At 70.1% G+C, this 57,671-nt stretch carries 42 protein-coding genes, 3 rRNA genes and 1 riboswitch (2 of these 46 cut by a window edge); of the genes, 13 read left to right on the top strand and 32 right to left on the bottom strand.

Annotated elements, in window-relative coordinates; translation table 11 throughout:
* Positions 1-1,326: the 5' end (the start) of an aminomethyl-transferring glycine dehydrogenase gene (gcvP, locus tag P8A20_RS31915; protein WP_147962470.1), read on the bottom strand. The gene continues 1,560 nt to the left of window position 1, outside the view; 1,326 of the gene's 2,886 nt are visible here — the first part of the coding sequence; its start codon is at positions 1,324-1,326; its stop codon lies off the left edge, out of view.
* A 193-nt stretch (positions 1,327-1,519) separates the two neighbouring features.
* A riboswitch (glycine riboswitch) is annotated at positions 1,520-1,615 on the bottom strand.
* A gap of 133 nt (positions 1,616-1,748) precedes the next feature.
* Between gcvP and P8A20_RS31910 the strand changes: the two genes are divergently transcribed.
* A complete protein-coding gene (locus P8A20_RS31910; protein WP_147962469.1) occupies positions 1,749-2,120 on the top strand; it encodes a PRC-barrel domain-containing protein in 372 nt (123 codons plus the stop codon).
* On the opposite strand, the gene P8A20_RS31905 is transcribed toward P8A20_RS31910, so the two are convergent.
* The 13 genes from P8A20_RS31905 to P8A20_RS31845 all read right to left on the bottom strand — a co-directional run bounded on the left by P8A20_RS31905 (position 2,042) and on the right by P8A20_RS31845 (position 17,348).
* Complete coding sequence (locus tag P8A20_RS31905) at positions 2,042-3,505, bottom strand: DNA polymerase IV (RefSeq protein ID WP_306104734.1); 1,464 nt, start codon at positions 3,503-3,505, stop codon at positions 2,042-2,044. The two genes, P8A20_RS31910 and P8A20_RS31905, sit on opposite strands and share 79 nt — an antisense overlap.
* 75 nt (positions 3,506-3,580) lie before the next feature.
* Complete coding sequence (locus P8A20_RS31900) at positions 3,581-4,198, bottom strand: MerR family transcriptional regulator (RefSeq protein WP_147962468.1); 618 nt, start codon at positions 4,196-4,198, stop codon at positions 3,581-3,583.
* Between the two features lie 169 nt (positions 4,199-4,367).
* The gene (locus P8A20_RS31895) at positions 4,368-4,841 is read right to left on the bottom strand and encodes a bifunctional nuclease family protein (RefSeq protein WP_006123076.1); all 474 of its coding nucleotides are present in this window, start codon (positions 4,839-4,841) and stop codon (positions 4,368-4,370) included.
* 53 nt (positions 4,842-4,894) lie between these two features.
* Positions 4,895-5,638 (bottom strand): transcriptional regulator FtsR, encoded by a 744-nt coding sequence (gene ftsR, locus P8A20_RS31890; protein ID WP_306104733.1) that lies wholly within the window; start codon positions 5,636-5,638, stop codon positions 4,895-4,897.
* A 41-nt stretch (positions 5,639-5,679) separates the two neighbouring features.
* Entirely contained in the window at positions 5,680-6,468 is a 789-nt protein-coding gene (locus P8A20_RS31885) for an FHA domain-containing protein (RefSeq protein ID WP_147962466.1), read from the bottom strand.
* Positions 6,469-6,658: 190 nt separating this feature from the next.
* The gene (locus P8A20_RS31880) at positions 6,659-7,483 is read right to left on the bottom strand and encodes a DUF881 domain-containing protein (RefSeq protein WP_306104732.1); all 825 of its coding nucleotides are present in this window, start codon (positions 7,481-7,483) and stop codon (positions 6,659-6,661) included.
* A gap of 5 nt (positions 7,484-7,488) precedes the next feature.
* Complete coding sequence (locus P8A20_RS31875; RefSeq protein ID WP_003970459.1) at positions 7,489-7,821, bottom strand: small basic family protein; 333 nt, start codon at positions 7,819-7,821, stop codon at positions 7,489-7,491.
* Entirely contained in the window at positions 7,818-8,678 is an 861-nt protein-coding gene (locus P8A20_RS31870; protein ID WP_147962464.1) for a DUF881 domain-containing protein, read from the bottom strand. Before P8A20_RS31870 ends, P8A20_RS31875 begins: the two co-directional genes overlap by 4 nt.
* 156 nt (positions 8,679-8,834) lie before the next feature.
* A complete protein-coding gene (locus P8A20_RS31865) occupies positions 8,835-11,330 on the bottom strand; it encodes a mannose-1-phosphate guanyltransferase (RefSeq protein WP_306104731.1) in 2,496 nt (831 codons plus the stop codon).
* A 111-nt stretch (positions 11,331-11,441) separates the two neighbouring features.
* On the bottom strand, positions 11,442-12,050 hold the full coding sequence (gene clsA, locus P8A20_RS31860) for a cardiolipin synthase ClsA (RefSeq protein ID WP_147962462.1): 609 nt from the start codon (positions 12,048-12,050) through the stop codon (positions 11,442-11,444).
* Between the two features lie 148 nt (positions 12,051-12,198).
* Positions 12,199-12,315: ribosomal RNA gene (gene rrf / locus P8A20_RS31855) — 5S ribosomal RNA — on the bottom strand.
* 79 nt (positions 12,316-12,394) lie between these two features.
* Positions 12,395-15,519, bottom strand: a 23S ribosomal RNA gene (locus P8A20_RS31850).
* A gap of 303 nt (positions 15,520-15,822) precedes the next feature.
* A 16S ribosomal RNA gene (locus tag P8A20_RS31845) occupies positions 15,823-17,348 on the bottom strand.
* The 16S, 23S and 5S rRNA genes sit together here, the layout of an rRNA operon.
* 699 nt (positions 17,349-18,047) lie before the next feature.
* On the opposite strand from P8A20_RS31845, the gene P8A20_RS31840 reads away from it, so the two are divergent.
* Together P8A20_RS31840 and ptsP are read left to right on the top strand one after the other, a co-directional pair.
* A complete protein-coding gene (locus P8A20_RS31840; RefSeq protein WP_147962461.1) occupies positions 18,048-18,497 on the top strand; it encodes a PTS sugar transporter subunit IIA in 450 nt (149 codons plus the stop codon).
* Between the two features lie 76 nt (positions 18,498-18,573).
* The gene (gene ptsP / locus P8A20_RS31835; protein ID WP_147962460.1) at positions 18,574-20,244 is read left to right on the top strand and encodes a phosphoenolpyruvate--protein phosphotransferase; all 1,671 of its coding nucleotides are present in this window, start codon (positions 18,574-18,576) and stop codon (positions 20,242-20,244) included.
* A 76-nt stretch (positions 20,245-20,320) separates the two neighbouring features.
* Here the strand turns inward: ptsP and P8A20_RS31830 are convergent, their stop codons facing one another.
* Both P8A20_RS31830 and P8A20_RS31825 read right to left on the bottom strand, forming a co-directional pair.
* Positions 20,321-21,235 (bottom strand): DUF8829 domain-containing protein, encoded by a 915-nt coding sequence (locus P8A20_RS31830; protein WP_306104730.1) that lies wholly within the window; start codon positions 21,233-21,235, stop codon positions 20,321-20,323.
* Between the two features lie 78 nt (positions 21,236-21,313).
* Positions 21,314-23,299: an acetoacetate--CoA ligase gene (locus P8A20_RS31825; RefSeq protein WP_306104729.1), complete on the bottom strand. Its 1,986-nt coding sequence runs from the start codon at positions 23,297-23,299 to the stop codon at positions 21,314-21,316.
* Between the two features lie 232 nt (positions 23,300-23,531).
* Between P8A20_RS31825 and P8A20_RS31820 the strand changes: the two genes are divergently transcribed.
* Positions 23,532-25,901 (top strand): glycoside hydrolase family 31 protein, encoded by a 2,370-nt coding sequence (locus tag P8A20_RS31820; protein ID WP_306104728.1) that lies wholly within the window; start codon positions 23,532-23,534, stop codon positions 25,899-25,901.
* Here P8A20_RS31820 and P8A20_RS31815 read toward each other — a convergent pair.
* Complete coding sequence (locus P8A20_RS31815) at positions 25,892-26,410, bottom strand: NUDIX domain-containing protein (RefSeq protein WP_315986007.1); 519 nt, start codon at positions 26,408-26,410, stop codon at positions 25,892-25,894. The two genes, P8A20_RS31820 and P8A20_RS31815, sit on opposite strands and share 10 nt — an antisense overlap.
* Positions 26,411-26,449: 39 nt before the next feature.
* Here P8A20_RS31815 and P8A20_RS31810 point away from each other — a divergent pair, with 39 nt between their 5' ends.
* Positions 26,450-27,256 carry a M15 family metallopeptidase gene (locus tag P8A20_RS31810; RefSeq protein ID WP_147962455.1) on the top strand — a complete coding sequence of 269 codons (807 nt, stop codon included), beginning with the start codon at positions 26,450-26,452 and terminating at the stop codon, positions 27,254-27,256.
* A 116-nt stretch (positions 27,257-27,372) separates the two neighbouring features.
* Complete coding sequence (locus P8A20_RS31805) at positions 27,373-27,720, top strand: Mpo1-like protein (RefSeq protein WP_147962454.1); 348 nt, start codon at positions 27,373-27,375, stop codon at positions 27,718-27,720.
* A gap of 128 nt (positions 27,721-27,848) precedes the next feature.
* Here P8A20_RS31805 and P8A20_RS31800 read toward each other — a convergent pair whose 3' ends face one another.
* The 4 genes from P8A20_RS31800 to P8A20_RS31785 are packed head-to-tail and all read right to left on the bottom strand — an operon-like array spanning position 27,849 to position 32,114.
* Complete coding sequence (locus tag P8A20_RS31800) at positions 27,849-28,454, bottom strand: GTP-binding protein (RefSeq protein ID WP_147962453.1); 606 nt, start codon at positions 28,452-28,454, stop codon at positions 27,849-27,851.
* Positions 28,435-28,872 carry a DUF742 domain-containing protein gene (locus P8A20_RS31795; protein ID WP_147962452.1) on the bottom strand — a complete coding sequence of 146 codons (438 nt, stop codon included), beginning with the start codon at positions 28,870-28,872 and terminating at the stop codon, positions 28,435-28,437. Before P8A20_RS31795 ends, P8A20_RS31800 begins: the two co-directional genes overlap by 20 nt.
* A gap of 9 nt (positions 28,873-28,881) precedes the next feature.
* The gene (locus P8A20_RS31790; RefSeq protein ID WP_147962451.1) at positions 28,882-29,325 is read right to left on the bottom strand and encodes a roadblock/LC7 domain-containing protein; all 444 of its coding nucleotides are present in this window, start codon (positions 29,323-29,325) and stop codon (positions 28,882-28,884) included.
* Positions 29,322-32,114 (bottom strand): sensor histidine kinase, encoded by a 2,793-nt coding sequence (locus tag P8A20_RS31785; RefSeq protein WP_306104727.1) that lies wholly within the window; start codon positions 32,112-32,114, stop codon positions 29,322-29,324. The genes P8A20_RS31790 and P8A20_RS31785 overlap by 4 nt, the downstream gene beginning before the upstream one ends.
* A gap of 509 nt (positions 32,115-32,623) precedes the next feature.
* Here P8A20_RS31785 and P8A20_RS31780 point away from each other — a divergent pair.
* Positions 32,624-33,091, top strand: coding sequence for a hypothetical protein (locus P8A20_RS31780; protein ID WP_371606597.1), 468 nt, complete (start codon positions 32,624-32,626; stop codon positions 33,089-33,091).
* 19 nt (positions 33,092-33,110) lie between these two features.
* Here P8A20_RS31780 and P8A20_RS31775 read toward each other — a convergent pair whose 3' ends face one another.
* The 6 genes from P8A20_RS31775 to P8A20_RS31750 form a co-directional block, all read right to left on the bottom strand.
* Positions 33,111-37,868 carry a coiled-coil domain-containing protein gene (locus P8A20_RS31775; RefSeq protein WP_306104726.1) on the bottom strand — a complete coding sequence of 1,586 codons (4,758 nt, stop codon included), beginning with the start codon at positions 37,866-37,868 and terminating at the stop codon, positions 33,111-33,113.
* Positions 37,869-37,924: 56 nt separating this feature from the next.
* On the bottom strand, positions 37,925-38,836 hold the full coding sequence (locus tag P8A20_RS31770) for a hypothetical protein (RefSeq protein ID WP_147962449.1): 912 nt from the start codon (positions 38,834-38,836) through the stop codon (positions 37,925-37,927).
* A 67-nt stretch (positions 38,837-38,903) separates the two neighbouring features.
* Positions 38,904-40,430, bottom strand: a complete 1,527-nt coding sequence (locus tag P8A20_RS31765; RefSeq protein WP_306104725.1) for a hypothetical protein — start codon at positions 40,428-40,430, stop codon at positions 38,904-38,906.
* Between the two features lie 57 nt (positions 40,431-40,487).
* A complete protein-coding gene (locus P8A20_RS31760) occupies positions 40,488-44,099 on the bottom strand; it encodes a hydantoinase B/oxoprolinase family protein (protein ID WP_147962447.1) in 3,612 nt (1,203 codons plus the stop codon).
* 325 nt (positions 44,100-44,424) lie between these two features.
* The gene (locus P8A20_RS31755; protein ID WP_306104724.1) at positions 44,425-45,843 is read right to left on the bottom strand and encodes a HEAT repeat domain-containing protein; all 1,419 of its coding nucleotides are present in this window, start codon (positions 45,841-45,843) and stop codon (positions 44,425-44,427) included.
* Between the two features lie 242 nt (positions 45,844-46,085).
* Entirely contained in the window at positions 46,086-46,478 is a 393-nt protein-coding gene (locus P8A20_RS31750; protein ID WP_147962444.1) for an ankyrin repeat domain-containing protein, read from the bottom strand.
* A gap of 324 nt (positions 46,479-46,802) precedes the next feature.
* Here P8A20_RS31750 and P8A20_RS31745 point away from each other — a divergent pair, with 324 nt between their 5' ends.
* Together P8A20_RS31745 and P8A20_RS31740 are read left to right on the top strand one after the other, a co-directional pair.
* On the top strand, positions 46,803-46,997 hold the full coding sequence (locus tag P8A20_RS31745; RefSeq protein WP_147962443.1) for a hypothetical protein: 195 nt from the start codon (positions 46,803-46,805) through the stop codon (positions 46,995-46,997).
* 37 nt (positions 46,998-47,034) lie between these two features.
* On the top strand, positions 47,035-48,645 hold the full coding sequence (locus P8A20_RS31740; RefSeq protein ID WP_306104723.1) for an ATP-binding protein: 1,611 nt from the start codon (positions 47,035-47,037) through the stop codon (positions 48,643-48,645).
* Positions 48,646-48,657: 12 nt separating this feature from the next.
* Here the strand turns inward: P8A20_RS31740 and P8A20_RS31735 are convergent, their stop codons facing one another.
* Complete coding sequence (locus P8A20_RS31735; RefSeq protein ID WP_147962441.1) at positions 48,658-50,157, bottom strand: SCO1417 family PLP biosynthesis transcription factor; 1,500 nt, start codon at positions 50,155-50,157, stop codon at positions 48,658-48,660.
* 102 nt (positions 50,158-50,259) lie between these two features.
* Between P8A20_RS31735 and yczE the strand changes: the two genes are divergently transcribed.
* The 4 genes from yczE to P8A20_RS31715 all read left to right on the top strand — a co-directional run bounded on the left by yczE (position 50,260) and on the right by P8A20_RS31715 (position 53,736).
* A complete protein-coding gene (yczE, locus tag P8A20_RS31730) occupies positions 50,260-50,928 on the top strand; it encodes a membrane protein YczE (protein WP_147962440.1) in 669 nt (222 codons plus the stop codon).
* Entirely contained in the window at positions 50,925-51,698 is a 774-nt protein-coding gene (locus P8A20_RS31725) for a glycerophosphodiester phosphodiesterase family protein (RefSeq protein WP_147962439.1), read from the top strand. The genes yczE and P8A20_RS31725 overlap by 4 nt, the downstream gene beginning before the upstream one ends.
* 46 nt (positions 51,699-51,744) lie before the next feature.
* Positions 51,745-53,097: an MFS transporter gene (locus P8A20_RS31720; protein WP_147962438.1), complete on the top strand. Its 1,353-nt coding sequence runs from the start codon at positions 51,745-51,747 to the stop codon at positions 53,095-53,097.
* A gap of 264 nt (positions 53,098-53,361) precedes the next feature.
* Positions 53,362-53,736, top strand: coding sequence for an RNA polymerase-binding protein RbpA (locus tag P8A20_RS31715; RefSeq protein ID WP_014044757.1), 375 nt, complete (start codon positions 53,362-53,364; stop codon positions 53,734-53,736).
* Between the two features lie 156 nt (positions 53,737-53,892).
* On the opposite strand, the gene fxsA is transcribed toward P8A20_RS31715, so the two are convergent.
* The 4 genes from fxsA to P8A20_RS31695 form a co-directional block, all read right to left on the bottom strand.
* Positions 53,893-54,492 carry an FxsA family membrane protein gene (gene fxsA / locus P8A20_RS31710; protein WP_306104722.1) on the bottom strand — a complete coding sequence of 200 codons (600 nt, stop codon included), beginning with the start codon at positions 54,490-54,492 and terminating at the stop codon, positions 53,893-53,895.
* Between the two features lie 85 nt (positions 54,493-54,577).
* Complete coding sequence (locus tag P8A20_RS31705) at positions 54,578-55,345, bottom strand: polyprenol monophosphomannose synthase (RefSeq protein ID WP_306104721.1); 768 nt, start codon at positions 55,343-55,345, stop codon at positions 54,578-54,580.
* Positions 55,346-55,882: 537 nt separating this feature from the next.
* A complete protein-coding gene (locus P8A20_RS31700; RefSeq protein ID WP_147962435.1) occupies positions 55,883-57,523 on the bottom strand; it encodes an amidohydrolase in 1,641 nt (546 codons plus the stop codon).
* Between the two features lie 68 nt (positions 57,524-57,591).
* Positions 57,592-57,671, bottom strand: the end of a protein-coding gene (locus P8A20_RS31695) for an Lrp/AsnC family transcriptional regulator (protein ID WP_147962434.1). The gene runs 361 nt beyond the window's last position; only the last 80 of its 441 coding nucleotides appear in the window; its start codon lies off the right edge, out of view; it ends in the stop codon at positions 57,592-57,594.

The raw sequence follows: 57,671 nt of genomic DNA, 5'->3' as shown, positions 1-57,671 counted from the left end.
GGCGGCGATCCGGGTGCGGGTGGTGGTCTCGTCGCACGCGACGGAGACGTGGTCGGCGTCGACCAGGCGCAGGTTCACCCCGCGCTCACGCGCGGCGGCGACCACACCCGCGGCCGCACCGGGCGCGCGGACGGTCAGGGTGTCGAAGTACGCGTCGTGCACGACCTCGGTCCCGGCGGCCCGCAGTCCCTCGGCCAGGATGGCGGCGAACCGGTGGGTACGCCGGGCGATCGTCCGGAGCCCGTCGGGGCCGTGGTAGACGGCGTACATGCCCGCCATGACGGCGAGCAGCACCTGCGCGGTGCAGATGTTGCTGGTCGCCTTCTCACGGCGGATGTGCTGCTCACGGGTCTGCAGCGCCAGCCGGTAGGCCTTGTCGCCGTCCGCGTCGACGGACACCCCGACGAGGCGCCCGGGCAGGCTGCGGGCGAACTTCTCGCGTACGGCCATGAAGCCGGCGTGCGGTCCGCCGAAGCCCATGGGAACACCGAATCGCTGCGTGGTGCCCACGGCGATGTCCGCGCCCAGTTCGCCCGGGGAGGTGAGCAGGGTCAGGGCCAGCAGGTCGGCGGCGACGGACACGATCGCGCCCAGCTCGTGCGCCTGCTCGATGACGGGCTCGATGTCGCGTACGGCACCGGAGGCCCCCGGGTACTGGAGCAGCACTCCGAAGACGCCGCGCTCGGCGATCTCCGTGGGGATGCCCTCGGAGAGGTCGGCGACGACGACCTCGACACCGGTCGGCTCGGCCCGGGTCTCGATCACCGCGACGGTCTGCGGCAGGGTGTCGGCGTCGACCAGGAAGACGCCGCCCTTCACCTTGCCGACCCGTCGCGCCAGGGCCATGGCCTCGGCCGCGGCCGTGCCCTCGTCGAGGAGCGAGGCACCCGAGGTCGGCAGCCCGGTGAGATCGGCAACCATGGTCTGGAAGTTCAGCAGTGCCTCGAGCCGGCCCTGGGAGATCTCCGGCTGGTACGGCGTGTACGCCGTGTACCAGGCGGGGTTCTCCATGACGTTGCGCAGGATCACCGGCGGGGTGAACGTCCCGTAGTAGCCGAGACCGATCATCGGTGCGAGCACCTGGTTGCGGTCGGCGAGGCTGCGCAGCTCGGCCAGGACCTCGGCCTCGGTACGCGCCTCGGGGAGGTTCAGGGCCTCGGCGCTCCTGATCACGTCGGGCACCGCGGCGGCGGTGAGCTCGTCGAGGGAGCCGTAGCCGACCTGGGCGAGCATCTTCGCCTGGGCCCCGGCATCGGGCCCGATGTGGCGCTGCTCGAACGGAATGCCCTGCTCCAGCTGGGAGAGCGGAGTGCGACGGGGGGTCATGATGGAGGCCTCCTGGTCTGCCACGACCTGCGAGGGGCGCCACGGCGTGGCTGCCCGAACGGCCTCCCCCTCTGTCATCTCGACCTGAGAGCTTCACCGGCGCGCTTTGGGGCGTACCGGCTTTCACCGTCGGTGAGGGCGGGGCCCGTCGCGGCATGTGCCGTACGGATTCCGCCCTGCTTTCCAGAGTGACCTCGTCCGTGCGGTACGGGGGCCTGAGAGATTCCGGGGAGGAGTTGCTCCTTCGGCGCCCCCGGATCTCTCCGGAGGACTCTCCCGCACAGGGTCAGCAGCCGTGTTCCAGCCTACCAGCGGGGTCGACGCGGGCCGTCTCGAGTGGCCGACGACCCGGATGTGGCCTTTCGTAGAGCCTGTGGAGCAGCCGCGACCACCTGATGCCGTCGTGACCAGTGGGAGGCACCGTGCAGACCGACATCGATCCGCGCAGCCTGATCGGCCGCAAGGCCTTCGACCGTCAAGGTGCCAAGATCGGGACGGTGGACGAGGTCTACCTCGACGACGCCACCGGGGTGCCCGAGTGGGCCGCCGTGCGCACCGGCCTCTTCACCAGGGACGCGTTCGTCCCTCTCGAGCCGAGCGAGTTCGTCGACGGCGCCCTCCTGATCCCCTTCGACCGGACCCTGATCAAGGACGCCCCCGACTTCGGCGTGGGCCGCCATCTGTCCCCCGAGCAGGAACTGCAGCTCTACCGCCACTACGGGCTGGACTCCTCCCCCTCCGCCGAACCGGGGCCCGACAGGGACTTCGGCAGGCTGGCGGGCCAGGAGGAGTAGTCCTCCTGGTCACGCACCAGGGGCAGCGGGTCGGCAGGCTGCAGTTCGGGGTCGTCGACGCGGAACGTGCGTACCCGGCCGGGCGGTGACCACGGTTCCTCGAAGCGCACGGTGACCCGGCCGACCCCGCTCCCCTGCACCCAGCCGTGCCCGTGGACCTCGTGCCGTACGTCGTGTCCGGCCGGCCAGCGCCGGGAGGCGGGTTGCTCCTCGCCCTCCCGGCCATCCGCCCCCGCCGTCTCCCCCGCGGCAGGGTCCCGGTCGTCCGCGGAGCTGTCGGCGGCCGCGGATTCCCCGGCGGCGTGCTCCGCCTCGGCGGCCTGCGCGAAGAGGTCCTCCTGCGTGAAGTCCGCCAGCCCCGTGACACCGACGCCGAGCAGCCGTACGCCGCCGGTCGTGTCGACGGCCTCCAGAAGCCGCGCAGCGGCCTCCCTGACCACCGTGGGGTCGTCGGTGGGCCCACGCAGCGTCTCGGACCTGGTGAGCGTCGAGAAGTCGTAGCGGCGCACCTTGAGGACGACGGTGCGTCCGGAGCGCCCCGCACCACGCAGCCGCCGCACGCAACGGGCCGCGAGCCGCTCCACCTCCGTCCTGACGCGCACCCGGTCGTGGAGGTCCACGTCGAAGGTGTCCTCGACCGAGACGGACTTGGCGTCCCGCTCGGCGACCACGGGACGGTCGTCGTGGCCGAGCGCCATGCGGTGGAGTGCGATGCCATGGGCCCTGCCCAGCAGCCGCACGAGCTCCGCCTCACCCGCGTCCGCCAGGTGACTCACGACGGTCATACCGGCTCGTCGCAGGTGGTCGCCGGTGGCGGGGCCCACGCCCGGGAGGGTGCGCACGGACATGGGGGCCAGGAGCTCGCGCTCGGTGCCCGGCTCGATCAGCAGCAGTCCGTCCGGTTTCGCCTCCTCGGAGGCGATCTTGGCGAGCATCTTGGAGCCGGCGAGGCCGACCGAACCACTGAGCCCGGTGACGGCCCGGATCACGGTGCGGAGCTGCTCGCCGACCGCACGGGCGGACACCGAGTCGTCCGCGACCCCGCCTGCCTCCAGGTCGACGAACGCCTCGTCCAGGCTGAGCGGCTCGACGAGCGGTGACAGCCGCCCGAGCAGCTCCATGACCTGTTCGCTCACCGACCGGTAGAGCGCGAACCGCGGGACGAGGTAGGCCGCGTTGGGCGCGAGCCGCCTCGCCTGGGCCATCGGCATCGCCGAATGCACGCCGAGGCGCCGTGCCTCGTACGACGCGGTGGCGACCACACCGCGCATGCCGAGGCCGCCCACCACCACGGGCTTGCCACGCAGGCTGGGCTTCGCCGCCTGCTCCGCAGAGGCGTAGAAGGCATCCATGTCGAGATGCAGGATGGTGGGCGCGGCTCTCACACGGACCGATGCTGCCCTACGCCACTGACAACCGCCCCACCCGGCACACCCGCCGCGCCGTCCCGCCCAGGTGACTCAGCCCGCGCGATTACGCCGCCGCGCCAGCTCGTCGGCCGGGTTGTTGCCGATCAGGGTCTCCCCGGTGTCGACACGCTCCCCGTGGAGCTGGGACAGCGCCGCGTCGACATCCCTCCAGACGACGCCGACGGCGATGCCGAACACCCCCTGGCCGCCCTGGAGCAGGGAGACGACCTCGTCGGGCGAGGAGCACTCGTAGACCGTCGCCCCGTCACTCATCAGGGTCATCCGCTCGAGATCCGTGAACCCGCGTGCCCTGAGGTGCTGGACTGTCGTGCGGATGTTCTGCAGAGCGACACCCGTGTCCAGGAACCGCTTGACGATCTTGAGGAGGACCACGTCCCGGAAGCTGTAGAGACGCTGTGTGCCCGAGCCGTACGCAGGACGCACGCTCGGTTCCACGAGGCCCGTGCGCGCCCAGTAGTCGAGCTGCCGGTAGGTGATCCCCGCAGCCGCGCACGCCGTCGGCCCCCGGTAGCCGATGTCCCCTGTTCCTGCCACACCGTCCGCTGCCACCACAGCCGGCTGAACCGGCTGTCTGATGGAGTGGTCGGCCGCACCACCGTGCTGCCGGTACGGCCCACCCGCAGCCGTACCGTCGCCGCTACTTCTCACGCCGACCTCCGTCCTAGACCTGCCACCTCGAAGGTAGGCAGTCACCAGGGGTGCGTCAACGATCGCCACACTCGGCACGCCGAGTGATAATCACCCTGAGGGTGGTTTCCCGTGACTGGATTGCGGGAAAGGCTTGTCGAATGCGCTGACGCCGACCCCCGCCGGACGGTCACTGACTGTTGGTACCGAAGTCCTCCGGCGAGATCTGGTCGAGGAACTCGCGGAACTTCTCCACCTCGTCCTCCTGCTCGTCAGGGATCGCGATGCCCGCGTCGTCGAGCACTCCGTCACTGCCGTAGATCGGCGTGCCGGTGCGCAGGGCGAGCGCTATGGCGTCGGACGGACGCGCGCTCACCTCGACCCCGCTGGCGAAGACCAGCTCCGCGTAGAAGACCCCTTCCCGGAGATCCGTGATGCGGACCTCGGTGAGCTCCTGGCCGACGGCCTCGAGCACGTCCTTGAAGAGATCATGGGTCAGCGGCCTGGCCGGAGCCATGCCCTGCTGGGCGAAGGCGATCGCGGTCGCTTCCCCAGGGCCGATCCAAATAGGGAGGTACCGGTCGCCTCCCACTTCACGCAGGAGCACGATCGGTTGGTTGGAGGGCATTTCCACCCGGACACCCACAACGTCGAGCTCGTTCACACAGCAACCCTAGGACGTGCCCGCCATGTTTGGATAGTCGGGATCCTCCGCCCTCAGTGGAAGCCGGCCTTCAGAGCCGTCTGCACGAGGGCGGCGTGGAGCCGGACGGAGAGGTCCGCGAGCTCCCTCGCGGTGGCCTCCGCATGTGCCCTGGTCTGCGGATTCCTGTGCCGACGCAGGGGCGCGACCACTTGTTCGACCAGTCCCGCCTCGCGTTCCGCAGCCGCCTTGACGGCCCGCAGATGCCGAGGTTCCAGACCGAATCTGCCCAGATCCGCCACCAGACGGGCCACGGTCACGGCCTCGGCGTCATAGCTTCCGCCGGAGGCCGGCACGATCAGCCCGTACGACTCCCACTCGTCGAGCTGTTCCTCGCTGGCCTCCGTGGCCGCCAGGAGCTCCGCACGTCCGATCCGGGCTGCGGTGGCCCGTCCCGGCTCCTGGTCCTGCAGAAGGTCGGCGTGCTCGCCCTGACCGCCCCCGGACGGCAGTGCGGCCTTCTCGCCGCGGGCAAGGGCCTCCAGATGCTCACGGATGACCTTGAGCGGCAGGTAGTGGTCCCGCTGCATCCGCAGGACCTGGGCCAGCCGCTCGACGTCGGAAGGACGGAACTTCCGGTAACCCGAGGGCGTGCGCTGCGGCTCGATGAGCCCCTCCGCCTCCAGGAAGCGGATCTTGGAGATGGTGACTTCTGGGAATTCGTCGCGCAGCTGCAGGAGCACCGTGCCGATGCTCATCGCGCGCTGACCCGCGGAGGCGGTGCCGTGACCGGCACCGCCTGTCGATGTTCGCAGCATGGACCTTCCTGGGGTCCCCCCGGACGGTGTCCGGGGGAGGGTCACACGCCCCGCTGGCTCGCGTAGAAGACCAGCCGGTACTTTCCGATCTGGACTTCGTCGCCGTTGGTCAGCGCGACGGAATCGATGCGCTCACGGTTGACGTAGGTGCCGTTGAGGCTGCCGACATCACCCACGGTGAAACTACCGTCCGGGCTCCTGTGAAACTCCACATGACGCCGCGACACGGTCACGTCGTCGAGGAAGATGTCGCTCTGCGGGTGACGGCCGGCCGTCGTCAGGTCGCCGTCCAGCAGGAAGCGGCTTCCCGAGTTCGGGCCACGCCGGACCACCAGGAGCGCCGACCCCGCCGGCAGCGCGTCCACCGCGGCCTGGGCCTCCGGCGAGAGCGAGGGGAGGCCGGTCTGGCCCGTCGCCTCGGCCTCGTACGCCTCGATGCCTGAGATCGAGATGGTCGAGGTCGTCTCCGAGGCGCGCTCGGGCACTCCGCCCCTCAGCGGCGCGCCGCAGTTGGAGCAGAACCGACTGGCCTCGGCATTTCGATGCCCGCACCTCGTACAGACCGGCATGGACGAGCCCTCCGGAGCGGAGGCGAACCCTCCACCCGTACTCGAGGTCGATGATTCCCCGAAACCTATGCGCCCTGCACCGCCGGGGTCAACAGACGACGCGCCGGACCCACCGGCGCCGCCAGGGACCTCGTCGCGGAAGAGCGGACGCTCGGAGCCCTGCTCCTCGGCGCCCTGACCCTGGCGTGGAGCGCGATGACGGGCAGCGCTGTCGCTGTCCTGGCGGGCGCTCTTTCCGAACAACTTCGCAAACAACTTCACGGGCGTTTCCCCTTGACCGAAATAGACCCGCCCGTGGGGCAGGACGAACCCTGAATGAACACACCTGCCGACCCGGACATCCTCACAACGTCCGTATCCACCCGACAGTTTCCACCACGCGTCACCGATCCGTTGCGCCGACCCCCCGCAACGTGGTGCCCGAGTCCTTCGAGCACCCCGCGCCGACGCCTCACCGTGACGACGACCGAGCGTAATCAGGCTGCTTCGCCGGTCGCAAGGCGTCCACGACGATGTCGTCGGCGCGCGTGACCTCAGCCGTTGCCTGTTCCTTCTCCAGCGTCTGCACCACACCACCCGGGATGTTGAGAGCCGGTTCCAGGTCCTGCGGCTTGCCGATGACCTTGAACTCGTACGGGGCCTCGATCTTCCGGCCGTCCACTCTCAACTCTCCCCCGTCGCCGGAGAAGTACGTGTTCGCCACCACCCGCACACCGTTGATCTCGATCGCCTCGGCACCGGCGGCACGCAGCTCCTGGATCGTGTCGAGCAGCATGTCGGCCTCCACCGCCCCGGTCGGATCACTGATGGTCAGCGTGATGCCGGGACCGTGCGCCGCGACCGTGCCCGCCAGGATACCGAGCTGCCGCTCCTTCTCCAGCGTCTGTTTTCGGGCCTCTTCCGCCTGGTCGGAGCTGTTCTCCAGCTCCGTGCGCTGGTCGTCGAGGCGCTGCTTCTCGTCCTCGAGGCGCTCGGTGCGGTTGTCGAGTTCGTCGAGGATGCGGACCAGGTCCTCCTGACGCGCACCGCGCAGGGCGCTGTTGTCGCTGTTCGACCGGACCTGGATGGCCAGCCCCAGGCCGAGGACGAACAGCAGAAGCGCGACGATCAGTTGGGCACGGCTCACCCTGGGCGGCCAGAGGCCGGCCCGCAGGCGCTGCCGGCCGGTGACCTCCTTGGACGGGGCCTCCTCCCGGGACGGTGCCGGCGAGGTCGACTCGGGAGGGAGCGCACCGCCGTGGCGATGTTCGCCGTAGGGGTTCTGTTCGTTGCTCATCGGCCTCACGCCCGGAAGACGTGCCGGCGGATGGCCGCGGCGTTGGAGAAGATGCGGATACCGAGCACGACCACGACACCGGTGGACAGCTGGGCTCCGACGCCGAGCTTGTCCCCGAGGAAGACGATCAGCGCGGCCACCACCACGTTCGACAGGAAGGACACGACGAAGACCTTGTCCACGAAGATTCCGTCGAGCATGGCCCGCAGACCGCCGAACACGGCGTCGAGCGCGGCCACCACGGCGATCGGCAGGTAGGGCTCGACCACCGCCGGCACTTCGGGCCGGACCAACAGTCCGACCACGACTCCCACGACGAGGCCCAGTACGGCGATCACGATGTGCCCTTCCCTGTGTCTGCCGCACCACTGCCCGTGTCTGCGGCCTGAGGCTCTGCTGTACGTACGATCAGGCTGGGCGCGGCCGGAAGGCGCACCTTCTCCTGCTCGGAGATGCTGGTGCGGATGTCGAAGCTCTCGTGCAGCGCTTGAAGATACTGCCCGTCCGCGCTGTCCCGGAAGGCAGCTGCGAGCTTCTTCCCGTCCCCCACCGCGAGCACCGTGTACGGCGGCACCAGCGGCCTGTTGTCGACCAGTATGGCGTCGCCCGCCGCACGGATCGCCGAGAGAGCCGTGAGCCGCTGTCCGTTGATGGCCACCGCCTCGGCGCCGGACTGCCACAGCCCGTTGACCACGCGTTGCATGTCCCGGTCGCGTACACGCCCGGTGTCGGCGAAACCGGTGGACTCACGGGGCCCGCCGCCGCCCTGGTCGGTGTCCTCGGCGTCGTCCACGACCAGCTTGATCCCCGGTCCCTCGACTGGGGTGGCTCCGGACAGCAGCGCCACCAGACCGCCCTGGTCCCCGCCGTGCTCCTGGAGCGCCTTGCGCTGTCGCTCGCCGACGTCCTTGCGCAGTTTCTCGACGTCGGCCTCGAGGGTGTCGGCCGCCGACGTCTCGGCGTTCACGCGGTCGATGAGTTCCTCGCGCTCCTTGGCCACGACCGGTGCGGCGACCTGGGCCTCGGCAGCGCCGAGCGTCACGACGAGAGCGGCCAGGACCAGCCCCGCGGCAAGGCCCAGTTTCGACTTCAGCGTGCGGGGCATCCCCTCGCTGCCGTCGGAGCGGCGGCGCGCGGATGCCTCGGCGTATCCCTCGTCGAGGCTGTGTTCCATCACGGTGGTCAGCAGCGACATGGACGCGTCCGGGCGAGGACGCGTCGGGGCACTACTCCGATCGGGGGGCGGCTGCGACATGCCGCACATCGTCGCACGTCATGCCCGCCGCCGCCGAATGGCCCCACCGCGGGTCCGGAAGCCGCGAGACACGGCTTCCGGACCCGGGCTCGTCCGTCAGTCCCCCGCGCTGTCCACGACCGCCGCCCACTCGTCGAGCAGCGCCTGGGCCGACGCGTCGTCGGGTCCTTCCGCCCACAGGTGGGTGACCGCCTCGGACGGGTCGGGCAGCACCATCACCCAACGGCCGTCGGTCTCGACCACCCGGACACCGTCGGTGGTGTCCACGCTTCGGTCCCCCGCGGCCTCGACGACCCGGCGCATGACCAGTCCCTTGACCGCCCAGGGTGTGGCGAGGTCACGGCGCAGGACGTGCGCACGCGGGATGCGGGCATCGATCTGGCTGAGAGTGAGCTGTGTCCTGGCCACCAGGCCGATCAGCCTGACGAAGGCCGCCGCGCCGTCGAAGACGCTGCTGAACTCGGGGACGATGAAGCCGCCGCGTCCGTCACCGCCGAAGATCGTGGTGTCCTCACGCCCCACCCGGGTCAGGTCGTCGGGCGATGTGGTCGTCCACTCCACCTGCGTCCCGTGGTACGCCGCCACCTGTTCCGCGACCCGCGTGGTCGTCACCGGCAGGGCCACGCGTCCGCTCCTGCGCTCGGCGGCCACGAGATCGAGCAGGACCAGCAACGCCCGGTCGTCCTCGATGATGCGTCCGCGCTCGTCGACGAGCGACAGCCGTTCGCCGACAGGGTCGAACCTCACGCCGAAGGCGGCCCGTGCGGACGACACGATCTCGCCGAGCCGCACCAGTCCCGCACGCCTGGACTCGGCCGACTCGGTCGGCCGGGACTCGTCGAGTCCGGGGTTGATGGTGAGCGCGTCCACGCCGAGGCGTCCGAGCAGGCTGGGCAGAACGAGCCCGGCGCTGCCGTTGGAGGCGTCCACGACCACCTTGAGGCCGGCGTCGGCGATGCCTGCTGTATCGACGTTACGCAGCAGAGAACCGGTGTAGGAGTCGAAGACGCTCGACGGGAAGTGCAGGTCCCCGATCTCTCCCGGGAAGGCCCTGCGATATTCCTGTCGGGCGTAGACCCGGTCCAGTTTCCGCTGTCGCGCCTGCGAGAGATCGGCTCCACGCTCGTCGAAGAACATGATGTCGACCGAGTCCGGCACGCCGGGGGACGTGCGGATCATGATGCCGCCGGCGCTGCCCCTCGCGGTCTGCTGGCGTGCCACCGGAAGCGGCACGTTCTCCAGGTCCCTCACGTCGATGGCGCTGGCCTGCAGGGCTGAGATGACAGCCCTCTTCAGCGCGCGGGCACCACGGGAGTGGTCCCGCGCGGTGGTGACCGTCGCACCCTTCTTCAGCGTCGTCGCGTAGGCGCCGGCAAGCCTGACGGCGAGTTCCGGCGTGATCTCGACGTTGAGGATCCCGGAGACACCACGGGCCCCGAAGAGATGCGCCTGGCCGCGCGACTCCCAGATCACGGAGGTGTTGACGAAGGCGCCGGCCTCGATGGTCTTGAACGGGTAGACCCGGACGTTGCCCTGAATGATCGATTCTTCACCGATCAGGCATTCGTCGCCGATGACGGCACCGTCCTCGATGCGGGCCGCCCGCATGACGTCGGTGTTCTTACCGATCACACAGCCACGCAGATTGCTGTGCTGGCCGACGTAGACGTTGTCGTGGACGACGGCACGATGCAGGAACGCACCGGACTTCACGACGACGTTGGATCCGACGACGGTATGTTCGCGGATCTCCGCGCCGGCTTCGATCTTGGCGTAGTCACCGATGTACAGCGGCCCTCGGAGTACGGCGTCGGGGTGGACCTCGGCACCTTCCGCGACCCAGACACCCGGGGAGATCTCGAAACCGTCGAGTTCGACGTCGACCTTGCGCTCCAGCACGTCGGCCTGGGCCTTCACATAGCTTTCGTGCGTGCCCACGTCCTCCCAGTAGCCCTCCGCGATATAGCCGCAGATGAGCTTGCCGTCCTTCATCAGCTGCGGGAACACGTCGCCGGACCAGTCGACCGAGGTGTCTGCCTGGACGTAGTCGAAGACCTCGGGCTCCATGACATAGATGCCCGTGTTCACCGTGTCCGAGAAGACCTGACCCCAGGTCGGCTTCTCGAGGAAGCGCTCCACCTTCCCGTCCTCGTCCACAATCGTGATCCCGAATTCGAGTGGGTTCGGGACCCGGGTCAGGCACACCGTGACGAGTGCGCCCTTCTCCTTGTGGAATGCGATGAGATCCGTGAGATCGAAGTCGGTGAGGGCGTCACCGGAAATGACCAGGAAGGTGTCGTCCTTCAGGGCCTCTTCGGCGTTCTTCACGCTTCCCGCGGTACCGAGTGGCTTCTCCTCGTTGGCATAGCTGAGCTCCATCCCGAGCTCCTCGCCGTCGCCGAAGTAATTCTTGACGAGAGAGGCGAGGAACTGGACCGTGACAACGGTCTCGTTGAGCCCATGCCGTTTGAGCAGCCTCAGCACGTGCTCCATGATCGGCCGATTGGCCACGGGCAGGAGCGGCTTGGGCATGCTTGAGGTCATGGGGCGAAGGCGGGTGCCTTCACCGCCTGCCATCACGACGGCCTTCATGTCGGAAACGTCCTCCTCGAAGAGACGACGGTCTTGCCGACTTCACCCGTCGGGGCAACACCAAAAAATCCGGTGCGGGCCGGCGACTCTGCACGGCGCCACGTCAACGAGCTAATCGGCTACTTGATCCGCCTTGACCAGACGGCGGACCTGGACCACGTATAGGATCCCTGCCCACCAATAGAGGGTTGTACCCCATCCAGCGAACGCCCATCCGAAAATGGTGCCTAGCGAAGCCAGCCAACCACTTCCGTCGCTGAGCAGCAACAAGGGGAAGGCGTACATCAGGTTGAAGGTTGCAGCTTTCCCCAGGAAGTTCACCTGGGGCGGCGGATAGCCGTGCCTGCGCAGGATTCCCACCATGACGAGGAGCATCAGCTCACGTGCGAGGAGCGCGGCCGTCAGCCAGAGTGGAAGGATCTCCCGCCAGGTGAGCCCGACGAGGGTCGACAGGATGTACAGGCGGTCCGCAGCCGGGTCCAGGAGCCGGCCGAGGCTGCTGATCTGGTTCCACCGGCGGGCGAGCTTGCCGTCGAGGTAGTCGCTGATGCCGCTCAGCATCAGTACCAGCAGGGCCCAGCCGTCATTGTTGGGCCCGCCGAACACGGGGCGGAGAATCAGCCACAGGAAGAGCGGTACGCCGACGAGGCGAGCCATGCTGAGGATGTTGGGGATGGTGAGTACTCGGTCCGTCTGAACTCGAGTCTCCTGGACCTCCACCCGGGGGCCTCCTGTGAAGAACGTGCCAATGATGCCCCCTGACCTTACCCTCAGTCTCCGCGCAACGGTGCACAGGGGTACGGGACACCTGCCCGTGAACGCAGAAAAGCCCCGTGCCACAAGGGCACGGGGCTTTCCCGGAATAATTGTTCGGCGGCGTCCTACTCTCCCACAGGGTCCCCCCTGCAGTACCATCGGCGCTGAAAGGCTTAGCTTCCGGGTTCGGAATGTAACCGGGCGTTTCCCTAACGCAATGACCACCGAAACACTATGAAATTAACCAACACCGGATAAAAACACGGCCGTTCGTTATTTCAGAACTAACACAGTGGACGCGAGCAACTGAGGACAAGCCCTCGGCCTATTAGTACCAGTCAGCTCCACCCGTTACCGGGTTTCCACATCTGGCCTATCAACCCAGTCGTCTACTGGGAGCCTTAACCACTCAAGGTGGTGGGAATACTCATCTCGAAGCAGGCTTCCCGCTTAGATGCTTTCAGCGGTTATCCTTTCCGAACGTAGCCAACCAGCCATGCCCTTGGCAGGACAACTGGCACACCAGAGGTTCGTCCGTCCCGGTCCTCTCGTACTAGGGACAGCCCTTCTCAATATTCCTACGCGCACAGCGGATAGGGACCGAACTGTCTCACGACGTTCTAAACCCAGCTCGCGTACCGCTTTAATGGGCGAACAGCCCAACCCTTGGGACCGACTCCAGCCCCAGGATGCGACGAGCCGACATCGAGGTGCCAAACCATCCCGTCGATATGGACTCTTGGGGAAGATCAGCCTGTTATCCCCGGGGTACCTTTTATCCGTTGAGCGACAGCGCTTCCACAAGCCACTGCCGGATCACTAGTCCCGACTTTCGTCCCTGCTCGACCCGTCGGTCTCACAGTCAAGCTCCCTTGTGCACTTACACTCAACACCTGATTGCCAACCAGGCTGAGGGAACCTTTGGGCGCCTCCGTTACTCTTTAGGAGGCAACCGCCCCAGTTAAACTACCCATCAGACACTGTCCCTGATCCGGATCACGGACCCAGGTTAGACATCCAGCACGACCAGAGTGGTATTTCAACGGCGACTCCACAACCACTGGCGTGGCTGCTTCAAAGTCTCCCACCTATCCTACACAAGCCGAACCGAACACCAATATCAAACTATAGTAAAGGTCCCGGGGTCTTTCCGTCCTGCTGCGCGAAACGAGCATCTTTACTCGTAGTGCAATTTCACCGGGCCTATGGTTGAGACAGTCGAGAAGTCGTTACGCCATTCGTGCAGGTCGGAACTTACCCGACAAGGAATTTCGCTACCTTAGGATGGTTATAGTTACCACCGCCGTTTACTGGCGCTTAAGTTCTCAGCTTCGCCGACCCGAAAGTCAGCTAACCGGTCCCCTTAACGTTCCAGCACCGGGCAGGCGTCAGTCCGTATACATCGCCTTACGGCTTCGCACGGACCTGTGTTTTTAGTAAACAGTCGCTTCTCGCTGGTCTCTGCGGCCACCCCCAGCTCACCGAGTAAATCGGATCACCAGTGATGGCCCCCCTTCTCCCGAAGTTACGGGGGCATTTTGCCGAGTTCCTTAACCATAGTTCACCCGAACGCCTCGGTATTCTCTACCTGACTACCTGAGTCGGTTTAGGGTACGGGCCGCCATGAAACTCGCTAGAGGCTTTTCTCGACAGCATAGGATCATCCACTTCACCACAATCGGCTCGGCATCAGGTCTCAGCCTTAACGTGTGACGGATTTGCCTACCACACGGCCTACACCCTTACCCCGGGACAACCACCGCCCGGGCTGGACTACCTTCCTGCGTCACCCCATCGCTTACCTAGTACAAGTCTGGTTCGTCGGCTCCACCACTACCCTCAACTCCGAAGAGATCGGGCCGGCTTCACGGACTTAGCATCGCCTGATTCAGTATTGGGCGTTTCAAAGCGGGTACCGGAATATCAACCGGTTGTCCATCGACTACGCCTGTCGGCCTCGCCTTAGGTCCCGACTTACCCTGGGCAGATCAGCTTGACCCAGGAACCCTTAGTCAATCGGCGCACACGTTTCTCACGTGTGTATCGCTACTCATGCCTGCATTCTCACTCGTGAACCGTCCACAACTCGCTTCCGCGGCTGCTTCACCCGGCACACGACGCTCCCCTACCCATCCATACTCCCGTTGGGGATATGTGTATGAATGACACGACTTCGGCGGTACGCTTGAGCCCCGCTACATTGTCGGCGCGGAATCACTTGACCAGTGAGCTATTACGCACTCTTTCAAGGGTGGCTGCTTCTAAGCCAACCTCCTGGTTGTCTCTGCGACTCCACATCCTTTCCCACTTAGCGTACGCTTAGGGGCCTTAGTCGATGCTCTGGGCTGTTTCCCTCTCGACCATGGAGCTTATCCCCCACAGTCTCACTGCCGTGCTCTCACTTACCGGCATTCGGAGTTTGGCTAAGGTCAGTAACCCGGTAGGGCCCATCGCCTATCCAGTGCTCTACCTCCGGCAAGAAACACACGACGCTGCACCTAAATGCATTTCGGGGAGAACCAGCTATCACGGAGTTTGATTGGCCTTTCACCCCTAACCACAGGTCATCCCCCAGGTTTTCAACCCTGGTGGGTTCGGTCCTCCACGAAGTCTTACCTCCGCTTCAACCTGCCCATGGCTAGATCACTCCGCTTCGGGTCTAGAGCGTGCAACTCAATCGCCCTATTCGGACTCGCTTTCGCTACGGCTTCCCCACACGGGTTAACCTCGCTACACACCGCTAACTCGCAGGCTCATTCTTCAAAAGGCACGCAGTCACGACTGCATGTGCAAGCACATACAGCGACGCTCCCACGGCTTGTAGGCACACGGTTTCAGGTACTATTTCACTCCGCTCCCGCGGTACTTTTCACCATTCCCTCACGGTACTATCCGCTATCGGTCACCAGGGAATATTTAGGCTTAGCGGGTGGTCCCGCCAGATTCACACGGGATTTCTCGGGCCCCGTGCTACTTGGGTGGTTCTCAAGCAAGCCGTTGATGTTTCAGCTACGGGGGTCTTACCCTCTACGCCGGACCTTTCGCATGTCCTTCGCCTACACCAACGGTTTCTGACTTGCCGACCAATCGGCAGATTGATCAAGAGAACTCCCACAACCCCGCATGCGCAACCCCTGCCGGGTATCACACGCATACGGTTTGGCCTCATCCGGTTTCGCTCGCCACTACTCCCGGAATCACGGTTGTTTTCTCTTCCTGAGGGTACTGAGATGTTTCACTTCCCCTCGTTCCCTCCACACTGCCTATGTGTTCAGCAGCGGGTGACAGCCCATGACGGCTGCCGGGTTTCCCCATTCGGAAACCCCCGGATCAAAGCTTGGTTGACAGCTCCCCGGGGACTATCGTGGCCTCCCACGTCCTTCATCGGTTCCTGGTGCCAAGGCATCCACCGTGCGCCCTTAAAAACTTGGCCACAGATGCTCGCGTCCACTGTGCAGTTCTCAAACAACGACCAGCCACCCATCACCCCACCCTTACAGGTGAGTGCACTGGGGCCGGCAACCGAAGATCCAGACTCAACGAGCCCGTACCTTCAGATACCCAACAGCGTGCCCGACCCGACCGATCCCTCACCACGTTCCACGCCGAAGCAGTACTAGCAGTGAGTTACCTGTCGTGCCGAATAGTCAACGTTCCACCCTTGAGCAACCACCGTCGAACATTTGCCGACGAAATGGTCTCTGGATTCCCCGAAGGAAACCTAGATGCTCCTTAGAAAGGAGGTGATCCAGCCGCACCTTCCGGTACGGCTACCTTGTTACGACTTCGTCCCAATCGCCAGTCCCACCTTCGACAGCTCCCTCCCACAAGGGGTTGGGCCACCGGCTTCGGGTGTTACCGACTTTCGTGACGTGACGGGCGGTGTGTACAAGGCCCGGGAACGTATTCACCGCAGCAATGCTGATCTGCGATTACTAGCAACTCCGACTTCATGGGGTCGAGTTGCAGACCCCAATCCGAACTGAGACCGGCTTTTTGAGATTCGCTCCGCCTCGCGGCATCGCAGCTCATTGTACCGGCCATTGTAGCACGTGTGCAGCCCAAGACATAAGGGGCATGATGACTTGACGTCGTCCCCACCTTCCTCCGAGTTGACCCCGGCAGTCTCCTGTGAGTCCCCATCACCCCGAAGGGCATGCTGGCAACACAGAACAAGGGTTGCGCTCGTTGCGGGACTTAACCCAACATCTCACGACACGAGCTGACGACAGCCATGCACCACCTGTATACCGACCACAAGGGGGGCACCATCTCTGATGCTTTCCGGTATATGTCAAGCCTTGGTAAGGTTCTTCGCGTTGCGTCGAATTAAGCCACATGCTCCGCTGCTTGTGCGGGCCCCCGTCAATTCCTTTGAGTTTTAGCCTTGCGGCCGTACTCCCCAGGCGGGGAACTTAATGCGTTAGCTGCGGCACCGACGACGTGGAATGTCGCCAACACCTAGTTCCCAACGTTTACGGCGTGGACTACCAGGGTATCTAATCCTGTTCGCTCCCCACGCTTTCGCTCCTCAGCGTCAGTAATGGCCCAGAGATCCGCCTTCGCCACCGGTGTTCCTCCTGATATCTGCGCATTTCACCGCTACACCAGGAATTCCGATCTCCCCTACCACACTCTAGCTAGCCCGTATCGAATGCAGACTCGGGGTTAAGCCCCGAGCTTTCACATCCGACGTGACAAGCCGCCTACGAGCTCTTTACGCCCAATAATTCCGGACAACGCTTGCGCCCTACGTATTACCGCGGCTGCTGGCACGTAGTTAGCCGGCGCTTCTTCTGCAGGTACCGTCACTTTCGCTTCTTCCCTGCTGAAAGAGGTTTACAACCCGAAGGCCGTCATCCCTCACGCGGCGTCGCTGCATCAGGCTTTCGCCCATTGTGCAATATTCCCCACTGCTGCCTCCCGTAGGAGTCTGGGCCGTGTCTCAGTCCCAGTGTGGCCGGTCGCCCTCTCAGGCCGGCTACCCGTCGTCGCCTTGGTAGGCCATTACCCCACCAACAAGCTGATAGGCCGCGGGCTCATCCTTCACCGCCGGAGCTTTTAACCCCGCCCCATGAGGGACAGAGTGTTATCCGGTATTAGACCCCGTTTCCAGGGCTTGTCCCAGAGTGAAGGGCAGATTGCCCACGTGTTACTCACCCGTTCGCCACTAATCCACCCCGAAGGGCTTCATCGTTCGACTTGCATGTGTTAAGCACGCCGCCAGCGTTCGTCCTGAGCCAGGATCAAACTCTCCATGAATGTTTTCCCGTAATCGGGAGAGCACCATGCAAGAGCGGAACAACCAGGTCGGAATATGACCGGTTGTTCACAGCGTCCTCGCTGATGTTGCCTACCCGGTCCGAGGACCGTGCAGGACTTTTCAAAGGAACCACCAACCTGCGTGATGCAGGCCGGGGTATCAACATATCTGGCGTTGACTTTTGGCACGCTGTTGAGTTCTCAAGGAACGGACGCTTCCTTCGGTCCCGTTTCGCCGGGGCCCTCCGGGCGCTCCCCTTCGTTCTTGCGTTTCCGACTCTATCAGACTCTTTCGTGTCCGATTCCCGGTGGAAGCGGGTTACTGCGGTACTACTTTATCCGCTTTCCAGTTCTTCGCTTTCGCGTTTCCCTTTCCGGCGAGTCCGACTCTATCAGGCCTTTTCCGTGTTCCTGACCGGGGTCCTCGCGAGCATGCGAGAGCATCAGTCAGAGTTACAGTCTGGGCTTGGGAGTCGCTGCCGATCCCGGACTCTGAAGTCCCGTTGGGGTCAGGCAGGGGTACGACAGTACAGGCGACCGTGAGACGAGGCAAATCGTTTGCGGTACACCTCTAGGTCTGCCAACCGGCAGCTCTCGGGCGGAACCGGGACTTCATATGACTTACGCTGCTGATCAGTACGCCGCCCCCGATCAGCCGTGGCGGTGACCATCAGGATCCCCACCCCTGGGAGGCTCTCCATGACCACAGTGACGTCCCCTCTTGCCGGCCGCGCCATCGGGCTCACCGCGGTTCCCGACCCCGTGTTCTCCGGAGCGATGGTGGGTCCCGGCACCGCCATCGACCCCGTGCGCGAGCCCTCCGAGGCCGTCTCACCGGTCGACGGCATCGTCGTCTCCCTCCACCCGCACGCCTTTGTCGTCGTCGACGACCAGGGGCACGGAGTGCTGACGCACCTCGGGATCGACACCGTGCAGCTCAACGGCGAGGGCTTCGAGCTTCTCGTGAACAAGGGTGACACGGTGACCCGCGGTCAGGGCATCGTCCGCTGGGATCCCGCCGGCGTCGAGGCCGCCGGCAAGTCCGCGATCTGCCCGGTCGTGGCCCTGGAGGCCACGGCCGATTCCCTTTCCGACGTGCGCGAGGACGGCGACGTCAAGGTCGGCGAGACGTTGTTCGGCTGGCAGTGACACCCTCGGCGCAGTGACCAGCCAGTTGGGTATCCACCGCGACGGTGCAACCGCCGCACAATCGGAGACGGGTGAAATGGAGACAACGCTGCGAGGCGTCGGCGTGAGCCACGGTGTGGCGATCGGCGAAGTTCGGCACATGGGTACGGCGGTGCTCGAACCCCCGGCCAAACAGATTCCCTCGGACGAGGCGGAGCGCGAGCAGGGGCGTGCCCGCCAGGCCGTGGAAGCCGTTGCGGCCGACCTCATCGCGCGCGGCAATCTGGCGGGGGGCGAGGCCCAGCACGTGCTCGAGGCCCAGGCCATGATGGCGCAGGACCCCGAGCTGATCGCCGATGTCGAGCGTCGTATCGCCGTCGGCAGCACCGCCGAGCGCGGTGTCTACGACGCGTTCGCCGCGTACCGCGCTCTGTTGGCCAATGCCGGTGAGTACCTGGCGGGCCGGGTCGCCGACCTCGACGACGTCCGTAACAGGATCGTGGCTCGGCTGCTCGGAGTCCCGATGCCAGGTGTGCCGGACAGTGACGAGCCGTACGTGCTGATCGCGCGTGACCTGGCCCCCGCCGACACCGCGCTGCTCGACCCCACACTGGTTCTCGGCTTCGTGACCGAGGAGGGCGGGCCGACCAGCCACAGCGCGATTCTCGCGCGGGCACTCGGGGTGCCGGCCGTCGTGGCCCTCCCCGGCGCCGGTGAGATCGCCGAGGGCACGGTCGTGGCGGTGGACGGCAGCACGGGTGAGATCTTCGTCGAGCCGAGCCAGGAGAAGCGCGCCGAGATGGAGAGCGCGTCGGCGGCCCGCAGGGCGGCACTGTCGGCCGTGACCGGCCCCGGCGCCACCTCGGACGGTCACAAGGTGCCGCTGCTCGCGAATGTCGGTGGCCCCGGAGATGTTCCGGCGGCTCTGGAGGCAGGTGCCGAGGGCGTCGGGCTGTTCCGTACGGAGTTCCTCTTCCTGGACGACAGCAAGCAGGCGCCCTCCGAGGAGAAGCAGGTCGAGGCCTACCGCGCGGTGCTGGAGGCGTTCCCCGAGGGGCGCGTCGTCGTGCGGGTGCTGGACGCCGGTGCCGACAAGCCGCTGGAGTTCCTGACGCCCGCCGACGAGCCCAACCCCGCGCTGGGTGTGCGGGGGCTGCGCAGTCTGCTCGATCACCCGGATGTCCTTCGGACACAGCTGACCGCCCTGTCGCGCGCGGTCGAGGGTCTGCCCGTCTACCTCGAGGTCATGGCCCCGATGGTGGCCGACCGCGCGGACGCGAAGGCGTTCGCCGATGCCTGCCGTGAGGCGGGGCTGCAGGCGAAGTTCGGTGCGATGGTGGAGATTCCGTCCGCCGCGCTCCGGGCCCGGTCGATCCTGCAGGAGGTGGAGTTCCTGTCGCTGGGCACCAACGACCTGGCGCAGTACACCTTCGCGGCCGACCGTCAGGTGGGAGCCGTGTCCAGGCTCCAGGACCCGTGGCAGCCGGCGCTGCTCGACCTGGTCGCGCTCTCGGCCGAGGCCGCCAGGGCCGAGGGCAAGAGCTGTGGGGTCTGCGGTGAGGCAGCCTCGGACCCGCTCCTGGCGTGTGTACTGACCGGTCTGGGTGTCACCTCCCTGTCGATGGGTGCGGCGTCCATTCCCTATGTGCGGGCGACGCTGGCGAAGCACACACTCGCGCAGTGCGAGCGCGCGGCGTCCGCGGCGCGTGCGGCGGACTCCGCCGACGAGGCTCGGCTCGCGGCGCAGGCGGTGCTGTCGGGCGAGTGACGCCGTCCGCCGCACGCGGTCGGATGTGAAGGGGTTCCCGCCGGTTTCGGCGGGGACCCCTTCGGTCTGCCGGGGGTCAGTGGTGGGCCTCCGGTTCGTCGGTGCCGAGGTCGAACCCCGCGCAGTACTCGACGCCGGATTCCGGGGACACGGGTTCTCCCGTGTCGGCGTCGGTGCAGTAGGCGCTGAACACCTCGCCCGCAGTGAGCGGGAGGAGGCTGCCCCGGTGCAGGCGCCATCCGTGCACCCGGTCCGGGCTGCCGGGCGCGGTGGTGCGCAGGACGACGCCACCCTGGGTCTCGAGCGCGACTCCCACGGCGAGCACGGTGGCGAACTCCGCCCCTTCGGAGGACGGGAGCCGGGCCGGGCCGTCCGTGTCCTGCGAGGTGTGGAGGACGGCCAGGAGTTGTTCGTCGCCGGTGGGTGTGCTGCAGACGATGTGATGGGTGCCCGGTCCCGCCGTCCCCAGCAGACGCATCAGGAGGTGCGACGCCCGGTCGAAGGCGGCCCGGCCGATGTCCTGCCCGCAGTCGGCGCAGTCACCGAGTCCGGAGAGCAGCATCGTGGCGTACTCCCATGTCGCGTGGCGGACGGCCCGTGAGACGAGGAGCGGGATCAGTGTGTCGATGGGCTGGCCGGTGTAGGCGACCGTGGCGCCGGCTGCGGCGATCTCGGCGGTGAAGCGGCTGCGGCTCGTGCGCGCGTCGGGATCGAGGCCCGACTCGGCGCAGAACTGCGCGTAGTCCTCGGGGTCGAAGAGTGCGACGGTGGTGTGCATGCCCTGGGCCGTGAGCGTGCGCAGCAGCCCCTCGACCTGTCGGAGGTAGACCGCGTGGTCGTCGAAGGTGAAGCTGCGGTAGTGGCGCATGGCCGCGAAGTCCTCGGCGTCGACCAGGAGGCCGACGGTGCTGGGTGCTTCGCGGCGCAGTGCGCGTCGCATGGACGGTGCAAAGCCCTGACGGCTTCGCCCGGTCGGTTTGATGTGCGCCATGAGTCCCCCTGTGCGCTGCGAACGATTGCTCACTCAGAGTAATCAGAGGGACTGACAGCGGTCGTGCGGGCGGCGGGGTCAGTGGCGCTCGCGGGCGAGGTTCTCGTAGAAGTGGAGGAGTTCGAGGTTGTCGACGGACCCCGGGTTCACCGCCTTGGCCAGGGTTGTCCCCTGGAGCAGTCGCTTGACCGGAACCTCGATGCGCTTGCCGGTGAGGGTGTGGGGGATGCCGGGGACCTCGATGACCTCGTCCGGGACGTGGCGGGGTGAGAGGTTCTCGCGGATCGTCCGCTTGATGCTGTCGCGCAGCTCGTCGTCGAGCGTGGCGCCCTCGGCGAGGTGGACGAACAGAGGCATCCAGTAGCCTCCGTCCGGCTCTTCGAGGCCGATGACGAGGGACTCGCGGATCTCGGGGAGGCGTTCGACGGCCTCGTAGATGTCGGCGGACCCCATCCGGACGCCTTGCCTGTTGAGGGTGGAGTCCGAGCGGCCGTGGATGACGACGGAACCGCGGTCCGTGAGGGTGATCCAGTCCCCGTGGCGCCAGACGCCGGGGTACACGTCGAAGTAGCTGTCGTGGTAGCGGCTGCCGTCGGGGTCGTTCCAGAAGCGGACGGGCATGGAGGGCATGGGCGCGGTCACGACGAGCTCGCCGACCTCATCGGTGAGCGGTTTGCCGGCGGGGTCCCAGGACTGGAGGTCGGTGCCGAGGCAGGGGGCCTGGAGTTCGCCGATGTGGACCGGCAGGGTGGGTACCGCGCCGGCGAAGCAGCTGCAGACGTCCGTGCCGCCGCTGACGGAGGCGATCCACAGGTCGGCACCGCTCTCGTCGAACTCGTCGTGGAGCCAGCGGAAGCCGTCGGGCGGGAGCGGGGAGCCGGTGGTGGCTACGCACTGGACACGGCTGAGGTCGTGGTCGCGGGCCGGGTGGACGCCCGCTTTCCGGCAGGCCATGACGTACGCGGCCGACGTGCCGAAGAGGGTCGCTCCGGTCTGTTCCGCGACGCGCCACTGGGCGCTGATGTCGGGGTGGCCGGGGCTGCCGTCGTACAGCACCACGGTGGTGCCGGTGAGCAGGCCGGAAACCAGGAAGTTCCACATCATCCAGCCGGTGGAGGTGTACCAGAAGAATCGGTCGTCGGGGCCGAGGTCGCAGTGCAGCCCGATCTGCTTGAAGTGTTCGAGGAGGATTCCGCCCTGGGACTGCACGATCGCCTTCGGGAGTCCGGTCGTGCCGGAGGAGTACAGAACCCACAGGGGGTGGTCGAAGGGCACCTGCTCGAAGACGGGTTCGGTGTCGGAGGCGGTGAGCTCCGACCATTCGAGGGCGCCCTCGGGTGCGTCCGTGCCGAGCAGCGGGATGTGGACGACCGCGCGCAGGGTGGGGAGTTCTCGGCGGAGTTCGGCCACGGCGTCGGTGCGGTCGTGTTCCTTGCCGCCGTAGCGGTAGCCGTCGACGGTGAAGAGGACGACGGGTTCGACCTGCTGGAACCGGTCCAGGACACTGCGGGCGCCGAAGTCGGGGGCGCACGAGGTCCAGACGCCGCCCACCGCGGCGGTCGCGAGGAACGCGACGACGGCCTGGGGGATGTTGGGGAGGTATCCGCCGACCCGGTCCCCGGGGGTGACGCCGAGCGCTCGGAGTGCAGCGGCCAGCGAGGCCACCTGCCGACGGAGTTCGGACCAGCTGACGGGTGCCTGGGTGTGGGTCTCGTCGACGTACAGCAGGGCCGGGGCGTCCGCGCGGAGCGGGTCGTCGGCGGTGCGCAGCGCGTGTTCGGCGTAGTTGAGGGTGGCACCGGGGAACCACTGGGCGCCGGGCATGGCGCGGTCGCCGATGACGGTTTCGTACGGGGTGGAGAAGCGTACGTCGAACCAGTCGGCGACTGCCTTCCAGAAGGTGTCGAGTTCGTCGACCGACCAGCGGTGCAGTGCCGCGTACCCGCCGTCGGCGGGTGCTCCGTGGTGCTCGGCCGCCCAGCGCTGGAAGCGTGTGACGGCGGCGGCCTCGACACGTTCGGGCTGGGGCTGCCAGAGGGGGGCTTCGCCGGCTGCTGAGGTCATGGAGGCTCCCTGGCCTTTCGGGGTGTACGCGGGGTGTGCGTAGGTCGCGCGCACGGGCTGGGGTGTGCGCGTGAACGGCTGTGACGGACGATGCCATGTGATCGTCCCGCGCACCAGGGTCCGCCTGCCATGGTTGCGTGTCCGGCTGTGTGGTGGAGCCACAGGTGAACGGAAGCTGAACGGAGCACGCTTGTGTCCGTGCTTGTGTCGGGGCGGATGGCAAGGTGGCCGCATGGATGGTCGTGACCTGGTGCGCTCGGTGAAGATGGTGGGTTCCGTACAGGGGATGCGTGCGGTGCGCTCGGCCTGGCGGCACCGGCGTGCGGATGCCCGGGGGCTGGTGCCGCGCGGTGCGGAGCGGGCCCGTGTGCCCGGCCTCCTGGTGGGCGCGGAGCCGGGGCCGGGCGGCGGGGTGGTGCGGTTCGCCCGCTCGGAACTGCTCGTTCGGGTGGCGGTGGGCGGTGCGGTGTTCTGGTCGTGGGACGGCGCCGGACCGCTTCCCTCGTACGCCCTGCCGGGAGCCGGTCCGGAGGCGGATCCGCGGGCGTCCCTGGAACCGGACACGAACGGCGGCTGGCAGGTGGTGTCGGAGCGGCTGACGGTGGTCGTGTCACGGCACGGGGCGGTGGAACTGCGTACGCCGGGTGGGGTGTTGTTGCGCCGGGAGCTGCCGCCGCGCTGGTGGGAGCCGGTGGAGGGGGGTGCGGCCCGGTGGGTGCAGCGCTCCGAGGTGCCGGCCGACGCGCGGTTCTTCGGACTGGGCGGGCGTTCCGGGGGGCCGAGGCTGAGGGAGGGCACCTACCGGTTGTGGAACACCGATCCCGGTGGGCGTTTCGGTCCGGGGGACGATCCGCTGTATCTGACGATGCCGGTGCAGCTGGTGGTCTCCGACGCGGGGACGCATCTGGTCTTCCACGACAACTCGTGGTCGGGCGGGGTGACGCTCCGGGAGGGCGAGGAGGGTGCCGGTTCGGGGCACGACCGGCCCGGCACCTGTGAGGTGCGGATGGACGGCGGTCCGCTGCGCTGCTGGGTGGTCGCGGGTACGCCGGCCAGGGTCCTCCGGGGCTGGACGGGGCTGACGGGTGCGCCCGCGCTGCCGCCGTCGTGGGCGCTGGGGCCGCAGCACGCGCGCTGGGGGTTCGGCAGCGAGCAGGAGGTGCGGCGGATCGTCACGGGTTACCGGGAGAGGGGACTGCCTCTGTCGGTGCTGCACCTGGACATCGACCACTACGACGCGCACCAGGTGTTCACGGTCGACCCGGAGCGGTTCCCCGGTCTTCCCCGGCTGGCGAAGGAGTTGCGCGAGGAGGGCGTGCGACTGGTGTCGATCGTGGACCCGGCGGTGCGGGCGTCGGTGGGCAACGCGGTGTTCGACAGCGGCATGGAGGTAGGTGCGGAGGGTGCCTTCGTCCGGGATCCGCAGGGGCGGCCGGTGCTGGGTGAGGTGTGGCCGGGAGAGTGCGTCTATCCGGATTTCACCGATCCACAGGTGCGGGAGTGGTGGGGCGGGCTGTACGAGGAGCGGCTCGGCCAGGGGTTCGCCGGGGTGTGGCACGACATGAACGAGCCGGTGTCGTTCTCGGCCTTCGGGGATCCGTCGTTGCCGCGTTCGTCGAGGCACGCGCTGGAGGGCAGGGGCGGGGACCATCGCGAGGCGCACAACGTGTACGCGATGGCGATGGCGAGGGCCGGGTACGAGGGCCTGCGCCGGCTGCGTCCCGAGGAGCGGCCGTTCCTCTTCTCCCGTTCGGGGTGGGCGGGGATGCAGCGGTACGGGGGCACGTGGTCCGGTGATGTGGCCACCGGCTGGCCGGGGCTCCGGGCGTCTCTGGCCCTGGTGCTGGGGCTGGGGCTCTGCGGGGTGCCGTATTCGGGGCCCGATGTCGGCGGGTTCGACGGGTCGCCGTCGCCGGAGCTGTATCTGCGCTGGTTCCAGCTGGGCGCGTACATGCCGTTGTTCCGCACGCACTCGGCCATCGACGCGGGGCGCCGGGAGCCGTGGGAGTTCGGGCCGGAGGTGCTCGCGCATGCCGGGCGGGCGCTGGAGGAGCGGGAACGACTGCTTCCGTATTTCGTGACGCTGGCGCAGCTGGCCCGGCTGACGGGTGCGCCGTACGTGCGGCCCTTGTGGTGGGGTGCGCCGGGGGACCGTGAGCTGCGGGACTGCGAGGACGCGTTCCTGCTGGGTGATGCGCTGCTGGTCGCCCCGGTGCTGGAGGAGGGTGCCGGCCGTAGGTCGCTGCGGCTGCCGCGTGGCCGCTGGTACGACACGGCGACCGGGCGCGCGTACGAAGGCCCGGGGCAGGTGGTGGTGGAGGCGCCGCTGTCGCGGATTCCGGTGCTGGCACGGGCGGGTGCGGTGATCCCGGTGCGGAGCCCGGAGGGGGATCTGGAGCTGGAGGTGTGGGCTCCGCCTGTCGGGCGTGCCGGGGGCGGGCTGGTCGTGCGGGACATGGGCGACGGGTGGGAGCAGGCCCAGGTGGAGCGTTACACGTCGCGCGTCGGTGCCGGGCGTGTGGTGGTCGAGCGGGACGGTGCGGAGGAGTCCGTGCCGTATCCGGTGCGTGTTCGGGGGCTGCCGGGCGTCGCTCAGCCGTAGTCGCCGGCGAACCAGGCGCGTACGGCCCGGGTGTGCAGGGGGAAGGCGAGTTCGTCCGGAGTGTGCAGGACGTCGTGTCCCGAGGTCTCGTCGGTCGGTGCGGAGGGCGGGAGTTCCTCCGCGGGGCGTGGCGGGAGCAGTCCGAAGATCAGCAGGTGGCCGTCCGGGGAGCTCATGGCGTCGGCGAGGCGTACGTCCGTCTCGTCGGCGCGGATGCCGGTCTCCTCGCGCAGTTCGCGTACGACGGCGTGGCGCCAGTCCTCGGTCTCGTCGATGTAGCCGCCGGGCAGCGCGGTTCCGCCCCGGTGCGGCGGGATGTCGCGGGTGATGACGACGAGGCCGGTACCGTCGGCTCCGGTGACGGGCAGCAGGGCCACGGCGACGGGCAGCGGGTTGCGGTAGGCGGTACGGCCGCAGGCCGTGCAGGTACGCGGCCAGGTCTCGGAGGTGTACGGGGCCCCGCAGTTGCCGCAGTGGGAGTCGTTCACGGGCGGACTGTATCCGATCACCCTTCTCTTGCGGCGCCGAAGCTGATAGACGGTGTGCCCATGACAGGAATTGCTCGTGCTCTCCGTGCCCTGGCCGCCGCCGGCGCCGCTCTGCTCGCCGTGACGGCCGCCGCCCCGGTCGCCGTGGCCAGGCCCGAACCCAAGGCTCCGCCGGAGTTCGTCGACCTGCGCGCCGTCGATCCGACGATCATCACGGAGATGCGCTACACCACCGCGCACAACTTCATGGGCGAGCCGGTGGACGGCTACCGGCAGCCCGTCTGCATCCTGACCCGGCCCGCCGCTCTCGCGCTGCGCACCGCCCAGCGGAGCCTGCTGCGTCAGGGCTACTCGCTCAAGGTGTACGACTGCTACCGGCCCCAGCGCGCCGTCGACCATTTCGTACGCTGGGCCGAGGACCTCGACGACCAGGCCATGAAGGACGAGTTCTATCCGCTGGTCGACAAGACGCGTCTGTTCGAGGACGGTTACATCGCCGAGAAGTCCGGACACAGCCGGGGCAGCACGGTCGACCTCACCCTGGTGAAGCTGCCCGCTCCGCCGACCCGGCCGTACGAGCCGGGCGAGGAACTGGCACCGTGCTACGCGCCCGAGGGCGAGCGCTTCCCGGACAATTCGGTGGACATGGGCACGGGGTACGACTGTTTCGACACCCTGTCGCACACGGACGACCCCCGGGTGCAGGGAGAGCAGCGCGCCAACAGGCAGTTCCTCAAGTCGAAGCTCACGGAGCTGGGTTTCGTGAACCTCGCCGAGGAGTGGTGGCACTTCACCTACAGGCCGGAGCTCTTCCCCGACACGTACTTCGACTTCCCGGTGGCGAGGCGTTCCGTCGCGGGGCACTGACACCCGGACGGTGAACGGGCGACCAGGACCACCCCCGTGGGCTCCGGCCGCCCGTTCTCCTTCTCGGACGCGGAACTGACGTGTCCGGTTGCCGGCCGAGCCGTTACGGTGCCCTCATGTCACAACAGACGTTCGATTCGTACGAAGAGTTCTGGCCGTACTACGTGGCCATGCACTCCAGGGCGGCGACCAGGTGGGTGCATCTGACAGGGACGCTGACCGGTCTCGCGCTCACCGCGTACGGCCTGGCGCGCGGCCGCAAGCGGTACGCCCTGGCCCTGCCATTGATCGGGTACGGGACCGCGTGGCCGGCGCACTTCCTCATCGAGAAGAACAATCCGGCGACGTTCGGGAACCCCGCGTGGTCGCTGCGCGGCGACGCGCAGATGATCCGGATGATGCTCGCCGGGCGGGACGCAGAGCTCGCCGCAACCGCGGCCGAGTGGCTCGCCGAGAACCGGTGATCTCCTGGTGCGCGCAGGGTTGACGGGCCGTCACTCCGGGTGAAGACTCCTTCCACGCCCGCCCCCCGCACCGTACGCGCGGTCCGTACCCCGGTCGGCGGGGGTACGGGCCGCGTCCCGTGCGGGTGTCAGGTCCCCGCGGGCTCCCGGACCCGGTCGGCGTGCACCATGGCGTGTTCGACGACCGCGACGAGTACGTCCCGTACGGAGGCCTTGTCGCGCGCGTCGCAGATCAGCACGGGGACCTCGGCGTCGAGGTCGAGTGCGGCCCGGATCGTCTCCGTCGGGAACTGCTCGGCGTTCTCGAAGAGGTTGACGGCGACAGTGAAGGGGATCGCCCGGCGCTCGAAGTAGTCGACGGCCGCGAAGCAGTCCTCGAGTCTCCGGGTGTCGGCGAGGACCACCGCTCCCAGGGCGCCCTGGGCCAGCTCGTCCCAGAGGAACCAGAAGCGGTCCTGTCCGGGCGTGCCGAACAGATAGAGGACGAGGTCCTCGCGCAGGGTGATGCGGCCGAAGTCCATGGCCACGGTCGTCGTGCTCTTGCCCTCGACCCCCGCGACGTCGTCGACGGGACGGCCCGCCTCGCTCAGCCTCTCCTCCGTGCGCAGCGGTCTGATCTCGCTGACCGCGCCCACCAGGGTCGTCTTGCCCACGCCGAAGCCGCCCGCCACCAGGATTTTCAGGGTAACGGGCTCGACGGGCCGCTTTCTGCGGCTAGAGCGCCCGAAGGCCATTGATCACCTCGCGAAGAATGCTCACGTCCGGCAGCTCGGCCGGCGGAACGGGACGGGTGACATGCACCAGTTCGTCCTCGACGAGGTCACCGACCAGGACCCGGACCACCCCGACGGGGAGGTCCAGCCCGGAGGCGAGTTCGGCGATCGACTGGGGCATGTCGCTGCACAGTTCGACGATCTCCACGTGTTCCGGGGAGAGCGTCTGGTCCCGGCCGGGATCGTCGGCCGCCGGTTCGGGGACGACGATCGCGATCAGGTCGAGACGATGACGGGACGCGCTGCTGGTACGCCCCCGGGTCATCGCGTAGGGCCGGACCACCGGACCCGCTTCGGCGTCGTACCAGCGCGAGGAACCCGCTTCGGCGGACGCGGGGGGTGATCCGGGCGCGGTGTCCCGGACGGAGTCAGCGCTCATCCCCTCGCCTCACCCTCCGGCGGGCAGACCGTTGGTCCGGGGGGCGTTGGCCAGGTGGACCCCCACGCGCTTGACCATCAGGGTCATCTCGTACGCCACCTGTCCGACGTCCGAGTCCGACTCCGCCAGGACGGCGAGGCAGCTGCCGTCACCCGCCGCGGTGACGAAGAGGAACGCCTCGTCGAGCTCGACCACCGTCTGGCGGACCCGGCCGGCGTCGAAATGGCGGCCGACCCCCTTGGCCAGGCTGTGGAATCCGGAGGCGACGGCCGCCAGGTGCTCGCTGTCCTCGCGGGTCAGGTCCTGGGACGTGCCGGTGGCGAGGCCGTCGCTGGAGAGCACCAGAGCCTTGCGGATGCTCGCGACGCGCTCGACCAGTTCGTCGAGGAGCCAGTTGAGTTCGCCGGAGCCCTGGCGTGCGGCGTTGTGTGCTGCTGCGTTCGGTGCGGTCATCGACCGTCCCCTCCCGGAGTGGTTCCTGGTGCTGTCTCGCCGGGGCCGGTCACGTCCTCGGCGTTCTGCCGACGGCCGCGCTGCCAGCCGCGTTGTAGCGAGGCCATGCGATTGCGTACTTCGTCCGCGTCACGTTCGAGGTCGTCGTCGGTGTCGGCGGGGGCGTGACCGGAAGTCCGTCCTGCGGAGTCCTCCCGGAGCTGTGGGGCGAGACTGGCCTGCCGGACCCTGCGCGGGAGGCCGCCGATCGTGTCCGGGGCCGCCGGCCGGGGTGCGGACCGGAGCCGTACCGGGGGCTCGTCGGCCGTGGACGCTCCCGGACCGGGCTCCGCGGCCGTCCCGCCCGGGCCTGTGCCCTGGGGGAGCCCGTCGGTCGTGCCGTGGTGGGAACGGCCCCCGTCGCCGATGCGGCGTCCCTGGTCGCTGACGAGTGTCGGCGGCTTGCGGCGCGGCAGGGGGACGGGTCCGGCGGGCCGCATCGGCCGGACGTCCGCGGAGCGGCCGTCGGACGCCTGCTGGTGCTGCTCCCGGTCGGCCTCACGGCGCAGGTCGCGGGCCCGGAAGATGCCGCCTCGCTCGCTCTCGGTGTCCTCCAGGTCGGACACGCCGTCGAGGACGGGACCGAGGGCCGGATCGAGCTCCCTGTCCCGTGCCGGGTCGGTGAACCCGAGTGTGCCCACCGGGCCTTCGAGTTCGACGGGGCCGTCCAGCACGGACGGGTCGGTGAGACCGGTGGGGACCGGGGAGAGCCCCGAGGGCCTGCCCGGGACGTCCGTGTCCGCGATGCCGTCCCTGCGGGCCTTGTCGCTGCCGGGCGCGTTCCTGCCCGGCCGACCGCCGCCTATCGCCTTCTCGGCCCGCCGGTCGAGGCGGAAGCCGGTGCCGTGGGTGTCGGGGGCGTCGGTGAGCAGCTGCGCCGGGATGAAGACGACCGCGGTCGTCCCTCCGTACGGCGAGGTCTGCAGCGACACCCTGACGTTCTGCCGCTGGGCGAGCCGGCTGACGACGAAGAGGCCGAGCCGGTCGGTGTCGGAGAGCTCGAAGTCGGGCGTCTCCGCGAGCCTCAGGTTGGCGTCGAGGAGGATCTCCGGCGCCATGCCGAGGCCTCGGTCGTGGATCTCCAGGGTGAATCCGTTGGCGACCCGTTCACCGTGCACCTGGACAGCGGTGTGCGGGGGTGAGAACACCGTGGCGTTCTCCAGCAGTTCGGCGATGAGGTGGGTCAGGTCGGCCACGGCCGGGCCGCCGACACCGATGCGGGGCAGGCGGCGGACCTCGATGCGCTCGTAGTCCTCCACCTCCGCGACCGCCGCCCGCACCACGTCCATCAGCTGGATCGGCTTGCGCCACTGCCGGGACGGGGCCGCCCCGGAGAGGATCACGAGGCCTTCCGCGTGGCGGCGCATGCGGGTGGTGAGGTGGTCGAGGCGGAAGAGGTCGGCGAGCTCGTCGCCGTTCTCGGTGCGCCGCTCCATGGTGTCCAGGAGCGTCAGCTGGCGGTGCAGGAGCACCTGGTTGCGGCGTGCGAGGTTGACGAAGACCTCGGACACCCCGCGACGCATGTCCGCCTGCTTGACCGCGGCCTCGACGGCGGCCCGCTGCAGAGTGTTGAGCGCCTGTCCTACCTGGCCGATCTCGTCGCGCTCGTAGCTGAGGTGGGGGGCTTCGGTCTCGACGTCGACCTGTTCACCCGCGGCCAGCCGCCGCATGACGCTGGGCAGCCGCACCCCGGACACCTCGTGGGCGTCCTTGCGCAGCCGGGAGAGGTCACGGACGAGCTCGCGTCCCACGCGCACGGAGACGAAGACCGAGACGAGCAGGGCGACGAATCCGAGGACTCCGGCGCCACCTGCCCGGATCAGGACGCGGTAGCCGGCGGGTTCCGCGCGGTCCTGGAAGCGGTTGGACATCTCGGTGCCGTCGTTGGCCAGGCGCTCCAGGACCGGCGGGGCGACTTCCTCCCAGCGCGCGGAGTCGACGGCGCCCGGCTCGGTGATCGGCCCCGCGGCGATGAGCTTCTGCTCCGTCGTCCGGAGCGGTTCGGTGTCGGGGCTGCCCCAGTACTGCTCCATGCGCGTGCGTTCACTGGCCGGCAGGAGCTCGAGGTTGACCTCGTACAGGAGCTTGCGGCTGGCGGCGAGGTCGGAGACGACGCGGAGTTCGGGTGCGCCGAGGCGTCCCGCGATGAGGCCCGAAGCGATCAGCGCGTCCTCGCGGGAGAGCATCTCGCGGGCCCGGGAGATGCCGACCAGCGCCCGGACCTGCTTGTCCATCGAGACGTTCTCCATCGTGTGGAGACCGTTGAGGAAACGGTAGCAGGGGTCGACGAGGCCGTTGTAGAAGGCGAGGGCCCTGGTCCGGTCGATGGTGCGCCTCTCGACGGACCCGCGCAGCGCGTCCAGGCCGTCGATCTCGCCGAGGATCGAGTCGAGCTGGGCCTCCGAATCCGGGCTGAGCTTGTCCCGGACGTCCGTGCTCCTCGCGCTCTGCCTGACGTCGGCCACGACCCTGTCGGTCACGGCGCGCCGACGGCGCAGAAGGGGGAGGGCGTCGGAGGCCCGTGGATCGGCGAGGAAGACGAGCGTCTGGCGCCGTTCGCCCTGGACGGCGCGGATGGTGTCTTCCAGCGGGTGGCCGACCTGCTCCACGATGGCACTGGCGCCCATCAGCTCGCCGGCCTCACGGCCGGTGACGTAGGTGGCGAAGACCCAGAGGCCCGTGAGGGAGGCGAGCGGCACCAGGAGCAACGCCACGATCTTCCTGCGGATGGACTTCCCGCGAAAGCGCATGGCCTCCCCCAGCTCGGCCCCGCACCGCGGGGGTGTTCGTGTCGGCGTTCCGGGCGGTTCCGGCTGCCCGGTCTTCCTGGATGATCCGGCGTTCTGCCGCGGCCCACCGGGCGCCTGCCCCGTGTTCCGTCAACAAACGGCGCGAGCCTACTACTGACTCCCCGGTAACTCGAAGACGTGTCCGGACGATTTCCGGCCGCTCTTTCCTGCGTTGTTCACCAGTTGTCCCGGTATTCCCTGCGAAGAAGTTCGCGAAAGCGACAGAGAATCGCTGGACGGACGCGGTGCATCCACACAAGGCAGTTGGCTGGAATTCTTCGTTCCGTGACCTTTCGGGGCTGGTTGATGCCTCCTGGCGGGAATCTTCGCGGCCTTGCGTTCGTCCGTACGTACGGGGCAGAAGAACCTCACGGGGGTACGTGCGACAGGCGAACCGCTCGGTCCGCGTAGAACGGTCGCGAGGCGGGAAGCCACCCCTTGTGCCGGACAGTGATGGGGAGTTGAGGTCCTTGGACACGGACGAGCGCCGGGGGACGGCGGCACCACCGGCGGCCGGCGCGTCAACGGATGCCGCGGCCGGTGCCAGGATTCCGCGGCAGCTGTGGGTCGAGGAACCCGCGATACGGCGGAGAATGCCGGACCCGGTGAGGACGGCGGCCGTGCGGGCCGTCCTCATCATGTCGCTGACCATCATTCAGGCCTTGGTGGCTTTCCTGTGCACGCTGGCCGGGTCATGGCTGGCCTTCCCCATGGTGCTGGGCGGCGTGGCGAGCACGGTGGTGGCGACATGGTCGGTGCTGGACGTCTGGGTGACCCGTCAGGTGTGGAACCAGCGCAACGGCGTGGTCTCCGTGCCCAGCAGCACGGCGCGGCGTATGCGCCGGGAGCGGCGGACCGCCAGGCGCGGCGCCCGGGCCAGGGCGCGCGGGGAGGCCCGGATACGGCGCCGGGGCGAAGGCAGGCTCTCGCGGGCCTGAGCGCCTCCGCCCCGGCGTCCTAGCGCCCGTCCGAGGCAGGTGCGGGTTCCAGGTGCGCGTCCGTGCGCGTGTCCGTCATCTCCGTGCGCATCTCAGGGACGGCGGTCCCCGGAGTGCTTCCGGGCGTCCCGCCGGTCCTCTTGAACATGCGGGTCGCGGTGATCTCGCCGTGGACGGTCTCGCCCTCGGGGTCCTGCTGCGGCAGTCCGGGCCTGAGGTGCTCCTCCACGCTGATGTACTTCAGTCCCGCCCTGAGGTCCGCGTCGTTGCGGAGGCGGATGACCAGCGGGAACTCGGCGAGTGCCGTGGTGTCGAACAGCCCGGTCGTGTACAGCAGCTGGACGCCCAGCGCGTCGGAGACCGCGCGCTGCAGCTCCAGCAGGTACGTGGCGTTGGCACGGCCGATGGGGTTGTCGAGGAAGAGCGTGCCGGCGTGCCGGTGCCGGTCGCGGCCCCGGTCGTTGCTGCGCAGGGCCGCCATCGTGCAGTACAGCGCGATCGCGGCGGTGAGCAGCTGGCCGCCGGAGAAGACGTCGCCCATCTGCCCGACCGGGACGCGCTCGGCGCGGAGCACCGCGTCCGGCTTGAGGATCTCCACGGCGATGCCCTTGGGCTGCAGCGCCGCCTGCACACCACGCAGCAGGAGGGACATGCCGTCCCTGCGCAGGTCGGAGTTCTTCTTGAGGGCCGCGTGCGTTGCCTCGTCGATGACCTCGCCGAGCCTCTCGGTGAGCGTGGCCTGGTCGGGTTCCTCGAAGCGGATCCGCAGGAACTCCTGCCCGGACCACTCCCCCAGGCCTTCGGGAAGCTGGGACAGCCGCTGCGCCGAGCGGAGCGTCGTGAGGGCCGACTCGACCAGCCCGCGGAGCCGGTCGACGATGGACTCGCGGTTGCGTTCCAGCTGGGCCAGCTCGTCGGTGAGCACGCGCAGCCTGGGCGCGAAGGCCGCGGCCCACTTCTCCGCGTGGTCGGGCAGAGCGGTGGCCGGGAGTTCCCGGATCTGCTGCCGTGCCGGGGTGCGGACCTGCTCGTAGCGTGTGGAGTTGGCGTGCCGTACGAGGACGTCGCTCGCCTCGCGTACGGAACCCTCGGCCGCCGAGAGATCGGTGGCGCAGCCGCGCAGTGAACGGCGCGCCTCGGCGGCGGACTGCCTGGCTTCCTCGAGGGTCCCCGGGTATGGGTCGGGGGAATCGGTCTCGTCCTCAGGGCCGTGGTCCCTGAGCAGGTCGCGCAGGAGCGCGGCGGTCTCGTCGAAGCCGCTCGCGGAGTCCTCGGTGGTGCGGTGAGCGCGGAGCAGCTCGGCATGGGCCGCACGCGCGGTGTCCAGTGCCTGGGCGGCGGTGGCGAGTTCGGCCGTGGCCGTGCGGAGCAGGGTCTGCGCCTGGTCGGCGTCTGCCGGGGCGAGGTCGGCGGGCAGCTCGGTGTGATGCGGAGCCTCGTCGGCGGGGGCGAGCCGTTCGGCCTCGCCCCGCAGCCGGCCGAGCTGCTCGCTGGCGGTCGACGCACGGGTCTCCAGCAGCTGGACCAGGGACTCGGCGCGGGCGGAGGCCGCCTGCCGGGAGGGCCCGTCGGCTCCGTCGGTCCCTTCGAGGAGCTGCGCGGCTCGGGTGCGGACCTTGTTGGTCAGGCGGTCGAGCTCCGCCAGAGCGGCGCTCTCGTCGCTCTCGGCGCGCGCCTGTTCGGCACGCAGGTCCGCTCCGACACCCACCTTCTCGTACAGCTGGGAGGCAGCCCGGTACGCCTCGCGGAGGGCGGGCAGGGAGGTGCGTGCGGCGGAGGCGTCGGGCTCCGGCAGGGATTCCGGGGCGCCGGCGATCTCGGCGCGCTCGGCACGCAGGGCGCGGGCGGTGCGGTGGGCGTCGTCCGCGGCGCGCTGTGCGGCCCGGCGGTCCTCGTCGGCGGCGCGTGCCCGCTCAAGATATGCCGTGGCCCGTGCCTCGGACTCGGCCGCCTCGTCGGTCAGTTCACGCAGTCGCGCCTGCCAGCCCGCCCGGTCGCGGAGCCGGTGGGCGAGTCCGGCGAGCGCGTCCGCGGCGCGGCGTGCGCGCTGGGCCGCCTCCTGGCGTTCGTCGCGGACCCTCGCGGCGTCGGCGGCGGCCTCGTCGGCCTCGGCGCGCACGGTACGGGCCTCGGCGAGTTCGGCTTCCGCGGTCCGAGCGGCGGCGCGGGCCGTGCGGGCGGCTTCACCGAGCTCGGCGAGCATTCCGGGCGGGCAGTCGGCCCGCCAGGAGCCGATGCGGGCGGCGAGGGAGCGGTCGGCGGTGAGCCGGGCTGCGAGCGATCTGATGTCCTCGTCGCGTGCCGCTGCCCGCTCCCTCAGCGCCTGGCGCTCCTCGTCGGCGGCGTGTTCGTCGTGCATCGCGGGGTTGGGCGGGACGAGGAACACGCCGTCGTCGGCGGCGCCACCGGGTGCGGGCACGGGCGCGAGGAGTGCCTTGGTGGTGCCGACCGCCACGGCCGACCTCGGCAGCAGGGCGGCGGCGGCCAGGACCTCGCGGGCGCGGGTGTGTGCGTCCGGGTCGGTGATCACGACGCCGTCGACGAGCTCGGGCCGGGCGGCGAGGACCGCCGCGTGGTCGGCGGGGTCCACGGCCTGCGCGAGGTAGCGCCAGCCGGGCAGCGCCGGGATGCCGTGCTCGCCGAGGTGTTCGACGGTGGCGAGGACGTCGGGCCCCGGGGGCAGCAGTCCCCCGTCGCCGAGGGCACCGAGGATGCGGGAGTCGTCGGCGGCTGCGGTGCGCAGGTCGAAGAGCCTGCGTTCGGCGGCGGTGACGCTCCTCTCGAGGAGCTCCCTCAGTTCGTCGGCGCTGTTGTCGAACTCCTCGGCCGTGAGGGACCTCGCGTCGCCGGAAGACGCTTCGTGCGGGCCGTCGGTGGTGTCGTCCGCCCCGGAGGCGGCGCGGCGGGGATGGGGGACACCGGCTCCCGCTGCCGTGGGCAGACCCAGCAGGTCGGTGAGACGGTCGTCGGCGGCGATCGACTCGGCGGCCCTGCGCTCGGCCTCGTAGGACTGTTCCGCGGCCTGGGCGGCATCGGCCCCGCGGGCCGCCGCGAGCTCGGTGCGGCTCTCCGCCGCCCCGGCTTCCCTGGCCTGGTCGGCGGTGGCACGGGCGGCTTCGCGCGCGGTGTCCCAGGCCGCGACCGCGGTCTGTTCGGCGTCGTTCGCGGCGAGGGCGGCGCGTGCGGGGTCGGCGTCCGGCGCGGTGTCGTCGAGCCAGCCGGCCCGTACGGCCTCCGCGGTCTCCTGCTCGACCTCGGCGAGGCGCTGGCGCAGGTGCCCGGCCTCACTGCGGGCGCGCTGGGCCTCGGTGGCGGCGGTGGTGGCGTCCCGGTGCGCCGTCTCCCCGGTGGACTGGAGGGTCGCCGAGCGCTCCTCCTCCTCCTCGGCCACCCGCTCCCCCGCCTCCGCGGCGGTGTGCAGGGCACGTACGAGGTCGGCGGCGGCTGTGGCGCGTGCGGCGAGGGCCGGGGCCGCGTCGCGCTCGGCCTCCCGGATGGCGACGGCGACGCGGGCTGAGCGGTCTGCCGCGGCCCGGTGGCGCAGGACCGCTTCGGCGGCCTGCCAGGCGGAGTGCAGGGTGCGCGCCTCGCCCAGCTCGCGGCGCTGGGCCGCCGCGCTCTTCTCGGCGGCGGTCAGGGCCAGCGAGGCGTGCCGGTAGGCCAGTTCGGCAGCGATCAGGTCCCGGTGGCCGCGGGTGGCCTCGGCCTCGGTGACGGTGTGGGCGGCTGCCGTGACCTGCCGGGCGAGCTCGCCGGTGCGGCCGCGCTCCTCGGCGGCCCGGCCGGAGAGCCTGCGGGCGAGGGTGCGGGTGCGCCGCTCGGCACCGGCGTGGATGTCGCGGCTGCGGGCCCTGGTCGCGGTGGCGTCGACGATCCGGCCGAGGAGGTCGACGGAACCGGCGGTGAAGTCGCGTTCGGCTGTGAGCTCGGCGCGGCGGCCGAGCTTGTTGCCGAAGCCGCTGACGAGGTCGGCGAGGCCGTCCGTGTCGCGGGTGTCGGTGACGGCCCGCAGCAGCAGGTCGGTGAAGTCGGAGTCCTTCTTGACGGCGAAGAGGCCGGCGGCCTCGCCCTCGTCGGCGTTCATCTCCCTCTGGTAACGGAAGAGTTCGGGGTCGAGTCCGAGGTCGCCGAGGTGTTCGTTCCAGCGGTCGTGGATCTCCTCCCAGTGCACGTCGAGGTGCGGGTAGAACTTGCCGGCGTCGGTGAGGGCGTCGCGGAAGCCCTTCATGGTGCGGCGCCTGCCACGTGCGGTCGAGACGCCTTCGGCGGGCCGGCCCACCGAGCCGGCCTCGGAGACGGGGAGGCTGTCGAGGCCGAGGCCGGGGCCCGGGCGGAAGGAGTACCAGGCCTCGGCGAACTTGCGCGGGTCGTTGGAGACCTGCCGGCCGCGCCATTCGCTGACCTTGCCGACGACGACGCATTCACCGGTGAGTGTGTGCTGCCACTCGAGGGCGACGTGTCCGCAGTCGTCGGCGAGCAGGAACTTGCGCAGCACGCCGGAGCTGGCTCCGCCCAGCGTGTTGCGGTGGCCCGGCAGCATCACCGAGAAGATCAGCTTGAGCAGGACGGACTTGCCGCCGCCGTTCTCCAGGAACAGCACACCGGCGGGCGCCGGGCGACGTGGCGGGCCGACGGGCTCGTCCTCGAAGAACTCCGCCTGGGCCGGGGCGGGCCTGGGCACCGGCTGACCGACACCGCGCAGGTCCAGCACGGTGTCGGCGTAGCGCGCACCGGCGGGTCCGATGGAGTAGAGGCGGACCCGGGACAACTCGTACATGGCGGCGGACTCTCGTCGTTCAGGCGGGGGGGGCGGGCGGCTGCGGCTGGGGCGGTTCAGGAGTGGAAGGGGAGGCCCGCGTCTGCGGCCAGTTCCAGGCCTTCGGTGTCGGGCGGGGGCAGCAGGGTGGCCGAGCCGTCCGAGACAGGGACGACTCCGAGTTCCAGCAGCTCGGCCATGGCGGCGCTGCCCGCCATGTCGCGTACCTGGAGCTGGTATCGGGCCGTGGTGCGGTAGGCGCCGCCCGCGTCGTCCCCGGTGCGCTGGAGGAAGCCGGAGTCGGTGAGGAAGACGACGGCCTTGCCGATGATGCCGGTCGTGGAACCGGCGAGCCTGCGGGCGTCCTTGGTCGCTCCGGTGGAACTCCGGCGGGAGTAGACCCGCCACCCGGACTCCAGGCCGGGGGCGTCGGTGGCGGGGTCGGTGTTGTCCCCCTGTTCCTCCGCGCGTTCCTCCAGACGGTGGCAGGCCTGCCGGACGAACGCGTCGACGCCGTTCACCGTGATGCGGCCGATGTAGGAGTCGTCGGCCAGGTCCTCGGGCCGGGGGAAGGCCATGGCGGCGACGGCCAGGTGGGCGAGGCCGTGCAGGAAGCGGTCGGCGGAGTCGGAGGACGCGCGGCGGGCGTAGTCGCCCATCCGGACGGCGAAGACGGAGTCCTCTCCGGCGGTCACGGCCATACCGGCGCGGGTGGAGACCTCCAGGACGACGAGTCCGAGGCCGGTGGCGACGGCGTCGGCGAGCCGGGCGAAGGCGGGCTCCTCCCGGTAGCGGCGGAGCAGCTCGGTGTACTCGGAGTCGCGGGCGGGCATCAGCTTCGGCTGCAGCCCGAAGGAGACCAGCCGGGCCGCGTCGGCCGCGTCCGCCGGGGTGACAGCGGCGGGAGCGGCCGGCCGTGCGGCGTCGGCCGCGTGCGTGGGGCGCGGGTCTCCCCACGCGTCGGTGTGCTCGGCGTGCTGCTCGCTCAACTCTGTGACTCCTCGGTACGGGTGCCGCGCTCGGGCGGCTGGGGGTGGGGGGTCGGGCCGTCGACGCTCACGAGGCGTCCTTGCGGTCCGCGGCCATGCCCGCCGCGTCCAGCAGGGCCGTGCCCACTATCAGGTCGGCTCCGCCGAACTCGTGGTCCTCGAGCGGGGTGCCGTCGTCGACGGCGAACAGCAGCCGGCGCTCGCCCTGGCGGTAGGCCGTGCCGACCGGCGGACTGGCGGCGTGGACGACGAGCAGCGCGACCAGGTAGGGAAGCTCGGGGTCACGCAGCCGGGCCTCGGCGAGGAGTCCGGAGAGCCTCCGCGGGAGGTCGTGGTCGAGGTCGAGCAGTTCCATGGCCGCGGAGAGCTGTTCCTCGCTGAACCGGCTGTCGTCCGGGGTGGCGATGAGGTCGGGCTCGGGCATCTCCGCGCCCAGGTGCTCCCGCTCCACCGGGGGCATGAGCAGCAGGTCGACGAGGTCACCGACGCGGACCGAGGTGGGGGTGCGCAGCCCGGTGCCGTGCGCGAAGAACGCGTCGGTGGCCCTGGTCGCCTGTTCGACGGGGAGTGGCAGCAGAGGTGCGACGAGCTGGCCGTACAGGTCGAGACCGGTCCGCGCGGTGGGGGCGGCGAAGGCCTGCCGGTCCTGCTCGGCGCGGAACAGCGGCCCGGCCTCCAGCAGCCTGGACTGGAGCTGGGTGTGGCGGCGGATGCAGTCCTTGACGATGTCGACGAGCTCGGCGGCGCGGCGCTTGTGCTCGGGTTCCTCGGCCTCGTCCCTGGCCTTGCGGATGTTGGTGAGGATCGCGTTCTCGTGTCGGTAGCGGTCGGCGACGTGGTCCAGGGCCTCCGTGATCATGTCGGGGACCGCGTTGAGCCAGTCGACGGCGCGGACGTTGCGCCGGGTCGCCTCCAGCGTCCTGCGGAGCGTCTCGGCGTACTGCACGGTGCGGTAGCGGGCCTGTTCGGCGGCGAGCTGCGCGTCCGCGAGGCGGCCCCTGCTGATGAGGACCTCCAGCTTCACCTCGGCGGCGATCTGGGCGCTGGTGACGTCCGTGTCCAGGGCGCCGACCAGGACGTTGACCGCTTCGTCGGTGGCTCGGAGATAGACGGTGCCGCCGTGGCCCGGGACCTCCTCGACGAGCTTGAAGTCGTAGTCCCGGCGGATGTAGACGCCGTCGGGCCCGAAGGTGCCGTAGACGGCGCGGAAGCCGCGGTCCACGCTGCCGACGTTGATCAGGTTCTCCAGGACCCAGCGCGCGACCCGTTCGTGCTCGGTGGCGGGCCGGCCGGGCGCCTGGGCCGCGACCCGCGGGAGGAGCCTGGCCACTATCTGGTCGTGGTCGGCACCGGTGTCGAAGTCCATGTTGAGCGTGACGAGGTCGATGGCGGCGAGGGCTACTTCGGCCATGGCGTAGACCGTGTACTCACCGGCCAGATTCGTCTTGCGCACGTCGAGGTCGTGCAGGGGGGCGGTGCATGCGAGCGCGCGCAGCCGACGCGAGAGCCCCTCATCGGCAGCGGGTCCCGGAGCGGGCCTCGGTCCCGCGCTGAGCTGGGGCGCAGCGGTCTGGGTGTCGGCAGGCGAAGTCACGCTGCACAGATTAGGTCCTCACACCGACAACGGTCGAAACGGCGCAGAAGCGACCGGTCACGGGCGGCCGTAGCCACCGCCTCCGGGGGTGCGGAGCACGAGGACGTCGTCGGTGTCCAGCGCGGCCGTGTCGCAGCCTTCGAGGGGGGTCACGGTCCTGCCGTCGGCCCGTTCGACGTACTGCTCGCCGAGGGCCCCGGGGCCGCCTCCCGCCATGCCGTACGGCGGGACCCGGCGGTGTCCCGACAGCAGGGCCACGGTGACGGGTTCGAGGAAGCGGATCCTGCGTTCCACCCCGCTGCCGCCGTGCCAGCGGCCGTTGCCGCCGCCGGCCCGGCGTACGCCGAAACTCTCCAGCAGCACCGGGTAGCGCCATTCGAGGATCTCGGGGTCGGTGAGGCGGGAGTTGGTCATGTGGGTCTGGACCGCGTCGGCGCCGTCGAAGCCCTCGCCGGCGCCCGAACCGCTGGCGACGGTCTCGTAGTACTGGACCCGGTCGTTGCCGAAAGTGAGGTTGTTCATGGTTCCGGACCCCTCGGCCTGTACGCCCAGCGCCGCGTAGAGGGCGCCGGTGACGGCCTGGGAGGTCTCGACGTTGCCGGCGACGGTCGCCGCCGGGTGGACGGGAGCCAGCATCGATCCTTCCGGGACGCGGATGTCCAGGGGCTCCAGGCAGCCGCTGTTGAGCGGGATGTCCTCCTCGACGAGGGTCCGGAACACATAGAGGACGGCGGCCATGACGACGGACCGTGGGGCGTTGAAGTTGCCGCTCTGCTGGGGGGAGGTCCCTTCGAAGTCGATGACGGCGCGGCGTGCGTCGCGGTCCACGGTCACCCTCACCGCGATGACCGCCCCGTTGTCGGTCCCGTAGCGGCAGGAGCCGTCGCGCAGCCCGGCCACGATCCGGCGTACGGACTCCTCGGCGTTGTCCTGGACGTGGCCCATGTAGGCCTCGACGACGTCCTGGCCGAACTGCTCGGTCGTGCGGCGCAGTTCCGTGATGCCCTTCTCGTTGGCCGCGATCTGGGCCCGCAGGTCGGCGAGGTTGGTGTCCGGGTCGCGCGAGGGGTGGGCGGCGCCGGTGAGCAGCTGCCGGGTCTCCGCCTCGCGGAGCGTGCCGTCGCGCACCAGGAGCCAGTTGTCGAACAGGACGCCCTCCTCGTCGACGGTACGGCTGAAGGCGGGCATGGAGCCGGGAGTGATGCCGCCGATCTCCGCGTGGTGGCCGCGTGAGGCGACCAGGAAGCGCAGCCGGGGCTCCTCGCCATGAGCGGGCTCGTCGAACACCGGTGTCACGACCGTCACATCGGGCAGGTGCGTCCCGCCGTGGTACGGGTCGTTGACGGCGTAGACGTCGCCGGGCCGCAGGGAACCGTCGTTGCGCCGGAGCACCTCCTTGATGGACTCCCCCATCGACCCGAGGTGCACCGGGATGTGCGGGGCGTTGGCGACCAGAGCGCCGTCCGCGTCGAACAGGGCACAGGAGAAGTCCAGCCGCTCCTTGATGTTGACGGAGTGTGCCGTGTTCTCCAGTCGCACGCCCATCTGCTCGGCGATCGACATGAAGAGGTTGTTGAACACTTCGAGCATGACCGGGTCCACCCGTGTGCCGACGGCGGTCCGCCCCGGTCTCGGTTCGGCCCGGCTCAGCACGAGGTGCCCGGCGGCCCCGGCCGTGGCCTGCCAGCCGAGGTCGACGACGGTGGTGGCGTCGTCCTCCGCGATGACGGCAGGCCCCCTCACGACGTCCTCCGCGCGCAGTGTGTCGCGGCGGTGCAGCCCGGCGTCCCGCCATCCTTCCCCGGTGAACATCCTGACGGTTCCGAGGGGCTTCGGCGGCCCCTCCCCCGTACGCAGGCCGGTCCTGGGCGCGGTGTGCGGGCCGGCGGTTCCGGTGGCCTCCACGGAAACGGCCTCGGCCACCAGGGGTTTGTCCATGGTGAAGCCGTACCGCGCCCGGTGGGCCCCGGTGAACTCCCGTGCCATGGCGGCGACGGTGCCGTGGCTCACGGGCAGGGAGGCGTCCGTCCCGGCGTAGCGCAGGAGGATCCGCGCCCGGGTGGTGATGGCGCTGTCGGGGATGCCGTCGGCGCGGAGTTCTGCCCGGGTGCGCTCCGCCAGTTCGTCGCGGACCGCGCGCACGCGCCGCCCGGTGTCCTCGTCCAGGGGTGCCTCGACGGACTGTTCGCGGATCGCGGTGGCGTCGGCGAGACCGATTCCGTACGCGGAGAGGACACCGGCCAGCGGCGGTACGAGGACGGTGTCGATGCCCAGGGCGTCGGCGACGGCGCAGGCGTGCTGTCCTCCGGCGCCGCCGAAGGAGGTGAGGGCGTAGCGGGTGATGTCGTGGCCCCGCTGGACGGAGATCTTCTTGACCGCGTTCGCCATGTTCAGTACGGCGATCTCCAGGAACCCGGCGGCCACCTCGGCGGCCGTACGCCTGCTCCCCGTGGCGGCCGACACCTCGTCGGCCAGGGCGTCGAAACGCTCACCGACGAGATCCGCGTCGAGCCGCTCGCCGCCTACGGGGCCGAAGACGGCGGGGAAGTGCTCCGGACGGATACGGCCGAGCATCACGTTGGCGTCGGTGACGGTGAGCGGCCCGCCCCGGCGGTAGCAGGCTGGGCCCGGGTCCGCCCCGGCCGAGTCGGGGCCGACCCGGTAGCGCCGTCCGTCGAAGTGCAGGACGGACCCTCCGCCGGCCGCGACGGTGTGGATGCTCATCATGGGCGCGCTCATCCGCACCCCTGCCACCTGGGTTCCGAGTTCGCGTTCGAACTCGCCCGCGTAGTGGGAGACGTCGGTGGAGGTGCCGCCCATGTCGAAACCGATGACCCGGTCGTGGCCGGCCTGGGCGGACGTGCGCACCATGCCGACGACGCCGCCGGCGGGGCCGGAGAGCACGGCGTCCTTGCCCCTGAAGTGCGCCGCCTCGCGCAGCCCGCCGTTGGACTGCATGAACATGAGCCTGATCCCCGCGAGTTCGGCGGCCACCTCCTCGACGTATCTGCGCAGGATCGGTGAGAGGTAGGCGTCGACGACCGTGGTGTCACCGCGCGGGATGAGCTTGATCAGCGGGCTGACCTCGTGCGAGCAGCTGATCTGGGTGAAACCCGCCCGCTCCGCTTCCTGCGCCACGGCTCGCTCGTGATCCGGGTACCGGTAGCCGTGCATGAGCACGACGGCGGCGCTGCGGATGCCGTCCCCCGCGGCGGCCCTGAGCCGTTCGGCCACGACTGCGCGGTCCAGTGCCCGCACCACGTCTCCCCGGGCGCCGGTGCGTTCCGGGACCTCGACGACCCGGTCGTAGACGGCCTCGGGGAGCAGGATGCGGCGGTCGAACAGGCGGGGCCTGTTCTGGTAAGCGATCCTCAGGGCGTCCCGGAAGCCTTCGGTGATGACCAGGACGGTCGGTTCGCCCCGACGTTCCAGGAGCGCGTTGGTGGCGACCGTCGTGCCCATCTTGACGCCCGCGACCCGGTCGGCGGGGACCGGGTCGTGGGGGCCGAGGCCGAGCAGCAGACGGATTCCGGCGACCGCGGCGTCGCGGTGGCGCCCGGGGTCGTGCGACAGCAGCTTGCGGGAGACCAGTCGGCCACCGGGGTCGCGTCCCACCACGTCCGTGAAGGTGCCGCCGCGGTCGATCCAGAACTCCCAGCGTCCGGTCATCCCTCCATTCTGGCGCGGGGGACGTACGCCCGCAGAAAGGGTGTAAGCGGCAATCCGTCCAGCGCTTCGCGGCTCCGCCCGCGCGTCGGGAGGGCCGCGCGGACCTGCGGGTGGCCGGGCAGGGGCGGCGAGGGCACGCGGGCCACGCCGTTGGCGTCGGGCGGGAAAGGGTGCGGTGACGATGACGGCACACCTACGGGTGTTGTCACCAGGTCGGGCGCGTTCCTGCGAACTCGGATCTGTCCGCACGGGGAAGTCCCATGAGCGTCTGCCGCGCGCCCCCGGCGCGCGGCGTCCGGACTCCGTCGGTCTGCGGAGTGCCGGCTCAGACGGCGGGTGCGTCCGGTCCGATCCTGCTGCGTACGGCGGTCTGGACCTCGGCCTCCTCGGCCGGGTCGGCGGCGAGCCGCCTCAGCCGTTCGGCCACCCGGATGTCCCCGGTCTCCGCGTGGTTTGCGGCGAGCTCCCGGGTGGTCTCCTCGCAGTCCCAGAGGCATTCGACGGCGAATCCGCTGGCGAAGGAGGGGTCGGTGGCGGCCAGCGCCCGTGCCGCGCGGCCGCGCAGGTGCGAGGAGGACGTCTCCCGGTACACATGGCGCAGGACGGGTGCGGCGCAGGCGATGCCCAGCCGGCCCGTGCCGTCGACCAGGGTCCACAGCTGCGGGGTGTCGGGGCCCTCGCCGCGGACCGCCTCGCGCAGTGCGGCGAGGACGAGCGGGGCGTCCTGCGAGGCGCCGCGGCAGGCCAGGACTCCGGCCGCCGAGGCCCCGAGGGCGTCGGGCCGGTGGGCCCAGCGCCGCGCACGGCCGACCGCCTCTTCCCCGCACATGCGCTCGAAGGCGGCCACGGCAGCCTCCGCGACGGTGCGGGAGGGGCCGGCGACGGCCTGTTCGACGAGGTCGAGAACGGCGGGGTCCCTGGCCTCGGCGAGGTAGTGCAGGGCGGCGCAGCGCACACCCTCCGGGCCGCTGCGGGCGGCCTCGACGATCAGGGGGCGGTCCTCGGTCCCGGCGACCGCCGAGAGGCAGCGGGCAGCGGGGACGTGGAGCGCGCTGCCGCGCTCCAGCCCTTCCTGGGCCCAGTCGAAGACGGCCTGGACGCTCCAGCCGGGGCGTGGTCCGCCCGGCCTCATCTGCCGCTGCCAGCGGTCGAAGGAGCCCTGCTCCGTCGCCGACCTGACGCGGGCGCCGACCGTTTCGCGCGGGTCGTCGGCCCAGAGCCGCCAGGGTCGGGGCTCGAAGGCGTCCCGCACGGTGGCGGCCAGCTCGGCGGTGCCCTCCGGGGTGGCGGGGAAGCGTGCGAGCACCGCCTCGGCGAGGGAGCGCAGCCCGGTGTCGTCGTCGCGCAGGGCCAGCTCGTCGAGCGCCCAGGCCCAGTTGGCCCCGGTCGCCGCGTACCGGCGCAGGAGCACGAGGGCGTCGTCGCGCCCGTAGGAGGCGAGGTGCCCGAGCACGGCGAGTGCGAGTCCCGTGCGGGAGTCGTCGGTGTCGAGGTGGTCCTCGGGGTCCCACAGGTGCCGCTCGATCTCCTCGGTGCCACCGTCCAGATCGAGGTAGAGGCGGGCGTAGTAGAGGGAGCGGTTCTCGACCTGCCAGTCATGACGCGGATCGCTCAGGACGCAGTGGTTGAGAGCCGCGAGGGCCTCGGAGCGGGGGGCGGCGAGCGCGTGGAGCGTGCCGTCGCCGCGGCCCCTCTGCAGCAGGCCGAGCAGTGTGCCGCTCGGCGCTATGAACGGATCGAACATGGGGAAAGCCTCACATCAAGCTGTCGACGCAACCGGGACTGTGCTGTTCCATGTGCCGGGGTGACATCCCCTAGGCCGCGCAGCAACATGATCGGCCGACCGCCGTCTTCTGCCTGGTGTTCATCTTCCTCTGCCTCTCGTCGGTGGCCCGATTCGGACCCGCGACGTCATGATGACCCAGCCATTTCGCCGACGCGACCACATTTACGACGCACCGGTCGGCGGGCGGTCCGGGCCGCCGCTCAGCGCGCACCGAAGAGTTCCAGCAGGTCGTCCTTGCCGAACATGCGCGCGGTGTCCACGGCGGAGGGTGTTCCGGCGGCCGGGTCGGCCCCCGCGGCGAGCAGCGCGTCGATCACTTCGCGCTCGCCCTTGAAGACGGCTCCGGCCAACGGGGTCTGCCCCCGGTCGTTGGCCCGGTCCGGGTCGGCGCCACGGTCCGCGAGCGCCACGACGGCGGGCGCGTGGCCGTGGTAGGCGGCGAGCATGAGCAGGGTGTCGCCCCGGTCGTTGGTGAGGTTCGCGGGCACTCCCGCGTCGACGTAGGCGGCGAGCGCGTCGCTCTCGCCCCGGCGGGCCAGGTCGAAGACCTTCGTCGCCAGCTCGACCACCTCGGGATCGGGGGTTTCGCTCATGGGGACGGTCCGCCTTTCAGGGCCTTCGCGGCCGTGGCCGGCCTGGTGGGGGTACGGCGAGGGCCGTACGGGTGAATCGACAGGGTACTGCTCGGGGCAGTCGTCAGCCTTCCCCGGAGCGGCGGAAGATCACGGCGCCGGGGCCACATTTCCGACGGGGACAGGGCCGCGGCGGCTCACGCGGGCAGCGGGGTGGCGGGCGTCCACCCACCGGTCGAGTGAAATCGTACCTTGATCACCCAGTTGCACCTTTTATCGTATAGATACATCTTGTGATCCTGGAAGTACTCATGGTGACTGTCCCCTCGACCAGGAGAACCGCTCATGATCCTCTCCATCTCGGGCGTGGTGCTGCTCGGCATCATCGCCTTCCTGTTCTTCAAGAAGGACGGGCTCAAGGCGTCCCACGCCCTCGTCTGCGCCCTGTTCGGCTTCTACCTGGCCGGCACGGCGATCGCCCCGAGCATCACAGCCGGCGGGGCGAGCCTCGCCAGCATGCTGGGCGGGATCAAGTTCTGACGCACCGAAACCGCTCCCACCTCTTCAGGAGACCGACGTGGCCCGGCGACCGCTCCCCCGCATCCTTCAGCGCGGCAGCGCTTCGATCACCCGCAGTCGCGAGATCGCGCGCACGGCCGCCGACAACGCCACCGACGTCCTCCATCCGCTGATCACGGTCACCCGTGGCATGCGGCTGCTGGCGGGAGCGGGGCGGCAGAAGTGGGCCGCGACACCCAGGGACCGGCGCGGACACGTGCTGTTCCTCGTCGCGGCCTGCGTACTGGCGGTGGCGCTCATCCCCTTCGGGCCGCTGCTGGCCCTCATCTCGGTGATGGGCGCCGCCGCGTGGCGGGGGCGCGACCGCACCCCCGCGAAGACCGGCCCCGACGAGGCGGAGACCGCACGGCTCCAGGCTCTGTACGAGGCCCTGGTCCCGCACTTCTCCGTGTCCGACGACCCAGCGCCGTTGTTCTCACACGGCGGCGACTGGGAGAAGACCTTCGGCACCTCGTACGCCTTCGACGCCGACGGCCGACCGACCCGGCTCCAGGTCAACTACCCGGCGTACTTCACCGACGGCGATCCCGCGGCCCGCTCCCGGGTCGAGCAGGTGCTCCACGCCAAGTCGGGCCGGGGCCGTGAATACCACTTCGCCTGGGACGAGGAGAGCAACCACCTCCTCATGACCGTGCTGGCCGCCCTGCCCACCACCATCGCCGCCCAGCGGTTCGTCACCGCGCCCGGCGAGACCGTGCTGGGCTTCACCGACGCCGACGCGGTCCGGCGGACCGTGCCGGTCCAGGACGGCGACGTGACCCGGGACGCCTCCCCGGTGATCTGGCGGACCGGGGCCCGTTCGACGGAGCCCCATCTGCTGATCGCGGGGCACCCCGGCAGCGGCACCACTACCCTGCTGCGTTCCCTCGCCCTGCAGGCGCTCCAGCAGGGCGACGTCCTCGTGGTGGAGGGCGGCGGCAACGGCGAGTACGGCTTCCTGGCCGGCCGGGACGGAGTACTGGCCGTGGAACGCGGTCTGGCGGGGGCCCTCGCGACACTCGAATGGGCGGCTCACGAGACCGAGCGGCGCCTCATCGCCGCCAACCGGGCCCGCCAGTCCGGGTACCCGGAACCCGAGGACATCGGACGCCCCCTCTGGATCCTGCTCGACCGCCCGAGCGCTCTCGGGCACCTCGCCGCCGCCGACGGCCGACAGGATCCGCAGGAGCTGCTCCAGGTGCCGCTGCGGCACGGCCGTGCCGCCGGGGTCACGGTCGTCGTCGCGGAACAGTTCGACAGCCTGGACGCCCTCGACGAGACCGTACGGACCCACACCAGGGCACGCGTCGTCCTCGGCCCGGCGGACCGCGAGCAGGTCGAGGCCGTCCTCGGCACGCAGCCGCACACCACACCCGTACCCGACGTCCCGCCGGGCCGCGGATACACCCGGCTGGGCGGCGGATCCGTCCTGCGGCTCCAGGTCCCGGCCACTCCGGATCCGTACGACGACGCCACCAGCGAGGCGCACCGCGAGGCGGTGCTCGGCCTGCTGCCCGGCGCGGCGCCTGCGGTCGAGGCCGTGCAGGAGGCCCTTCCGGAGCCGGAGCCCGAGACGCTCCCGGCCCACAAGGACCAGCTGATCGGGGCACCGGCCGCCGTGGAGGGCTGAGGAGCGGGAGCCTCAGGCCACGAAGGTCCGGGGCGCCTCGGCCCCCACCCCCGCGCCGGAGGCGACCAGGCCGGCGGCCGTGGCGAGCCGCTGAGCCGCCTCGTCCGCCACCGCGCCGCCCACCGTGAACGGCAGCCGTACATAGCCCTCGAAGGCCCCGTCGACCCCGAACCGGGGTCCCGACGGGACGCGGACGCCGACCCGTTCGCCGGCCACGGCCAGCCGGGAGCCGGAGAGTCCGCCGGTGCGCACCCAGAGCGTGAGGCCACCGCGCGGCACCTCGAACTCCCACTCGGGAAGCTCCCTGCGCACCGCCCGCACCAGGGCATCCCTGTTCTCCCGCGCCTGCTCACGACGGACGGCCACGGCCTGCTCCCAGCCGCCGGTCCGCATCAGCCAGTTGATGGCGAGCTGCTCCAGCACCGGGGTTCCCATGTCGGCGTACGCGCGTGCCGCGACCAGGCTGCGGATCACGTCCGGCGCGGCACGGACCCAGCCGATCCGCATGCCGGCCCAGAACGCCTTGCTGGCGGACCCGACGGTCAGGACGGTGCTGCCCGCGGGGTCGAAGGCGCAGACCTTGCGCGGCATGTCGCCGTCGGCGTCCAGGTCCAGTTCACCCATGGTCTCGTCGACCACCAGGACCGTGCCGGCCGACCGCGCGGCCTCGACCAGGGCACGGCGCTGCTGTTCGTCGGCCAGGGCGCCCGTGGGGTTGTGGAAGTCCGCGACGACGTAGGCCAGCCTCGGTGCCGCGTCCCGCAGCACCTGCCGCCACCGGTTCATGTCCCAGCCGCCGAGCCCCTCCTCCATCGCCACGGGCACCAGCCTGGCGCCCGTCTCCCGCATGAGTTGGAGGATGTTGGCGTAGCTCGGGGACTCCACGGCGATGCGCTCGCCGCGCCCGGCGAAGAGGTGGCAGATGGCGTCGATGGCCCCCATCGCCCCGGTGGTGACCATGATCTGTTCCGGCATCGTCGGGATGCCGCACCCGGTGTAGCGGTCCGCGATCATCTGCCGGAGGGCGGGCAGGCCCGCCGGGTAGTCGCCGTGGGTGTGCGCGTACGGCGGCAGCTCCTCCAGCGCCCCCTGGACGGCCCGGGTCAGCCACGGTTCCGGGGCGGGCAGGGCCGCGCAGCCGAGGTCGATCATCGAGCCGAGCGATTCCGGGGGCAGCGGTTCGAGGCCCCGGGCCGGCAGCGGGTTCCCCGCCGGCACGGCGGTCCAGCTGCCGGCACCACGGCGTGACTCCAGGAATCCCTCCGCGCGCAGTGCCTCGTAGGCGGCGGCTACGGTGGTGCGGCTCAGGGACAGGGCGAGGGCGAGCTCCCGCTCGGCCGGGAGCCTGGCGGCGACCGGGACCCGGCCCTCCAGGACGAGCAGGCGGACGCCGTCGGCCAGGGCGCGGTAGGCGGGCGGTTTGCGGGTGCCCGGCGCCAGGGGACGGGCCTGCTGCCCCTGGAGCTGGCGGGCGAGCTGTGCCGCACCGACGGTCGAGGTCCACTGCACCATGCGAATCAGTCCACCTTCCTCGGATTGGCCGTAGTTGGCAGCCAATCCCCTGCCACAGAGTGACATGCAGCAGTCCACCACCACCACACAGGGGGCACCACCTTGTCCGATCCCACCGCCCGGAGCGGTACCAGGCTCACCCGGCGGCTGACCCATCTGTACGTGGGTCTGGCCCTGTACGGAGCCAGTTCGGCGCTCCTGGTGCGCGCCGGGCTGGGACTCGAACCGTGGGGAGTGCTGCACCAGGGCCTCTCCGAGCGGACCGGCATCTCCATCGGGGTCGTCTCGATCGTCATCGGGGCGGTCGTCCTGCTCCTGTGGATCCCGATCGGACAGCGCCCGGGGCTCGGCACCGTCTCCAACGTCTTCGCCGTCGGAATCGCGATGGACGCCACCCTCGCCCTCGTGCCGGACGTGCACGGCCTCGGGGCGCGGATCCCGGTGATGGTGGCGGGCATCGCGCTCAACGGCGTGGCCACCGGCCTGTACATCTCCGCGCGTTTCGGTCCGGGCCCCCGCGACGGCCTGATGACGGGCCTGAACCGGCTCACGGGCCGTTCCGTCCGGCTGGTGCGCACGGGGATCGAGGTGGCGGTGGTCGTGACCGGCTTCCTCCTCGGCGGGTCCCTGGGCGTCGGTACCGTCCTGTACGCCCTGGCCATCGGGCCGCTCGCCCAGTTCTTCCTGCGCGTCTTCGACCTCTCCACGCCGGACGCCCGCACCGTGACCGATACCGGCGGGTCATCGCGGGAGGCGATACTTCCGCGGTGACCGCAGCGACTTCGGGGCGCCACCCCTACCTGGACCACCCTTCGACGATTCCCTTCGCCCACCGCGGCGGGGCGGCGGACGGCTTGGAGAACACCGCAGCCGCGTTCCGCCGGGCGTCCGACGCCGGCTACCGCTACTTCGAGACCGATGTGCACGCCACGGCGGACGGGCGCCTGGTCGCCTTCCACGACCCGACGCTGGACCGGGTGACGGACGCGCGGGGCCGGATAGCCCGGCTGCCCTGGAGCGCGGTGCGCCGGGCGAGGGTGGCGGGCAGCGAGCCTCTGCCGCTGTTCGAGGAACTGCTGGAGGAGTTCCCGCACGCCCGCTGGAACGTGGACATCAAGGCGGAGCCCGCCCTGGTGCCGCTCGTCGACCTGATCCGCAGGACCGACGCCTGGGACCGGGTCTGCGTGGGGTCGTTCTCGGAGACGCGGGTGGCGCGGGCCGCCCGCCTCGCGGGTCCGGGGCTGGCCACCTCCTACGGGGTGCGCGGCGTGCTGGGCCTGCGACTGCGCTCGTACGGCATCCCGGCGGCGCTCAGGGCGGGTGCCGTCTGCGCGCAGGTCCCTGAGAGCCAGAACGGCATCCGTGTCGTCGACCGGAGGTTCGTCCGCGCGGCGCACGCTCGCGGCCTGCAGGTCCATGTCTGGACGGTCAACGAACCGGAACGGATGGCGGCGCTCCTGGACCTCGGGGTGGATGGCATCATGACCGATCACATCGAGACGCTGCGCACGGTGCTGAGCGAGCGGGGGGCCTGGGCCTGACGCCGGGACCGGCCGCGTCCGTACGGGACGAACGAGGGGTCGCGGCGTGAGCACCGGAACCACAGGGACAGCGGATCCGGCCGGGACCGCCGGGCGCAGACGTGAGCAACGCGGCTGGTACTTCTACGACTTCGCGTGCTCGGTGTACTCCACCAGCGTGCTGACGGTCTTCCTCGGCCCGTACCTGACGTCGATAGCCAAGGCGGCCGCGGACGCGGAGGGGTTCGTTCACCCGCTGGGCATACCCGTCCGGGCCGGCTCGCTCTTCGCGTACGCCGTGTCGGCGTCCATCGTCGTGGCGGTGGTCGTGATGCCGGTCGTGGGTGCGGCGGCGGACCGCACGGGACGCAAGAAGCCCTTGCTCGCGGCGGCCGCCTACACGGGCGCGACGGCGACGGCCTGCATGTTCTTCCTGGACGGCCAGCGCTATCTCCTGGGCGCCTTCCTGCTGATCGTGGCGAACGCGTCGATCTCCGTGTCGATGGCCCTGTACAACGCGTATCTGCCCCAGATCGCCACCCCGGAGGAGCGCGACGCGGTCTCCTCGCGCGGGTGGGCGTTCGGGTACACCTCGGGCGCGTTCGTCCTCGTCCTGAACCTGGTCCTCTACACCGGCCACGACTCCTTCGGGCTGTCGGAGTCCGACGCGGTCCGGATCTGCATCGCCTCGGCCGGTGTGTGGTGGGGCGCCTTCGCCCTCGTGCCACTGCGGCGGCTGCGCGACCGGCGGGTCGAGCCCGGAGGTGACGGAGCGGTCGGCTCCGGATGGCGGCAGTTGCGGGCGACCCTGCGCGACATGCGGCGCCATCCGCTCACCCTGTCCTTCCTGCTCGCCTACCTGGTCTACAACGACGGCATCCAGACGGTGATCTCGCAGGCATCCCTGTACGGCTCCGAGGAACTCGGCCTCGATCAGACGACCCTGATCACGGCGGTGCTGCTCGTGCAGGTGCTCGCGGTGGCCGGGGCCCTGGGGATGGGCCGACTCGCCCGGCTGTACGGGGCGAAACGCACGATTCTGGTGTCACTGGCGGCCTGGACCCTGATCCTCGCCGCGGCGTACGTACTCCCCTCCGACACGCCGGTGTTCTTCTACGTCCTGGCAGCCGCGATCGGGCTCGTGATGGGCGGCAGCCAGGCTCTCTCACGGTCGCTGTTCTCGCATCTGATCCCCCGCGGAAAGGAGGCGGAGTACTTCTCCGCCTACGAGATGAGCGACCGGGGACTCAGCTGGCTGGGGCCCCTGGTCTTCGGTCTGGGCTACCAGCTCACCGACAGTTACCGGGATGCGATCCTGTCCCTGGTGCTCTTCTTCGCGGTCGGCTCGGTCCTCCTGGCGAGGGTGCCTGTGCGGGCCGCGGTGGCCGCCGCGGGCAATCCCGTTCCGGAACGGATTTAGACGCCGAAGTGAAAGGCCGGTAGTATACGCCTTTGGCCTGCCCGGAGGACCGTTACTGCGAGTGGAAGACGTCGAACCGTTGGGTGACAACGTCGACCAGAAGTGACAAACCGGGCACCGATGGGTAAGCAACCCAGACCAAGCAGCGGCACGACGGGCGACGCATGACCGGCAACGGGAATCTTTGCCGCCGACCGGACGTTGACCGGATGACGACGACAGCGACACCTGTCCTGTGGGCGACAAGCCCGGGAGGCACGATTCATGAGTGAGCGAGCTCTCCGCGGCACGCGACTCGTGGTTACCAGCTACGAGACGGACCGCGGCATCGATCTGGCCCCGCGCCAGGCGGTGGAGTACGCATGCCCGAACGGACATCGATTTGAGATGCCGTTCTCGGTAGAGGCGGAAATTCCGCCGGAGTGGGAGTGCAAGGCGTGCGGCGCCACGGCACTCCTGGTGGACGGGGATGGCCCCGAAGAGAAGAAGGGCAAGCCTGCGCGTACGCATTGGGACATGCTCATGGAGCGGCGCACCCGCGAGGAGCTGGAAGAGGTGCTGGCCGAGAGGCTGGCGGTTCTGCGCTCCGGTGCCATGAACATCGCCGTGCACCCGCGGGACAGCAGGAAGTCTGCCTGACCGCCTGACACCGCAAAGATCAAGAGCCGCGGGCCGCGACACAGAACATGTGTCGCGGCCCGCGGCTCTTGGTGCGTCCGGTCCTCCCGGGATGCCCGCTGCCGGGACACCGCCGCCGCTCCCCCGTGACGGGGTGACGGCGGCGGGGCCGGGGACTCAGGGGATCAGCGGCGGGCGGTCCGTGCCCGTGCCGTCGTCCGGGCGGGGGTGCCCGGGCCGGCCGTCCTCGCGGATGACCTCGCCCTGGACGACCTTGCCGTCCGGCCGGTGGATGCGTGCCTGCTGGAAGGCGTCCGAGAACCCGCCGGGCGTCGCCGCCCTCATCCGGCGCTCCAGGGAGCGCTCCGCGAGGCGTCCGAGCACGGTGCGGACCGGGGGCAGCAGGAGCAGGAGCCCCGCCGCGTCGGAGATCACGCCGGGGATCATAAGGAGCAGGCCGCCCAGCATCAGGAAGCCGTTGCCCTTGGTGCCGGACGGGGCCTCGGCCGGGGCCGCGGGAGCGCCGGGCTGCCCGGGCATCTGCTGCAGGGTCTCGGTGAGGTTGCGGAAGGCGCGCCGGCCCGCGCGCTTGATCACCGCGGCGCCGAGCACGGCGCCTGCGACCAGGATCAGCAGCACGGTGAAGCCGTTCGTCGCACCGGCCACCACGGTCAGCAGCCAGATCTCCAGGACCAGCCAGGCGGCGACGCCCAGCGGCAGGAGGGTACGGGCGCGTGAGCGCCGTGGACGGGTCGGAGGCGGTGTGCCGGTCGTCATGCCCCCAGTGTGCCTGTACGGGCGTGCAGGCGGCGTAAGGGGGTGATCATGAGGCTGCGGCGGCCGGGCGGTCGGGCTGCGACGGTCAGGGGGTCCTGCGGCCCAGCACCTTGTTGGCCCGGCCGGTGATTCCCCAGCCGGTGACCCGCCACAGGGCCTCCACGAGGATGTCGCGGCTCATCTTGGAGTCGCCGATCTCGCGCTCCATGAAGGTGATCGGCACCTCGACCACGTGATAGCCCGCCTCGACGGCCCGCCGGGCGAGGTCGACCTGGAAGCAGTACCCCTGCGAGGCGACCTCGTCGAGGCCGAGTCCGTCCAGGGTCTCGGTGCGGAAGGCCCGGTAGCCGCCGGTGACGTCCCGGACCGAGAGGCCCAGCAGCATCCGGGAGTAGAGGCTGCCGCCGCGCGAGATCATCTCGCGGTGCCGGGGCCAGTTGACCACCCGGCCGCCGGGCACCCAGCGCGAGCCGAGGACCAGGTCGGCGCCCTTCAGGGCGGTGAGGAGACGGGGCAGTTCCTCCGGCTGGTGCGAGCCGTCCGCGTCCATCTCGACCAGGACGCCGTAGCCGTGCTCGGAGCCCCAGCGGAAACCGGCCAGGTAGGCGGCGCCGAGCCCTTCCTTGCCCTTGCGGTGCAGGACCTGCACATGGCTGTCGCCGACCGCCAGCTCGTCGGCGACCTTGCCGGTGCCGTCGGGGCTGTTGTCGTCGGCGACGAGGATGTCCGCTTCCGGAACGGCGGCGCGCACCCGGGCGACGATCAGCTTGACGTTCTCGGCCTCGTTGTAGGTCGGAATGATCACCAAGACTCTGCCGAGCGGGCCGAACTGCCTCTGACCGCCGTCGTTCACTACTGCCCCTTAAAGTCCGTACGCAGGTGCACACCATATCCAGCACGGGGCGGCAGGACTCCGACATGGTCACGGGGTGGCGTCCGCCCACGCGGACAGAAGCACGGAACTGCGGACAGAAGGGGGCCACTGCGGATGGGGGCCCGGTGTCCTTCGGGCCGACCTGGGATCCGCTGGCTGCGGGTCGACCTAGAGCCGTTGTCTACTGAACCTCCGGGCCCCACCCGGGTCGCACCTGCCGTCCGGACGAAACCTTCCCTCGCCCCCGAGGCGCGGGCGCTGAACCTGGCTGTCAGTGGTGGTGCACCGGTGCGGCGCACCACCCCACATGACCCAGCGGCGTTCGACGACTGCGTGGAGGTTTGACCGGTCGGACGTCCAGTGGTGGACCCGGCCGAACCTACCGGCCCGTGGGCGCTTTCTGTCAACAGTCGCCCGACCTGCTATTTCTTCGGAAAACGCCTGGTCAGCGCCGAGGACGCGCAGGTCGTCGCAGAGTCCCCGCGCCATCGATCGGCGGTACGGAATATCGCGACGTCACTCGTTCGGCCGTACGTAGACATTTTGTCCGAACACCACCGTGCGAAGGCACACAGGAAGGTCCGCGCCCGGGGTGAGATCGGGCAGGCCAGGGGTACCGGAGCGGGGATCGGTCGACCAGCGCGCCACCCGGTCGTCGGGGGCCTGGACCAGCAGGTCACCCGTACGCCAGACGGCGTAGTCGGCCGGGGCCCCCGGGACGAGTACGCCCCCGTCGTCCCGCCCCACGGCTCGCCAGCCGCCCCGTGTGTGCGCGGCGAAACCGGCGCGCACAGAGACCCGGTGGCCGGGTGTGCGGTGGTGGGCGGCGGCCCGCACGGTCCCCCAGGGGTCCAGCGGGGTGACCGGGCTGTCCGAGCCGAAGGCGAGGGGCACACCGGCGCGCAGCAGGGCGGCGTACGGATTGAGCGTCGCGGCGCGCTCGGCGCCGAGGCGCCGGGCGTACATGCCGTCGGGGCCGCCCCAGGCCGCGTCGAAGGCCGGCTGGACGGAGGCGGTGAGCCCCAGCTCGGCGAAGGCGGCGATGGTCTCAGGGGTGAGCATCTCGGCGTGCTCCACCCGGTGCCTGGCGGCTCGGACCCGGGCCGTACCCAGGGCCCCGGCGGCGGCTCGGACGCCCGCCACCACGGCGGAGACCGCCGCGTCACCGATGGCGTGGAAGCCGGCCTGGAGCCCCGCCTCGGTGCACGCCGTCACATGTGCGGCGATCGCCGCGGCGTCGAGACGGCCGTCGCCGGTGTGCGGGGCGTCGGTGTACGGCTCGTGCAGGAGGGCGGTGTGCGAGCCCAGCGACCCGTCCACGAAGAGGTCACCGGCGGCGCCGACGGCACCGAGCTCGCGGATCCGCCGGGCGCCCTTCGCGTCCTCGATCCGCTCTGCCCAGTAGCCGAAGACCCGGGGTCCCGGCTGCTCCGAGGCCAGCTCGAGGAGCGCGGTGAAGTCCTCCTCGTCGGAGATCTCGGGGCCCGCGCACTCGTGCACGGTGCCGATCCCCAGCGAGGCGGCGTGTGCGAGGGCGGCGCGCTGGGCCCGGGCCCGCTGCGCCGGGGTGACGGCCCCGTGGGCCGCCGCGCGCACCGCGTGGTGGGCGTCGCCGGTCAGGGGGGCGTCGGGGTGGTAGCCGGCCATGCCGGTGACGCCCGGGACCAGGTCCAGGAGCGCCGTCGTCACGACGGCCGAGTGGACGTCCACCCGGGGCAGGTAGAGGGCTCGACCTCCGGCCGCTTCGTCGAGCTCCCGGCGCGACGGAGGGCGCTGCTCGGGCCAGCGGGCCGCGTCCCATCCGTGACCGAGGATCACCCCGCCGTCCGCCCGGTCGTTCGCGAACGCGCGCACCAGCCCGAGGGCTTCGGGAAGCGTGCGCGCCCCGGAGAGGTCCAGCCCGGTCAGGGCGAGTCCGGTCGACGTGGTGTGGACGTGGGAGTCGGTGAACGCGGGGGTGACCAGGGACCCCTCCAGGTCGATCACCTCGTCGACGCCGCTCGCGAAGGCGTCGGCCGCCCCCTCGGACCCCACCCAGGCGACATGGCCGCGTTCGACGACCATCGCGGTGGCGAACGGATCGGCGGGGCTGTGGACGTCTCCACCGCGCAGCAGCACGGTGCGGTGTTCGCTCTGGGGGGCGGTGCTCTCGGTCATGGGACCAGTCTCGCGCCTGCCGGGACCGGTTCCTCCCCCGCCCCCTCCCCGGCGTCGGGCGGGAGCCCTCAGACGCGCGGCGGCCGCGCCTCGTAGGGCGTGGAGAGGACGACGGTCGTACGGGTGGAGACGCCGGCCAGCGTCCGGA

The organism is Streptomyces sp. Alt3 (assembly GCF_030719215.1).
GTDB classification, from domain to species: domain Bacteria; phylum Actinomycetota; class Actinomycetes; order Streptomycetales; family Streptomycetaceae; genus Streptomyces; species Streptomyces glycanivorans.
The sequence above is the reverse complement of the archived record's forward strand: the minus strand, read 5'-3'. Positions and strand labels throughout refer to the sequence as shown.

Excerpts from the sequence above, each read along its gene's own strand:
- ftsR (WP_306104733.1), bottom strand. The coding sequence starts at position 5,638 with ATGCTGCGAACATCGACAGGCGGTGCCGGTCACGGCACCGCCTCCGCG.
- P8A20_RS31880 (WP_306104732.1), bottom strand. The coding sequence starts at position 7,483 with ATGAGCAACGAACAGAACCCCTACGGCGAACATCGCCACGGCGGTGCG.
- P8A20_RS31870 (WP_147962464.1), bottom strand. The coding sequence starts at position 8,678 with ATGTCGCTGCTGACCACCGTGATGGAACACAGCCTCGACGAGGGATAC.
- P8A20_RS31865 (WP_306104731.1), bottom strand. The coding sequence starts at position 11,330 with ATGAAGGCCGTCGTGATGGCAGGCGGTGAAGGCACCCGCCTTCGCCCC.
- P8A20_RS31840 (WP_147962461.1), top strand. The coding sequence starts at position 18,048 with ATGACCACAGTGACGTCCCCTCTTGCCGGCCGCGCCATCGGGCTCACC.
- ptsP (WP_147962460.1), top strand. The coding sequence starts at position 18,574 with ATGGAGACAACGCTGCGAGGCGTCGGCGTGAGCCACGGTGTGGCGATC.
- P8A20_RS31830 (WP_306104730.1), bottom strand. The coding sequence starts at position 21,235 with ATGGCGCACATCAAACCGACCGGGCGAAGCCGTCAGGGCTTTGCACCG.
- P8A20_RS31825 (WP_306104729.1), bottom strand. The coding sequence starts at position 23,299 with ATGACCTCAGCAGCCGGCGAAGCCCCCCTCTGGCAGCCCCAGCCCGAA.
- P8A20_RS31820 (WP_306104728.1), top strand. The coding sequence starts at position 23,532 with ATGGATGGTCGTGACCTGGTGCGCTCGGTGAAGATGGTGGGTTCCGTA.
- P8A20_RS31810 (WP_147962455.1), top strand. The coding sequence starts at position 26,450 with ATGACAGGAATTGCTCGTGCTCTCCGTGCCCTGGCCGCCGCCGGCGCC.
- P8A20_RS31805 (WP_147962454.1), top strand. The coding sequence starts at position 27,373 with ATGTCACAACAGACGTTCGATTCGTACGAAGAGTTCTGGCCGTACTAC.
- P8A20_RS31800 (WP_147962453.1), bottom strand. The coding sequence starts at position 28,454 with ATGGCCTTCGGGCGCTCTAGCCGCAGAAAGCGGCCCGTCGAGCCCGTT.
- P8A20_RS31795 (WP_147962452.1), bottom strand. The coding sequence starts at position 28,872 with ATGAGCGCTGACTCCGTCCGGGACACCGCGCCCGGATCACCCCCCGCG.
- P8A20_RS31790 (WP_147962451.1), bottom strand. The coding sequence starts at position 29,325 with ATGACCGCACCGAACGCAGCAGCACACAACGCCGCACGCCAGGGCTCC.
- P8A20_RS31785 (WP_306104727.1), bottom strand. The coding sequence starts at position 32,114 with ATGCGCTTTCGCGGGAAGTCCATCCGCAGGAAGATCGTGGCGTTGCTC.
- P8A20_RS31775 (WP_306104726.1), bottom strand. The coding sequence starts at position 37,868 with ATGTACGAGTTGTCCCGGGTCCGCCTCTACTCCATCGGACCCGCCGGT.
- P8A20_RS31760 (WP_147962447.1), bottom strand. The coding sequence starts at position 44,099 with ATGACCGGACGCTGGGAGTTCTGGATCGACCGCGGCGGCACCTTCACG.
- P8A20_RS31755 (WP_306104724.1), bottom strand. The coding sequence starts at position 45,843 with ATGTTCGATCCGTTCATAGCGCCGAGCGGCACACTGCTCGGCCTGCTG.
- P8A20_RS31750 (WP_147962444.1), bottom strand. The coding sequence starts at position 46,478 with ATGAGCGAAACCCCCGATCCCGAGGTGGTCGAGCTGGCGACGAAGGTC.
- P8A20_RS31745 (WP_147962443.1), top strand. The coding sequence starts at position 46,803 with ATGATCCTCTCCATCTCGGGCGTGGTGCTGCTCGGCATCATCGCCTTC.
- P8A20_RS31735 (WP_147962441.1), bottom strand. The coding sequence starts at position 50,157 with ATGGTGCAGTGGACCTCGACCGTCGGTGCGGCACAGCTCGCCCGCCAG.
- P8A20_RS31715 (WP_014044757.1), top strand. The coding sequence starts at position 53,362 with ATGAGTGAGCGAGCTCTCCGCGGCACGCGACTCGTGGTTACCAGCTAC.
- fxsA (WP_306104722.1), bottom strand. The coding sequence starts at position 54,492 with ATGACGACCGGCACACCGCCTCCGACCCGTCCACGGCGCTCACGCGCC.
- P8A20_RS31700 (WP_147962435.1), bottom strand. The coding sequence starts at position 57,523 with ATGACCGAGAGCACCGCCCCCCAGAGCGAACACCGCACCGTGCTGCTG.